General features: G+C 63.1%; 60 protein-coding genes and 2 tRNA genes (1 of these 62 only partly in view). 35 read left to right on the top strand and 27 right to left on the bottom strand.

Features of this window, described 5'->3' with window-relative positions; translation table 11 throughout:
* From Q0O40_RS02810 to Q0O40_RS02800, 3 genes are all read left to right on the top strand, one after another.
* Window positions 1–1162, top strand: partial view of an acyl-CoA dehydrogenase family protein gene (locus tag Q0O40_RS02810; protein ID WP_295525906.1) — the 3' portion only. Its footprint begins 8 nt before the window's first position; only the last 1162 of its 1170 coding nucleotides appear in the window; the start codon falls outside the window, past its left edge; the stop codon is at window positions 1160–1162.
* Window positions 1163–1283: 121 nt separating this feature from the next.
* A complete protein-coding gene (locus Q0O40_RS02805; RefSeq protein WP_295525904.1) occupies window positions 1284–2450 on the top strand; it encodes an acyl-CoA dehydrogenase family protein in 1167 nt (388 codons plus the stop codon).
* 75 nt (window positions 2451–2525) lie between these two features.
* A complete protein-coding gene (locus tag Q0O40_RS02800; protein ID WP_295525901.1) occupies window positions 2526–4271 on the top strand; it encodes an amidohydrolase in 1746 nt (581 codons plus the stop codon).
* Between the two features lie 4 nt (window positions 4272–4275).
* On the opposite strand, the gene Q0O40_RS02795 is transcribed toward Q0O40_RS02800, so the two are convergent.
* From Q0O40_RS02795 to Q0O40_RS02760, 8 genes are all read right to left on the bottom strand, one after another.
* Window positions 4276–4857 carry a nucleotidyltransferase family protein gene (locus Q0O40_RS02795; RefSeq protein ID WP_295525899.1) on the bottom strand — a complete coding sequence of 194 codons (582 nt, stop codon included), beginning with the start codon at window positions 4855–4857 and terminating at the stop codon, window positions 4276–4278.
* A gap of 4 nt (window positions 4858–4861) precedes the next feature.
* Window positions 4862–5776: an XdhC family protein gene (locus tag Q0O40_RS02790; RefSeq protein WP_295525896.1), complete on the bottom strand. Its 915-nt coding sequence runs from the start codon at window positions 5774–5776 to the stop codon at window positions 4862–4864.
* Window positions 5773–6315, bottom strand: coding sequence for a cytochrome C (locus Q0O40_RS02785; protein WP_295525893.1), 543 nt, complete (start codon window positions 6313–6315; stop codon window positions 5773–5775). The genes Q0O40_RS02790 and Q0O40_RS02785 overlap by 4 nt, the downstream gene beginning before the upstream one ends.
* Before the next feature lie 41 nt (window positions 6316–6356).
* Window positions 6357–6899 carry a methylamine dehydrogenase light chain gene (locus tag Q0O40_RS02780; protein ID WP_295525889.1) on the bottom strand — a complete coding sequence of 181 codons (543 nt, stop codon included), beginning with the start codon at window positions 6897–6899 and terminating at the stop codon, window positions 6357–6359.
* Window positions 6900–6970: 71 nt separating this feature from the next.
* A complete protein-coding gene (locus tag Q0O40_RS02775) occupies window positions 6971–7573 on the bottom strand; it encodes a thioredoxin-like domain-containing protein (RefSeq protein ID WP_295525886.1) in 603 nt (200 codons plus the stop codon).
* A gap of 6 nt (window positions 7574–7579) precedes the next feature.
* Window positions 7580–8191: a MauE/DoxX family redox-associated membrane protein gene (locus Q0O40_RS02770; RefSeq protein ID WP_295525883.1), complete on the bottom strand. Its 612-nt coding sequence runs from the start codon at window positions 8189–8191 to the stop codon at window positions 7580–7582.
* Window positions 8188–9375 carry an amine dehydrogenase large subunit gene (locus Q0O40_RS02765; protein ID WP_295525880.1) on the bottom strand — a complete coding sequence of 396 codons (1188 nt, stop codon included), beginning with the start codon at window positions 9373–9375 and terminating at the stop codon, window positions 8188–8190. Before Q0O40_RS02765 ends, Q0O40_RS02770 begins: the two co-directional genes overlap by 4 nt.
* A 134-nt stretch (window positions 9376–9509) precedes the next feature.
* Complete coding sequence (locus Q0O40_RS02760) at window positions 9510–10187, bottom strand: TetR/AcrR family transcriptional regulator (protein ID WP_295525878.1); 678 nt, start codon at window positions 10185–10187, stop codon at window positions 9510–9512.
* A 195-nt stretch (window positions 10188–10382) separates the two neighbouring features.
* On the opposite strand from Q0O40_RS02760, the gene Q0O40_RS02755 reads away from it, so the two are divergent.
* From Q0O40_RS02755 to Q0O40_RS02745, 3 genes are all read left to right on the top strand, one after another.
* Window positions 10383–10817 carry a cytochrome c gene (locus tag Q0O40_RS02755; protein ID WP_295525875.1) on the top strand — a complete coding sequence of 145 codons (435 nt, stop codon included), beginning with the start codon at window positions 10383–10385 and terminating at the stop codon, window positions 10815–10817.
* A 62-nt stretch (window positions 10818–10879) separates the two neighbouring features.
* Window positions 10880–11341, top strand: a complete 462-nt coding sequence (locus Q0O40_RS02750; protein WP_295525873.1) for a (2Fe-2S)-binding protein — start codon at window positions 10880–10882, stop codon at window positions 11339–11341.
* Window positions 11338–13527 (top strand): molybdopterin cofactor-binding domain-containing protein, encoded by a 2190-nt coding sequence (locus Q0O40_RS02745; RefSeq protein WP_295525870.1) that lies wholly within the window; start codon window positions 11338–11340, stop codon window positions 13525–13527. Before Q0O40_RS02750 ends, Q0O40_RS02745 begins: the two co-directional genes overlap by 4 nt.
* A gap of 119 nt (window positions 13528–13646) precedes the next feature.
* Here the strand turns inward: Q0O40_RS02745 and Q0O40_RS02740 are convergent, their stop codons facing one another.
* Both Q0O40_RS02740 and Q0O40_RS02735 read right to left on the bottom strand, forming a co-directional pair.
* Window positions 13647–16340 (bottom strand): TonB-dependent receptor, encoded by a 2694-nt coding sequence (locus tag Q0O40_RS02740; protein WP_295525868.1) that lies wholly within the window; start codon window positions 16338–16340, stop codon window positions 13647–13649.
* Window positions 16337–16510, bottom strand: a complete 174-nt coding sequence (locus tag Q0O40_RS02735; RefSeq protein WP_295525865.1) for a hypothetical protein — start codon at window positions 16508–16510, stop codon at window positions 16337–16339. The genes Q0O40_RS02740 and Q0O40_RS02735 overlap by 4 nt, the downstream gene beginning before the upstream one ends.
* Before the next feature lie 189 nt (window positions 16511–16699).
* Here Q0O40_RS02735 and Q0O40_RS02730 point away from each other — a divergent pair, with 189 nt between their 5' ends.
* A complete protein-coding gene (locus Q0O40_RS02730; protein ID WP_295525863.1) occupies window positions 16700–18766 on the top strand; it encodes a tetratricopeptide repeat-containing sulfotransferase family protein in 2067 nt (688 codons plus the stop codon).
* A 10-nt stretch (window positions 18767–18776) separates the two neighbouring features.
* On the opposite strand, the gene Q0O40_RS02725 is transcribed toward Q0O40_RS02730, so the two are convergent.
* On the bottom strand, window positions 18777–20747 hold the full coding sequence (locus Q0O40_RS02725) for a TonB-dependent siderophore receptor (RefSeq protein WP_295525860.1): 1971 nt from the start codon (window positions 20745–20747) through the stop codon (window positions 18777–18779).
* 236 nt (window positions 20748–20983) lie between these two features.
* Between Q0O40_RS02725 and Q0O40_RS02720 the strand changes: the two genes are divergently transcribed.
* On the top strand, window positions 20984–21751 hold the full coding sequence (locus tag Q0O40_RS02720) for a thioredoxin family protein (RefSeq protein WP_295525857.1): 768 nt from the start codon (window positions 20984–20986) through the stop codon (window positions 21749–21751).
* Window position 21752: 1 nt separating this feature from the next.
* On the opposite strand, the gene Q0O40_RS02715 is transcribed toward Q0O40_RS02720, so the two are convergent.
* The gene (locus tag Q0O40_RS02715) at window positions 21753–21956 is read right to left on the bottom strand and encodes a hypothetical protein (RefSeq protein WP_295525854.1); all 204 of its coding nucleotides are present in this window, start codon (window positions 21954–21956) and stop codon (window positions 21753–21755) included.
* Here Q0O40_RS02715 and Q0O40_RS02710 point away from each other — a divergent pair.
* Window positions 21948–22655 (top strand): hypothetical protein, encoded by a 708-nt coding sequence (locus Q0O40_RS02710; RefSeq protein WP_295525852.1) that lies wholly within the window; start codon window positions 21948–21950, stop codon window positions 22653–22655. The two genes, Q0O40_RS02715 and Q0O40_RS02710, sit on opposite strands and share 9 nt — an antisense overlap.
* 121 nt (window positions 22656–22776) lie before the next feature.
* Here the strand turns inward: Q0O40_RS02710 and Q0O40_RS02705 are convergent, their stop codons facing one another.
* The gene (locus tag Q0O40_RS02705) at window positions 22777–23202 is read right to left on the bottom strand and encodes a MarR family winged helix-turn-helix transcriptional regulator (protein ID WP_295525850.1); all 426 of its coding nucleotides are present in this window, start codon (window positions 23200–23202) and stop codon (window positions 22777–22779) included.
* 139 nt (window positions 23203–23341) lie between these two features.
* Window positions 23342–25114: a cation:proton antiporter gene (locus Q0O40_RS02700; protein ID WP_295525848.1), complete on the bottom strand. Its 1773-nt coding sequence runs from the start codon at window positions 25112–25114 to the stop codon at window positions 23342–23344.
* Between the two features lie 166 nt (window positions 25115–25280).
* Between Q0O40_RS02700 and Q0O40_RS02695 the strand changes: the two genes are divergently transcribed.
* Window positions 25281–25580, top strand: coding sequence for a hypothetical protein (locus Q0O40_RS02695; RefSeq protein ID WP_295525846.1), 300 nt, complete (start codon window positions 25281–25283; stop codon window positions 25578–25580).
* 51 nt (window positions 25581–25631) lie between these two features.
* Here Q0O40_RS02695 and Q0O40_RS02690 read toward each other — a convergent pair whose 3' ends face one another.
* Window positions 25632–26096: a PaaI family thioesterase gene (locus tag Q0O40_RS02690; protein ID WP_295525844.1), complete on the bottom strand. Its 465-nt coding sequence runs from the start codon at window positions 26094–26096 to the stop codon at window positions 25632–25634.
* 270 nt (window positions 26097–26366) lie between these two features.
* Here Q0O40_RS02690 and Q0O40_RS02685 point away from each other — a divergent pair, with 270 nt between their 5' ends.
* The 4 genes from Q0O40_RS02685 to Q0O40_RS02670 all read left to right on the top strand — a co-directional run bounded on the left by Q0O40_RS02685 (window position 26367) and on the right by Q0O40_RS02670 (window position 28011).
* On the top strand, window positions 26367–26573 hold the full coding sequence (locus Q0O40_RS02685) for a cold-shock protein (protein WP_295525841.1): 207 nt from the start codon (window positions 26367–26369) through the stop codon (window positions 26571–26573).
* A gap of 96 nt (window positions 26574–26669) precedes the next feature.
* Complete coding sequence (locus Q0O40_RS02680; RefSeq protein ID WP_295525838.1) at window positions 26670–27032, top strand: DUF6481 family protein; 363 nt, start codon at window positions 26670–26672, stop codon at window positions 27030–27032.
* Window positions 27033–27055: 23 nt separating this feature from the next.
* A complete protein-coding gene (locus Q0O40_RS02675) occupies window positions 27056–27727 on the top strand; it encodes a spermidine synthase (RefSeq protein WP_295525835.1) in 672 nt (223 codons plus the stop codon).
* A 74-nt stretch (window positions 27728–27801) separates the two neighbouring features.
* Entirely contained in the window at window positions 27802–28011 is a 210-nt protein-coding gene (locus Q0O40_RS02670) for a hypothetical protein (RefSeq protein WP_295525834.1), read from the top strand.
* 48 nt (window positions 28012–28059) lie between these two features.
* On the opposite strand, the gene Q0O40_RS02665 is transcribed toward Q0O40_RS02670, so the two are convergent.
* Window positions 28060–28136: transfer RNA gene (locus Q0O40_RS02665), tRNA-Arg, on the bottom strand.
* A gap of 59 nt (window positions 28137–28195) precedes the next feature.
* Between Q0O40_RS02665 and Q0O40_RS02660 the strand changes: the two genes are divergently transcribed.
* Window positions 28196–28981 carry a queuosine precursor transporter gene (locus tag Q0O40_RS02660; RefSeq protein WP_295525832.1) on the top strand — a complete coding sequence of 262 codons (786 nt, stop codon included), beginning with the start codon at window positions 28196–28198 and terminating at the stop codon, window positions 28979–28981.
* Between the two features lie 53 nt (window positions 28982–29034).
* Here the strand turns inward: Q0O40_RS02660 and Q0O40_RS02655 are convergent, their stop codons facing one another.
* Entirely contained in the window at window positions 29035–29253 is a 219-nt protein-coding gene (locus Q0O40_RS02655; RefSeq protein ID WP_295525828.1) for a PspC domain-containing protein, read from the bottom strand.
* Window positions 29250–29414 (bottom strand): hypothetical protein, encoded by a 165-nt coding sequence (locus tag Q0O40_RS02650; RefSeq protein WP_295525827.1) that lies wholly within the window; start codon window positions 29412–29414, stop codon window positions 29250–29252. The genes Q0O40_RS02655 and Q0O40_RS02650 overlap by 4 nt, the downstream gene beginning before the upstream one ends.
* Window positions 29415–29691: 277 nt before the next feature.
* On the opposite strand from Q0O40_RS02650, the gene Q0O40_RS02645 reads away from it, so the two are divergent.
* From Q0O40_RS02645 to Q0O40_RS02570, 16 genes are all read left to right on the top strand, one after another.
* Window positions 29692–30423 carry a methyltransferase gene (locus Q0O40_RS02645; RefSeq protein ID WP_295525825.1) on the top strand — a complete coding sequence of 244 codons (732 nt, stop codon included), beginning with the start codon at window positions 29692–29694 and terminating at the stop codon, window positions 30421–30423.
* 226 nt (window positions 30424–30649) lie between these two features.
* Window positions 30650–31234 carry a ribosome maturation protein RimP gene (gene rimP / locus Q0O40_RS02640; protein ID WP_295525823.1) on the top strand — a complete coding sequence of 195 codons (585 nt, stop codon included), beginning with the start codon at window positions 30650–30652 and terminating at the stop codon, window positions 31232–31234.
* A 3-nt stretch (window positions 31235–31237) separates the two neighbouring features.
* Window positions 31238–32893: a transcription termination factor NusA gene (gene nusA, locus Q0O40_RS02635; protein WP_295525821.1), complete on the top strand. Its 1656-nt coding sequence runs from the start codon at window positions 31238–31240 to the stop codon at window positions 32891–32893.
* Window positions 32874–33626, top strand: a complete 753-nt coding sequence (locus tag Q0O40_RS02630; protein WP_295525819.1) for a DUF448 domain-containing protein — start codon at window positions 32874–32876, stop codon at window positions 33624–33626. Before nusA ends, Q0O40_RS02630 begins: the two co-directional genes overlap by 20 nt.
* A gap of 5 nt (window positions 33627–33631) precedes the next feature.
* Window positions 33632–36232, top strand: a complete 2601-nt coding sequence (gene infB, locus Q0O40_RS02625; protein WP_295525817.1) for a translation initiation factor IF-2 — start codon at window positions 33632–33634, stop codon at window positions 36230–36232.
* Between the two features lie 23 nt (window positions 36233–36255).
* Window positions 36256–37023 carry a GIY-YIG nuclease family protein gene (locus Q0O40_RS02620; RefSeq protein ID WP_295525815.1) on the top strand — a complete coding sequence of 256 codons (768 nt, stop codon included), beginning with the start codon at window positions 36256–36258 and terminating at the stop codon, window positions 37021–37023.
* A 1-nt stretch (window position 37024) separates the two neighbouring features.
* Window positions 37025–37561, top strand: coding sequence for a DUF1697 domain-containing protein (locus Q0O40_RS02615; protein WP_295525813.1), 537 nt, complete (start codon window positions 37025–37027; stop codon window positions 37559–37561).
* Window positions 37562–37578: 17 nt separating this feature from the next.
* Window positions 37579–37986, top strand: a complete 408-nt coding sequence (rbfA, locus tag Q0O40_RS02610; protein WP_295525811.1) for a 30S ribosome-binding factor RbfA — start codon at window positions 37579–37581, stop codon at window positions 37984–37986.
* On the top strand, window positions 37983–38534 hold the full coding sequence (locus Q0O40_RS02605; protein WP_295525809.1) for a GNAT family protein: 552 nt from the start codon (window positions 37983–37985) through the stop codon (window positions 38532–38534). Before rbfA ends, Q0O40_RS02605 begins: the two co-directional genes overlap by 4 nt.
* Complete coding sequence (locus Q0O40_RS02600; RefSeq protein WP_295525807.1) at window positions 38531–39232, top strand: site-2 protease family protein; 702 nt, start codon at window positions 38531–38533, stop codon at window positions 39230–39232. The genes Q0O40_RS02605 and Q0O40_RS02600 overlap by 4 nt, the downstream gene beginning before the upstream one ends.
* A complete protein-coding gene (gene truB / locus Q0O40_RS02595; RefSeq protein WP_295525805.1) occupies window positions 39229–40149 on the top strand; it encodes a tRNA pseudouridine(55) synthase TruB in 921 nt (306 codons plus the stop codon). The genes Q0O40_RS02600 and truB overlap by 4 nt, the downstream gene beginning before the upstream one ends.
* A 5-nt stretch (window positions 40150–40154) precedes the next feature.
* On the top strand, window positions 40155–40424 hold the full coding sequence (rpsO, locus tag Q0O40_RS02590) for a 30S ribosomal protein S15 (protein ID WP_295525803.1): 270 nt from the start codon (window positions 40155–40157) through the stop codon (window positions 40422–40424).
* A gap of 171 nt (window positions 40425–40595) precedes the next feature.
* Window positions 40596–42908, top strand: coding sequence for a polyribonucleotide nucleotidyltransferase (pnp, locus tag Q0O40_RS02585; protein WP_295525801.1), 2313 nt, complete (start codon window positions 40596–40598; stop codon window positions 42906–42908).
* Window positions 42909–43015: 107 nt separating this feature from the next.
* Window positions 43016–43348, top strand: a complete 333-nt coding sequence (locus tag Q0O40_RS02580) for a hypothetical protein (protein ID WP_295525798.1) — start codon at window positions 43016–43018, stop codon at window positions 43346–43348.
* Between the two features lie 54 nt (window positions 43349–43402).
* Window positions 43403–45130 carry a hypothetical protein gene (locus Q0O40_RS02575; RefSeq protein WP_295525796.1) on the top strand — a complete coding sequence of 576 codons (1728 nt, stop codon included), beginning with the start codon at window positions 43403–43405 and terminating at the stop codon, window positions 45128–45130.
* Window positions 45127–45867, top strand: a complete 741-nt coding sequence (locus Q0O40_RS02570) for a DUF3142 domain-containing protein (RefSeq protein ID WP_295525793.1) — start codon at window positions 45127–45129, stop codon at window positions 45865–45867. Before Q0O40_RS02575 ends, Q0O40_RS02570 begins: the two co-directional genes overlap by 4 nt.
* Here the strand turns inward: Q0O40_RS02570 and Q0O40_RS02565 are convergent.
* A complete protein-coding gene (locus Q0O40_RS02565; RefSeq protein WP_295525790.1) occupies window positions 45824–46996 on the bottom strand; it encodes a diguanylate cyclase in 1173 nt (390 codons plus the stop codon). The genes Q0O40_RS02570 and Q0O40_RS02565 overlap by 44 nt on opposite strands.
* A gap of 78 nt (window positions 46997–47074) precedes the next feature.
* Window positions 47075–47800: a GcrA family cell cycle regulator gene (locus tag Q0O40_RS02560; protein WP_295525787.1), complete on the bottom strand. Its 726-nt coding sequence runs from the start codon at window positions 47798–47800 to the stop codon at window positions 47075–47077.
* A 182-nt stretch (window positions 47801–47982) separates the two neighbouring features.
* Between Q0O40_RS02560 and Q0O40_RS02555 the strand changes: the two genes are divergently transcribed.
* Entirely contained in the window at window positions 47983–48795 is an 813-nt protein-coding gene (locus Q0O40_RS02555) for an ABC transporter permease (RefSeq protein WP_295525785.1), read from the top strand.
* A 41-nt stretch (window positions 48796–48836) separates the two neighbouring features.
* On the opposite strand, the gene hspQ is transcribed toward Q0O40_RS02555, so the two are convergent.
* Window positions 48837–49217, bottom strand: coding sequence for a heat shock protein HspQ (hspQ, locus tag Q0O40_RS02550; RefSeq protein ID WP_295525783.1), 381 nt, complete (start codon window positions 49215–49217; stop codon window positions 48837–48839).
* 185 nt (window positions 49218–49402) lie between these two features.
* On the opposite strand from hspQ, the gene Q0O40_RS02545 reads away from it, so the two are divergent.
* Window positions 49403–49492: transfer RNA gene (locus tag Q0O40_RS02545), tRNA-Ser, on the top strand.
* A gap of 370 nt (window positions 49493–49862) precedes the next feature.
* Here Q0O40_RS02545 and Q0O40_RS02540 read toward each other — a convergent pair.
* The 3 genes from Q0O40_RS02540 to Q0O40_RS02530 all read right to left on the bottom strand — a co-directional run bounded on the left by Q0O40_RS02540 (window position 49863) and on the right by Q0O40_RS02530 (window position 52343).
* On the bottom strand, window positions 49863–50591 hold the full coding sequence (locus Q0O40_RS02540; protein WP_295525781.1) for a hypothetical protein: 729 nt from the start codon (window positions 50589–50591) through the stop codon (window positions 49863–49865).
* Complete coding sequence (locus Q0O40_RS02535) at window positions 50588–51109, bottom strand: hypothetical protein (RefSeq protein WP_295525779.1); 522 nt, start codon at window positions 51107–51109, stop codon at window positions 50588–50590. Before Q0O40_RS02535 ends, Q0O40_RS02540 begins: the two co-directional genes overlap by 4 nt.
* 106 nt (window positions 51110–51215) lie before the next feature.
* Window positions 51216–52343 (bottom strand): hypothetical protein, encoded by a 1128-nt coding sequence (locus tag Q0O40_RS02530; RefSeq protein ID WP_295525778.1) that lies wholly within the window; start codon window positions 52341–52343, stop codon window positions 51216–51218.
* 163 nt (window positions 52344–52506) lie between these two features.
* Between Q0O40_RS02530 and Q0O40_RS02525 the strand changes: the two genes are divergently transcribed.
* Complete coding sequence (locus tag Q0O40_RS02525; RefSeq protein WP_295525776.1) at window positions 52507–52857, top strand: DNA methyltransferase; 351 nt, start codon at window positions 52507–52509, stop codon at window positions 52855–52857.
* Window positions 52858–52862: 5 nt separating this feature from the next.
* Here the strand turns inward: Q0O40_RS02525 and Q0O40_RS02520 are convergent, their stop codons facing one another.
* From Q0O40_RS02520 to Q0O40_RS02510, 3 genes are all read right to left on the bottom strand, one after another.
* Complete coding sequence (locus Q0O40_RS02520) at window positions 52863–53165, bottom strand: HigA family addiction module antitoxin (protein ID WP_295525774.1); 303 nt, start codon at window positions 53163–53165, stop codon at window positions 52863–52865.
* A complete protein-coding gene (locus tag Q0O40_RS02515; RefSeq protein WP_295525771.1) occupies window positions 53165–53449 on the bottom strand; it encodes a type II toxin-antitoxin system RelE/ParE family toxin in 285 nt (94 codons plus the stop codon). The genes Q0O40_RS02520 and Q0O40_RS02515 overlap by 1 nt, the downstream gene beginning before the upstream one ends.
* 85 nt (window positions 53450–53534) lie before the next feature.
* The gene (locus Q0O40_RS02510; RefSeq protein ID WP_295525768.1) at window positions 53535–53942 is read right to left on the bottom strand and encodes a hypothetical protein; all 408 of its coding nucleotides are present in this window, start codon (window positions 53940–53942) and stop codon (window positions 53535–53537) included.
* Between Q0O40_RS02510 and Q0O40_RS02505 the strand changes: the two genes are divergently transcribed.
* The coding region (locus Q0O40_RS02505; protein ID WP_295525765.1) for a phage portal protein at window positions 53908–54792 on the top strand (885 nt) is incomplete at its 3' end. The two genes, Q0O40_RS02510 and Q0O40_RS02505, sit on opposite strands and share 35 nt — an antisense overlap.

The following is a 54792-nucleotide window of genomic DNA, read 5'->3' as shown; positions in this document are numbered from 1 at the left end:
ACGTGCCCTAGCCATTGCTGACAAGGTGGAGGCGTTCGTTCGCTCCGAGATCATTCCTTACGAGAAGGACCCCCGCGCGCGCGGAGATGGGCATGGGCCCAGCGACGAGCTGGTGCTGGAAATGAAGGACAAGGCGCGCGCGGCGGGGGTGCTGACGCCGCATATTCTGGCCGATGGCAGCCATTTGACGCAGCGCGAGACGGCCACGGTGCTGATCCGTTCGGGGCTGTCGCCGCTGGGGCCGCTGGCGGTGAACACGATGGCGCCGGATGAGGGCAACATGTACCTGCTGGGCCATGTCGGCACGCCCGAGCAGAAGGCGCATTTCCTGGCGCCGCTGGTCGAGGGGCGCGCGCGCTCATCGTTTTTGATGACCGAGCCTGCGGCAGAGGGCGGCGCGGGGTCGGACCCTTCGATGATGCAGACGACGTGTCATCAGGATGGCAATCACTGGGTGATCAATGGCCGCAAGGCATTCATCACCGGGTATCAGGGCGCGAGCGTCGGCATTGTCATGGCCAAGTCGGCGGAAGGCGCGTGCCTTTTCCTCGTCGATTTGCCTGATCCCGCGATCCGCATCGATCATGTGCCGCATACCATCGACAGCTCGATGCCCGGCGGCCACGCTACCCTCACCATCGACAATCTGCGTGTGCCGGCCGATCAGATGCTGGGGCAATCGGGCGAGGGCTTCAAATATGCGCAGATCCGCCTTTCGCCTGCTCGCCTATCGCATTGCATGCGCTGGCTGGGCTGCTGCATCCGTTCGCACGAGATCGCCAGCGACTATGCCAACCGCCGTATGGCGTTCGGCAAGCCGCTGATCGATCATGAGGGCGTGGGTTTCATGCTGGCGGAGAACATGATCGAGCTCAAACAGAGCGAGCTGATGATCGATTGGTGCGCCGATGTGCTTGATACCGGCGCTCTGGGCACGGTCGAAAGCTCGATGGCCAAAGTCGCGGTGTCGGAGCATTTGCAGCGCATTGCCGATCGCTGTGTGCAGGTGATGGGCGGCACGGGCGTGACCGACGATACGATTGTCGAGCAGATCTACCGCGAAATCCGCGCGTTCCGCATCTATGACGGCCCCACCGAAGTGCACAAATGGAGCCTGGCCAAGAAGATCAAGCGCGACTGGAAGCACGCGCAGGCGGGGTAAGGCGCGGCTGATAAGCGGGCCGCCCAAGGTCCGTCGCTTGGCGCCGCCTGTTTGATTGGGTGGTTGCAGCAGGTCCGGCTTTATGGAAACGCCCCTTGCACTAAGAGAGGACCGCAACGCCATGACCGCCGCATCGCATGAACAAAGCTTTCCCGATCTGCGCGAGGGCGTGCGCCGCCTCTGCGCCGGGTTCCCGGGAGCTTACTGGCAGGAACTGGACCGCGATCGGCGCTATCCGACCGAGTTTGTGACGACGCTGGCCAGCGAAGGCTGGTTGTCGGTGTTGATCCCCGAGGAGTACGGCGGCTCGGGCCTGGGGCTGGCGGCGGCGACGGCGGTTCTGGAGGAAGTGCACCGTTCCGGCTGCAACGGCGGCGCAGCGCATGCGCAGATGTATACCATGGGCACGCTGCTGCGCCACGGATCGGCGGCGCAGAAAGCGCAATATCTGCCTGCTGTGGCCAGCGGCGCGCTGCGGCTGCAGGCGTTTGGCGTGACCGAGCCGACCAGCGGCACCGACACCACGCGCATCCGCACCTTCGCGCGGCGCGAGGGCGATCACTATGTGGTCAATGGCCAGAAGATCTGGATCAGCCGCGCCGAACATTCCGATCTCATGGTGCTGCTGGTCCGCACCACTGCGCGCGAAGACTGCGCAAAAAGCACCGACGGGATCAGCGTGCTGATGGTCGACATGCGCGAAGCGCTTGGCAATGGCCTGACCATCCGCCCGATCCGCACGATGCTCAATCATGCGACAACCGAGCTGTTTTTCGATGACCTGCGCGTTCCTGCGGCCAACCTGATCGGCGAGGAGGGGAAGGGCTTTCGCTATATCCTCTCAGGCATGAATGCCGAGCGCATCCTGATTGCCGCCGAATGCATCGGCGACGCGCGCTTTTTCATCGACCGCGCCAGCGCTTACGCGGGGACGCGCGAAGTCTTTGGCCGGCCGATCGGGCAAAACCAAGGCGTGCAGTTTCCGATCGCGCGCGCTTATGTGCAGACGACAGCGGCGGCGCTCGCGGTTGATCATGCGGCGCGGCTGTTTGACGAAGGCGATCCGGCGGGGACCGAGGCGAACATGGCCAAGATGCTGGCGTCGGAGGCCTCATGGTATGCCGCCGACATGTGTGTGCAGACGCACGGCGGGTTCGGCTTTGCCGAGGAATACGACATCGAGCGCAAGTTTCGCGAGACCCGGCTTTATCAAGTCGCGCCGATTTCGACCAACCTGATCCTGAGCCATGTGGCGACGCACGTGCTGGGCCTGCCCAAGAGCTTCTGAGCGCTTTAGGATTAGACAGGGAAAAATGCGCCTGATAGCAAACTGGACAAGGGTTCAGAATTGGGGGTTGATGACATGAACATGCGCCGGATCGTTGCAGGGCTTGCGGTGAGTGCTGCCATCGCCGGGCTGGCCGCGCCGGTTGCCGCAAAAGAGCAGGCCGATCTCATCCTGCACAATGCGCAAGTGCTGACGGTCGATCCGGCGTTTTCGGTGCGAACGGCGGTGGCCGTGCGCGGCGAGAAAATCCTCGCGGTGGGCGGCGAAGATCTGCTGGAGGCCTTTACCGCCGCCAAGGTGATCGATCTCAAGGGCCGCACCTTGATGCCCGGGTTCAACGATACGCACGTTCATCCCAAGCCCGTCTCGCCCAATGACATTGCCGTCGAAGCCGCCACGAGCATCGCCGAGGTGCAGGCCATGCTGCGCGCCAAGGCGAAAGAGCTTGGGCCGGGCAAGTGGATCACCGGCTATGGCTGGCAGGAATCGAACTTTTCCGAAAAGCGCAATCTTTCGCGCGCCGACCTTGATGCCGCCGCACCGAACAACCCGGTCGCCCTGCTGCGCGCAGGCTCGCACTCGGCGGCTTACAATTCTGCCGCGTTTCGCATTGCCAAAGTGGATAAGAGCACGCCCGAGCCAGCCACGGGCCTGATCGAGCGGGACGCGGGCGGCGAGCCCAGCGGGATTATCCGCGAGCGCATGGACGTGGTCTCAAAGTTCATTCCCGATCCGGGCTGGGAGGCGATGCGCGGGCCCACGATCACCTGGCTCAAGGAGATGCTGGCGCTGGGCATCACCAGCCTGCACGATGCCAGCGGCACCATCGATGACGAGCCTCTGGGCAAGGGCGGCACCGACAGCAAAGATCTCGATCCGCTGTGGGGCGGTTCGAACATGACGTGGAAGCGCGCGCGCGAAATCTATGCCACGATGGGCGATCAACTGCCGCGCATCACGATGTATATCATTCATCCCGGCGCGGCGCGGCTGAAGGCATTTCCCTATCACACTGGCTATGGTGACACCCGTCTGCGGCTCGGCGCAATCGGCGAGAATGCGGTGGATGGCGGCTTTACCGGGCCAACGGCATGGCTGCTGACCGACTATAAAGGCCAGCCCGGCTTTCGCGGCAAGGGGCGCTTTACCGATGCCGAGCTGCAAGAGCTGGTCGACAGTGCCGCCAAGCTTGGCTGGCAGATGGGCATACACTGCATTGGCGATGCCGCGATTGTGCAGACGATCAAGGCCTATCATCATGCGTTGACGACCATTCCCGATCCGGCTCATGCCCCGGCCGATCGGCGCTGGTTCACGGATCACTTTACGATCATGCCGCCCGAGGAGACGATGACGACGATGGCGCAGGATCATGTGATGATCTCGCAGCAGCCCAACTTCCTCTACAATCTCGATGATCGCTATGCCGCGCTGCTCGACGACTGGCGGTTGGCGCACAACAACGCGATTGCCACGCCGGTGAAGAAGTTCGGCCTGTTCATGGCCTTCAGCAGCGACAACCTGCCGATCGGGCCGATGGTCGGGCTCTATGCCGCGTTTACGCGCAAGGGGCCGAGCGGCGCGGTGCGCGGGCCCGAAGAAGCGGTGTCGCGCAGCGAGGCGATCCGGATGTACACCGCCAATGGCGCCTATCTCTCGTGGGAAGAGAAGATCAAGGGCACGATCGAGCCGGGCAAGCTGGCCGACATGGTGGTGCTGCCGTTCGATCCGCTCACCGCGCCGGAGGAGATGTTTCTGAAGGGCAAGGTCGATATGACCATCCTCGGCGGCAAGGTCGTCTATGAGCGGCCGAAGTCCTGATCGGCTAACGGCGGGCGAGCTGCGCCTCGGCTTTGGCGAGGTCTGCGGGATAATCGATATCGAGCGCTTCGGCGGCGGAGATGGCGATGGATGGCGCTCCGGCCAACAAACTGGCCGCGCCTCTGTCTCCCGAAAGCTTGCCAAGCGCGGGGAAGTAAGAGGCGGCAAAGATCGCCGGCGGCATCGGGCGGCCCGCTGCGCTGCTGGCGATCAGTTTGCCATCGAAGCTGGCGACAAGAGCTTCAATGTGCCCGGACGTTACCAGAGGCATATCCGCCAGCGCGACCAGCACCGCGCGCGCGTCCATCGCCTGCGCGGCGCCGACCCCGATCGCGAGCGAGCGCGATTGCGGCGCGCCGGACGGTTCGAGCATCAGCGCGCCAAATCCCAGCGCGCCAAGATCGGGCGTGTGCGGGCTGACCACCGCAAACCGGGCGGCGAAGGGGAGCGCGCCGAGCATGGCCGCAGCGTGGCGTGCGACCGGCTCCCCCGCCAGCGGCGCTGCCAGCTTGCCTCCGCCAAAGCGCGTGCCTTGTCCGGCGGCTAGCAGAACCAGCGCTATTCCCGAAAAATCGGCGGACGCCAAAGCGTCAGCGACTTTCAGGCGTGTTCACCGCGAGGTTCCACTGCGGCGCGGCGGCGCAGGCCTGATAATCCTGCACCAGTTCGCCCAGAATCGAGAGCGCGAGCGTGGCGGGATCGCGTGTGGCCGGAATGAGGCCGATCGAGCCGCGCAGGCGCTCGATCCGTTCTGCAGGCACGTTTGCCGAACGGAGCGAGGTGATGCGCGCGCGGTGTGTGCGCGCGCTGCCGACCGCGCCGTGGTAAAAGCCGGGAAGCGCGAGGGCTTGCGGCAGCAGCGCTTCTTCCCAATCGGCATCGTGGAACAGGAACACGAACGCGGTCCAAGGGTCGCTGGTGAGGGCGGGTAGCGATGTGGGGGTCGCGAGCGGCGCAATTCCGTCTGCGCCGTGCGCGTGAATGTCGCCGCTGGGGGCAAAGGCAAGCACATCGATGCCGAACGCCCGCGCCAGACGGGTCAGCGCGACGAGGTCCTCGCCGTGGCCCAGTGCGATCAGGCGCAGCGGCGGAACATAATCGCGGATCACATCGCCATCGATCCGCAGCTGCGCAGGTTCGCGCCGCGCCAGCCGATCGAGCATGTCGGCCAGCGTGCCGGGATCGGGCCGCGGGCAGAAAGTGAGGTCGATGCCCCCGCCGCAGGGCAGGCGGATATCGATATAGGGCGAGCCTGAGCCGAAGCGGACCGTGCGCGCCCTGCCCGCAGCGAGCGCGTCCTGCGCCTCGGCAATCACCGCGCCTTCGATGCAGCCGCCCGAGAACGAACCGAGGTGGCGTCCATCCTCCAGCACCGCCATCTGTGTGCCGATCCCGCGCGACGATGCGCCGGTAATGCCGGTCAGCGTGATCAGCGTGCCGGCTGTTCCCGCGCGCGCGCCATCGAGCAGAAACTGGAGAATCGCGGCGGGTGTCGGGGCGATCATTTCGGGCCGTGCGGGTATTGCAGGCTGAGCGAGGCAGGCGCACGACATTTGCGGATCACCTCTTTGACCAGCCGTGTCCGCTCCGCCTTCAGACCGGGGCCGATCAGCGCAAACTGGCGTTCATGGGCAAGTTCGGGGCCGGTAAATGGCTTGGCTCCGGCGGGCACGCTATCGCCGCCCAGCTCGAACACCACGAAATTCATGAGGTCTGCGAGTGCTTCGTTGTCGGTGATGCGGCTGTGCGCGACATTGGGCAGGCGCAGCAGATAGGCCCGTGCTTCGGGTGTGCACATAAACCAGCCGACCCGGTCCTTGAGTTCGGGCAGATTGGCGGGAATCGATGAACCCGCCACCCCATGGCAGCCCGCGCAATGTTCGACATAGCTACTGCGCGCGAATTCAGGATCCTGCATCTTTTCAGGATGATGGATCGCAGGAAGCGCCTGTGCGGCTATCGGCACAGGCTGCGCACGAAGCACCGCCGCCGATAGCGCGGCGGCAGCGCCAATGCCCAGAAATACGCGAAATCCCATACCCATGTATTGCATCATATCGCGTTTATCCGCGCGCGAACAGCCGATCAGGCTGACCCGATCAGAACCGCTGTCGAGCAATGATATTCCATGCTGGTGGTGCCGAAGCACCAGATGATATCATTGTTGAGCTGCGGCACGTAAAGCTGGGTTTCGCGGTCGGTGCCGTCGCAGCCGCACTGCCCGCACATCGACTTGCCGCAGCAATCGCGGTAGGCGATCAGATAGGCGCGGCCATCCTCGGGATTGATGCAAGTGCCGACCCATGACACGGGCGAATGCTCGGCCCCCGGCGGGCAGCTGTGGAGCCCGCCGCCGCAGCAGCTGCAGAGCGAACCGTCGATCGCGCAATAGCGCCAATAGGTGCACTTGGTGTCGTCGGTGGTCTGGGCGTTGCGGGCAAACGCCGTCTTCGCCTCGGGCGAGCGATCAGGCTTGGCCGCCTCTGCCCGGCTGACCGGCAGCAACGGAAACACGGGCGCCGCGACCAGCGCCACGCCAAGCCGCGCTAGGATGCCGCGGCGCGAGGTGCCGCCCGCGAAGCGGCGGAGGAACTTTTCGCCCATGGCATCAGGATCGAACATCTTCATGAACTTGTCCCCTGTAACTCAATTAAATTGCCGATAACTGGATAACGCTGTGGTTGCTTGGTCGAGGCGCTTCAGGCCCCGACAGCCTTCAATTTTCCGATGTAGTCCTGAACCGAGCGCAGGCCCATTTCATGCGCAATGACAAGACTTTCGAGATGCTCGCGGCTGTTCACGAGCCCCTTTGACAAGATCATGCCGTCCTCGCCCATCAGCACCGCATAAGGCAACTTGCCGACCTCGTAAGCCTGCCCCACATCAGGGCCATTGACGAAGGGATAGGCGCTCAAGCCATGCTGTGCGATCATCGCCTTTTGCACGGCCGGCTCGTCGTCGCCGATGAAAATAAGCTGCACACGCTCGTCGTTTGCAAACGATTTTGCCATCGGGATCAGCGCCTTGCACATCGGGCAAGATGCGGAAACGAACATCAGCAGCCGCAGCGGGGTGCCGTGGGCATGACCACCGATGGTGATCTTGGCGCCGTCAAGCGTGGTCGCCGGCAGCGCGGTGCTGGCACTGCCGACAGCCGGGCCGCCCGCTGTGGTGAGCGCGCCCGCCGGTGCCACGCGCATGTGGAGCACGCCGACCTGTCGCGCCAACGCCAGCATGGCGACGCCGAGCAGGAGGATGACAACCCAGGCGACGATATTGGAAACGAGGAGCGTGGCAAGCATGGTGGGTTATCTCCGCCGGGCGGTGAGTGCGCCCGAAACGGGGCCGGGAGCTGGACCTGAAATTGGCGACGCGGCCAGCGCGCCGATCGCATTGAACAGCATGGTGATCGTAAACAGGCCGACGCCGCCGGCCAGCGCCAGCCCCAAATCAAGCGCTGAACTGGTCGGTGCAGGGAGCAATCGGGGCAAGAGCATCGCCGCGAGCACGAGGTTGCGGGCGACGAGCAGCCAGCTAAGCGGCTGGCGCAGCTGCGAGCGGCCGCAGCCGCAATCGATCTGCCTTCGCCCGCGCGCGATATTGACCGCCATCGCGGCGGCAAACGCACAGAGCAGCAAGGCCGCTGGCAATATCGCAAGGGGTTGCCCCCCCGCAAGCAACGCCAGCCCGATGACGAGCTCAGCCCAAGGAAGCACCACCGCCACTGGCGCGATCCATGATCCGGGCAGAAGGCGGTAGTTTGCCAGCACGCCGGGAAAAAGATCGCGGTGGCGCAGTTTGGCAATCGCGGCCTGAACGAACACGAGACCCACCGCCACCGCCGCCACCTGACCAAACATGGCCAAGCCGCCCGCAATGCTGGGCAAGGTCTCCATGCCGGTCATGCCGCCCCAGATCATGAAGGCCCGACCGTGCGGAGCACGCCGTTGCCAGCGCTCTTGATCTTGAACTTCTCTTCACCGGTCTTGGCATCGAGGATGACCAACGCACCGTCTTCACCGGAAACGATGATCTTCGGCGCGGCTTCCTGGGTAATGGCGATGTTTGCGAACGACCGTTCCAGAACCATGCGGCGGACCACTTTCTTCGCGGCCAGATCGACTTCCCAGATCTCGTTACATTCAGCTTTGTGGGTCCAGTATTCGCCCATGTGCATCAGCACGAACGCATGACCGGTCGCAGCATGGACGGCCAGTTGCTGACGCGCGCCGGGATACCAATTAATATCCAGCGGCTTGGTGTCGCCCTTGCGGACCCCAGCGGCCTCTTGAATCGAAAATGGCTCGGCGATCTTTGGATTCGCCCCCAGCGACGCTGTGTAGATCAGGCCAGTATAGGTGAGGAACACAGCCTCCTTCTTGGCCTTGTCGACCACGAAGTTATCGAAGATCGGGTCGTCGGTGGCGGCAAAGAAGGGCGCGCTGCGGGTGATCACCGGCTTTGCCCCGGCTGTGGAAACCGTGGCCATCGAACCATCAGAGCACAGCGCAGAGAAGCCAACGCCGGGATTGGAAATCAAACTGGCGCAACCGGGCAACTCGATGTTGCGCACAAACTTACGCTTGGCCAGATCAACCACATTGACCGATGAAGCCGGGCTGAGATTGTAGACATAACCGGTCGAGCCATCGTCGCTGACCACGAAATTCTTCAGTCGCGAGCCGACCAGGATGCGGCCCGGCATGGCGATCTCGGTCTGCAGTTTGAGCGACGCACCATCATAGACCGTGACCATGTCTTGCCGGGTGCCGCGAAAGCCCTTCGACCAGAAGGTTTCAGCGACATAATACGCCTTGCCCGCCGGATCGATCTCCATGTCGGCAAGCCAGCTGCCCTCGATCAGACCGAGCATCTTGCCTGTGGCGGTATCCCAAATCGAAAAACCCGGCGTGCCGAAGCCGCGGTTGACATAGACCCAGCTCGGCTTTGGCGCCGGGATGGTGGCCGGTGGAGCTTCGACATCAGGCTCAAGTGGCGGCGCGGCCGAGGCCGCGCCGGGTGCAGACGCGATCACCAGCGCCATAGCAGAAAGGAAAGATCGCCGGATCACGGCGCTGCGCTTGGACTTGGCTAAGAACGTCATTTTGCCGGGCCCCCAATATGCTTAAACCAGAAGTGAAACCAATTTGCCGCGCGTTTCATAACGCACATGCGAAGACTCGCTCGCAGCCAAGGTTTGACGGACGTCCAGTTTTAGTCAAGCGCTTTTTTGCAAGCTTATGAACTTGCCGCGACATGCGCGCGCAGGCCCGCGATTTCGGCAGGGGTAATCGTCTTGGCAAGACCGATCAGCGCATGCGATGCCAGCCTGATGATGGCGGGCATCTTTGCCTCCCATGGCTTTTCAAAGCCAAGAAACGGGGTGGCCCCTTCCATCGACGCGCTGATGTAAAGCGCGACAGTGTGGACATCGTCGGGCGACAGCGCGGGATTGAGCGCGGCGACGATCTCGCCGATGAAGTCGTGAATACGCTGATAAAATGCATGAACCCGGCCAGCGATGAACCCGTTGTGATTGGCCAAAGCCCAAAGCTCGGTAAATAACCGCGTCGTACGCTTGCCTGAAATATCTTCAAGACAGATGACGATGATCAGCCGCAAGCGCTCCTCGTCGCTCAGATCCGGCTGGCGGACGCGAGTTTCCAGAATTTTGTCGTAATTATCCAGCATCTCGTCGAGCAGGATCTGGACCAGCATTTCCTTACGCGGGAAATGATAGCTCACATTGCCGACTTTCATGCCGCTCGCCGCCGCAATTCGCCGCAAGGTAAACGCGCTTGCCCCTTCTTCGATCAAGACGGTGTGCGCGGCATTGAGGATGGCATCGACGGTCTCGGTTCCGCGCGCATATGTGCCCGGCCGCAAGTTTCCGCTATGTTGCGTTGCTACTTCCATTGCAGCACATTTAACACAGGGCCTTCACCCCCGCCATACCTCTCGCTCGGAAAGGTACTTTAGCGCTGTCAATGCGCAGAACAGCGCTTGACCGGGCCTCCCGTGATGCACACGATATTGCGTTGCAGCGCGGTTACCGCAGTTTGGGCGTATCTGGGGGCTTATGTGGGGGCCATGATAAGGGCGTTGGCGGCGATGGCCGCTCTGGTTGCGCCGCAAGCTGCATGGGCGACCGGCCAGCAGACATTTGCCGCGCAATTTTCGATGTGCCATCAAACGGCAGGCGCGGGGCTGCCCGGCCAATTTCCCCGCCTTGCCGGCCGAGTGCCCCAGATCGCTTCATCGCCGGACGGGCGGCGCTATCTCGCGATGGTCTTGATCAACGGACTCTACGGTCCGATCATCGTCGACCGCAAGCCGATCAACGGGATGATGCCGGCGGTGGCTTCGCTATCCGATCAGGCGATTGCCGATGTACTCAATCATGCCATGACCTTTCCCGGCTACGCGCGGAAAGTCGCGCCGTTCGCCGCCAGCGAGATCGCGGGAGTGCGCGCCAGCGGCCGCAAAAGCGGAAATGTTGTCGCCGCCGAAAGATCACGGCTGGTGGCGGCCAAATTGATACCGTAGAATGCCACGCGAACGGGGACTGGCGCGGACGCCCGGCCCGGACCGGAAATAGGGGATGCACCATGCCGATCACGCTGACGGTGAACCGCACGCCGCGGACAATAGAGACCGATGCCGACAAGCCGCTGCTGTGGGTTCTGCGCGAGGAGCTGGCCTTGGTGGGAACCAAGTTCGGTTGCGGGGCGGGCCTGTGCGGCGCGTGCACCGTGCTGCTTGATGGCGAGGCGGTGCGTGCTTGCCAGACCCCGATCGCGGACGCTGCGGGCAAGGCGATCGTGACGATTGAGGATGTTGCCAGCTTGCCGGTGGGCAAAAAGGTTGTTGCCGCATGGACCGCGCTCGACGTGCCGCAGTGCGGATATTGCCAGGCGGGGCAGATCATGTCGGCCACCGCGCTGCTCAGCCGCACACCGAAGCCGAGCGCTGATGATATCACCGCCGGGATGAGCGGCAATATCTGCCGCTGCGCGACCTATCTGCGCATTCGCAAGGCGATCCTCGAAGCAGCGGGAGAAGCGGCATGAGCACGGTTTCCCTCAATCGCCGGTCGTTCATTGCAGCCACCATCGCGGGCGGCGCGGCGCTCACGTTCGAAGCGCGGCTGACGCTGGCCCGCGCGGCGGCGGGCACTGGCGAACCAGCGCTGCTCGGCGCGTTCATCCACATCGCGCCGGACAATACCTTCATCATCGAGGCCAAGAATCCCGAGATCGGGCAGGGCATCAAGACGATGCTGCCGATGCTGATCGCCGAGGAGCTCGACGTTTCGTGGAGCCAGATTCGGATTCGCCAGGCTGATACCAACGAGAAGCTCTATGGCATGCAGATTGCCGGTGGCAGCTGGGCAACGCCGTTCAACTGGATGCCCGCGCGGCAGGCCGGCGCGGGAGCGCGGCAAATGCTTGTTTTAGCAGCGGAAAAACTGTGGGGGGTGCCCGCCGCTAGCCTGACGACCGAGGCGGGGGAAGTGATCCACAAAGCCAGCGGGCGGCGCGCAACCTATGCGTCGCTTGCGCCTGAGGCGGTCAAGATCGCGGCCCCTGATCTTGAGAAGGTTCCGCTCAAATCCCCGGAAACCTTTCGTATCATTGGAAAATCGCAGCCCGGCGTGGATACGCCCGCGATCGTGCGCGGCGCGCCGCTGTTTGGCATCGATACGCGGCTGCCCGGCATGGTCTATGCCGCGATGGTCAAATGCCCGGTGCAAGGTGGCACAATAAGACAGTTTAGTGACGCATTAGTGCGGCAACAGCGCGGCATTAGCGCGGTGGTACCCGTGAACAGCGGCGAAGTCCCGGCGGGCAAGCACGACGCGGTGCTGATCGTGGCCGACAGCTGGTGGCGCGCGAACAAGGTGCGCGAGAAGCTGACGGTCGAGTGGGACAGCGCGGCGCAAGCCGGCTTCTCGACCGCAGGCTATGCCAAGCAGGCTGCAGCGCTGCTGGGCAGTGCGCCGCAAAGCTCGCTATTCAAGGCGGGCAATGCCGATGCGGCGCTGGCGCGCGCGGCCAAAACGATCACGGCGGACTATGCCTATCCGATCCTGTCGCACGCGACGCTGGAGCCGCAGAACTGCACCGCGCTCATGCACGCCGACGGCAAACTCGAGATCTGGGCACCGTCGCAGTGGCCGGCAGAAGGGATCAAGGACGTCGCCCGCGTGATGAGCATCGCGCCCGAGGCGATTACCGTGCACTTGACACGCATCGGCGGCGGCTTCGGGCGGCGGTTGATGAACGATTACATGGTGATGGTGGCGCAGGCCGCCAAAGCCATGCCGGGCCGGCCGGTCCAGCTGATCTTTGATCGCACGGATGATATGCGCAATGATTACTATCGCCCGGGCGGCTGGCACCGCCTCATCGCAGGGATAGATGCCAGCGGCGCGATGATCGCGCTCAAGGACCATTTCATCACCTTTGGCGCGGGCGGCAAGCCGATCCGCGCCGCCGAGATGAACGCGCACGAGTTTCCGGGGCCGGTGATCGCCGATGTCGATTATGGCATGTCGTTCATCGCCACCAACCTGGCAACCGGCTGGCTGCGCGCGCCGACCTCCAATGCCATGGCGTTCGTGTTTCAAGGCTTCCTGGCCGAAGTGGCGGCGGCCGCCGGGCTCGATCTGCCCGAGCTGATGCGCCGCACGCTGGGGGGGCCCAAGATGCTGCCACGCGCCGAAGAGGGCGAGCCCGAATTCAGCACAGCGCGCGCGCGCGGCGTGATCGATGCGGTGTGCAAGTTCGCCAGCTGGACCGGCAAGCCGTCCACCGTGAAGGGCAAGGGCCGGGGCTTTGGCTTCTATTTCAGTCACCGCGGCTATTTTGCCGAAGTGGTTGATGTGACCGTGGCGGACGGCGCGGTGAAGGTCGACAAAGTGTGGGTCGCGGGCGACATCGGCGCGCAAGTGATCAACCCGCTCAACGCTGAGCACCAGATGCAGGGCGCGGCGATCGATGGCATCGCGCAGGCGCTGGTCTGGCAACCGATCGTGCAGGAAGCAGGCGCGGTGGCTCAGGAGAACTTCTTGGACTTTCCGATGATGCGGATCGAGATGGCGCCGGAAGACGTGGCGATCACCTGGGTCAAGACCGACAATCCGCCCACCGGGCTTGGCGAGCCGGCGCTGCCGCCAGTGATCCCCGCGATTGCCAATGCGATCCATGATGCCACGGGCAAGCGTTTGCGGACATTGCCGTTGCAGATGAGCTGAGGGGCGGGGGCTTCGCGCCTGGCGCTGGAGCAAGGCGTGCTCAAGCGCCTCTCCAGATAACAAAAAAACCCTCCGCAGCCTGAACTGCGGAGGGCTTTTTTATGTCAGAGGTGTTCGGCTCAGTAGCGGTAGCCGACCTTGAGGCCGAAGAACTGCGGCCGGATGATGAACGTACGGGTTGAGTCACTGCAGAACTGGATCGAGCAGAAGGTGTTCCTGGTCAATTGTCCGCGCCGGTCAAACGCGTTCTGGATAAACAGGTCCATCGTCCAGTTTTCTTTGCGGACCCCTGCTGAGAAATCGAAGCTGACGAAGCCCGGCGTGTTGCCAAACAGCGCGTTGTTTGCGACGTTCAGATCCTGCGTCGCGCCGGTCTGATAGAGTACCGCGCCTTGGACGTAGGCGCGATACGAGCCGAGATCGGTATCGTAGCGGATCGTTGTCGTGCCCTTGAACTTGGGCTGACGTGGCAGACGGGTCCCGTTGGCGGCCGCAACAGTGGGGGTGCCAATGTTGGTGCCGGAGTTCGGATCGCCGGTCACGATGACGCCATTGGTATCGACGAAGGTATTGGCCGAGCAGGCAGAAAGTTGCGCGATCGTCTGAGCTGCGCGGTCGGCGACAAAGTTGCAGAAGTCGCCCTTCAACTTGCCGTCGTTGTAAGCACCGCTGGTGGTGACGGTAAATTTGCCAAGCCGCAGGTCCGCGTCAAATTCAAAGCCCTTGACTTCGGCTTGACCCGCATTGCCGGTGTAGCCAGCGCCCTGCGCACCCGCGACGACCACGCCATACTGGATATTGTTCCATTTTTCGAAGTAAATCGCTCCGTTGAAGCGGAAGATGTTGTTCCAGGTGGTTTTGAAGCCGAGTTCGAAGTTGGTGAGCGTTTCAGACTTGAACCCAGGCGCGGCAACAACCACTGCCGGCAGGGTAGTGGTAGCGCGAATGCGCAGCGGGCGGTTGAAGCCGCCAGGCCGGAAGCCGGTCGAATAGTTGAAGTAGACCAGCTTGTCGGGCGTAATCGACCAATCGACCACGACCTTGTGGGTTTGACCCTGTTCCTTGTAACGCCCGACGCTGAGCGGATCGAGCCGGTTGACATTGCGGCATTCAAGCCGCGCGCCGGTGAGGGGCAGGGGGCAGCCGATGCCGCCGGTCGGCGTGAAGATCGTCGGCGCGTTCAGGGCCGAGCTTGCCACACCGGCAAAACCGGTGATTTCGAAGTCGGTCCAGAAATAGCGGACACCGCCGGTAAGCTTGATCTCGGGCGTGACGTTGTAGTGCGCTTCGGCGAAGACTGCCGTATCGTGATAAAGCGTATCATTCTCGGTGATGTAGAACCCGTCTTCACGCACGGCGGGCGTGCCGAGGATCATCGTGCCGCCCTGTGCCTGGGGAATGCCGAAGCCTGCAGGATTGTTGTCGCCGCCACCACCTTCGGTGTAGCCAACGATCTGGTCGAGCCCGCGAATCGAGTAGAAGTTGTTTGTCTGGTTCGATTGCCGCTGGTAAAATCCACCAAGGGTAACGTCGAATGGCCACGTCTTCGGCGTGGTCAGGCGCAGTTCCTGCGTGAACTTCTGGTTGCCGTTATTGTTTCTGAAGTACTGGGTCGGATTGATCAGGGTGTTGCACCGCAGTGTCGCACCCGAACCCGAACAGCCTGCGCGATCAAAGAATTGCAGGTAGCTTTCGTATCCTGCGCCAAAGCTGTCGTAAGTGACAGTGTAGTAGGTGTAGTCGTTGTTGGTCTTGCGGTTGCGGCTGAAATAGCCCGTTGCCGAAACCAAATCGAAGTCGCCGATGTGGCCGTGGATGGTGAGCGCGGCCTGATACCATTTGTCGTCCTGGCGGGTCAGGTCGAAGTCATGAACCTGCAAATCGCCGAGTCGCGGATCGAAGCCGAAGTAGCCATAAGAGATCTGGCGCTGCGCGGTGATCGATGGCGTAATGTCCCAGCCATCGGCAATATCCCACAACAGCGATACGCGCCCGCCGTACTCGTAAACCGGGTTGTAGTCCTTTTTGGCGATGGCAGCGTTGTTGAGCGTGAACGAGGTGGCGGGATTGTTGTCGCCAAGACCCAGAACCAAAGGCTGGCCTCTGTTGTTCAGGCCATTGTTGGGCACGTTGTCGATATAGCCGCCTTCCTTGCGGTAGTAGGCCATCGCGCGCACCGCGATTGTATCGCTGATCGGAACGTTGATGAACGACTTGATCGTGCTACCAACTGCGCCCTTGCCGAACTTGTTGATCTCGGTGTCTGCGCCGAATTCAAACTTGCCCATCTTGGGCTTGGCGGTGATGATGCGGATCACGCCGGCGAGCGAGCCTGCGCCAAACAGCGTGCCTTGCGGCCCGCCCAGCGCTTCGATGCGATCTACGTCGTAAGCAAAGATGTCCGGAACTTCGGCACCGGTGATGGGGATTTCATCGAGATAGTAACCGCTTGAGGCATAAGCGCCGCCCGCTGGAACGATGCCGCGGAAGTAAACTTCATTACGGCCAGGCCCGATGCCCGCGAATGAGACCGAAGGAAGCAACGCGGCGAAATCGGAAAGCCCTTTCACCTGACGGTTGGCGAGGAAGTCCGAGCCCAAAGCCTGAATGGCGATCGGCACTTTCTGAACGTTTTCAGCCTTGCGCTGCGCGGTCACGATGATCTCTTCAAAGCCGCTTGTCGGCGCCTCTTCGGCGGGCTGCGGCGCAGCATCTTGCGCAAAAACCGACGTTGGTGCGGCGATGCCGGCCAGAACGGTCGAAAGACTGAGAGCGGCAATGATTTTCGAACGGCTACGTACTTGCTTTTTCACGATACAGAACCCCCATTGGTCGAAACAAAAGACTGGCTTTTCCCCTGCGTTTCGAAACTGCGGCTCCCGCTTTGCGGGTTTGCCGCGCCGAACCAACTGACAAAAATGCCGCGCTGCCCATCAAAATTGACGGAATCCGCTGCAAAAGCAACAGTTTGGTTCAACTGCATTCATAGGGCCTCTGTGCATCTTGACAGATTTCCTAGAGTCAAAATGCCGCATTGCAAAAAGGAGTCAATACGCGTTCTGCGAAGCCCTGCCACAACATGCATGGCGCTGCGCCGCCAGTTCGAAAGCCGGTTGCGCCGCACGGCGATTGGTTTCAGGATAGTCCAAAGACAGACACAGTGGGATTTTTGATGGAAGCTGCCTCGCCCAAAACGAGCCCAAATAGCGGGACGGCGCCTGCAAATCAGCCGATCAGGCAGGCGCTGGAGCAGGCCGAGCTCCTGCTCGATACGCAACCGCAAGCGGCGCTGGCGCAGGCCGAGACTATCCTTGCGCAGATGCCGGGGCTGCCGCCTGCGGAGTTGCTGGCCTGTCAGGCGCTGCGCAAGCTGGGCCAGCCGGGGGCGGCGCTGCCGCGGCTCGCGGTGCTGGCTCGCAGCCAGCCGCGCGTGCCCATCCTGCTCTGGGAACTGGCGCAAGCAGCGAGCGAGGCAGGCGACAGAACGCAGGCGATTGCCGCGCTGGAGAACCTGACCCGCCAGCAACCGGACGTGGCCAGCGGGTGGTTCAAGCTGGCAGGGCAACTGCGCGCGGAGGGCCGGAGCGAAGAGGCGTGGCGCGCCGATCTTTCCGGGGTGCGCGCCGCTTCCCGCGATCCCGAATTGCTGAAGGCGGCGGCCGATATGCAAAGCGGCGCGCTGGAGGAAAGCGCGGCATTGCTGGATGCCAGGCTGGCGACGATGCCGGACGATCCAGTGGGCACGCGGCTGCTCGGCGAAGTGCAATGGCGGCGCGGCGATATGGATAAGGCGCTGGAGCATGTCGGGCGGGCGCTGGAGCTGGCGCCCGGGTTTGATATGGCGCGCGACTTTATGGTGCGCTTGTTGCTGCAGACCAACCGGCTGTCCGAAACACTGACGCATGCTGAGATTCTGGCTGCCAGTCCGGCCAAATCGCCGGGCCATAATCTGCTTTTGGCTTCGGTCTTGGTGCGGCTTGGCGAGCAGGATCGGGCCCGCACGATCTATGAAAAGTTGCTCGAAGCAGAGCCCGATCATCCGCAGGTCTGGCAGAATCTGGGCCATGTGCTGAAGACATTGGGCGTGCAGGACGAGGCGATTGCCGCCTATCGCGAGGCGGCGACCCGCAATCCGGCGATGGGCGAGGCATGGTGGAGCCTGGCCAACCTCAAGACAGTGAAGCTTGGCACCGATGACATCGCGCAGATGACGGCGGCGCTTGCCTCTCTGGATGGCAGCGATGAGGCCCGGCGCGAGGATGTGTTCCACCTCCATTTTTCGCTCGGCAAGGCCTATGAGGATGCGAAGGACTATCCCGCATCGTTCGCGCATTACGAGCAGGGCAACCGGCTGCGGCGCGCGCTGTTGCAGTATGATCCTGACGTGTTCAGCGCCGAAGTGGCGGCTACGGCGCAGACATTTACCGCAGCGTTTCTGGCAGGGATGGGCGAGGGCGGGGCCGCCGCACCGGACCCGATCTTCATCGTCGGCCTGCCGCGGTCGGGCTCCACGCTGGTCGAACAGATCCTGTCGAGCCACAGCCAGATCGAAGGCACAATGGAGCTGGCCGAGATGATGATGATCGCCAGCCGCCTGCAATCGCGGGTCGATGACGGCGAATTTGCCGATTTTGGCGCGATGGCCGCCTCGCTCACGCCCGACCACCGGCGGCAACTGGGCGAGGAATATCTGGAGCGCACGCGGGTGCACCGCCAGACAGACAAGCCGCGCTTTATCGATAAGATGCCCAACAATTGGCAGCATGTCGGGCTGATCAAGCTGATCCTGCCGAATGCGGCGATCATCGACGCGCGCCGCCATCCGCTAGGCTGCTGCTTTTCAGCGTGGAAGCAGCATTTTGCGCGGGGGCAGGTGTTTACTTATGATCTGGCCGACGTGGGCCGTTATTATGCGGAATACGTGGCGCTGATGGCTTCATTCGATCGCGCCGCGCCGGGGGCAGTGCACCAGGTGATCTATGAGCAGATGGTCGCCGATACGCCGGGCGAGGTGAACTGTCTGCTGGCGCATCTCGGCCTGCCGTTCGAGGAGGCATGCCTCTCGTTCTGGGAAACCAAGCGGGCGGTGCGCACGGCCAGTTCGGAGCAGGTGCGCCAGCCGATCTTCAGCGACGCGGTGGAGCACTGGAAGAATTATGCGCAGTGGCTGGGGCCGCTGGAGGCGGCGCTGGGCGATGTGGCGCTGCATTACCCTGCGCTTCCGCCGTCGCTGGCCTGACGCAATCTGCCTAACGAAGGGCGACGCGGACACCGGCCCAGAGAGTGCGGGGGGTCCCAAGGTCGATCGAACCGCCTGAATTGCGCGTGACGACTGCCGCGTCGGTCAGGTTCTCAGCGCGCAGGATAAGGCTGAGAGGCCCGGCCAGCAGCACTTGCGCAAAGGCGTTGAACACCGTCACCGGCGGCAGCGCGGTGGTTTCGAGGTCGTCCTCGAACTGGGTGCCGGTGTGGCGCGCGGTGAAGGCCAGTGTCAGATCGGCGCGCGGACGCCAGGCGGCGGTTGCGCTGACCGCCCAACGCGGGGTTTGTGCCGGGCGCTTGCCATTGAGCGCATTGCCGGGCGCTTCGACTTTGGCTTCGGTATAGCTGGCCGAGGCGATGAGCGAGAACGCCCCGGACTTGGCCTCGCCGGAAAATTCCAGCCCGCGCGCCGCGACCGCGCCGACATTGCGGCGCTCGCGCGTGGTAGCGTCGATCGTGACATTGGCGATGGCATCGCGGACCTTGTTGTCGAACGCGGTGGCCGAGAACGTGACGGCGGGGACCGGGTGCCAGTCGAACCCGCCCTCGAACCCGCGCAGCCGCTCGTTCTTGAGCGCGGCGTTGGCGCGGGTGGTGATCGGAAACACGGTGAAGCTGCGGTAAAGCTCGTTCAGCGTGGGCTGGCGCAGGCCGGTATAGGCCGAGGCGCGCAAGGCCAGCGTGCTGCTCACGTTGAACACCGCGCCGCCGCGAAAGCTGCCGTTCCATCCGGCGCGATTGGGAAAAGCGATGGCAGAGCGGACGACGCCGGTGGTGGTCAGGTCCTCGAACGCGCCATTGCGGACGGTCCAGCGGTCGGCGCGCGCGCCTGCGGTCAGCACCAAAGCGCCCAGCGTCCAGTCGTCTTCGGCATAGAAGCCGACATCGCTGTTGGTGCCGCCCGCGCTGCGGTATCCAGAAATGCGCCCGTTCGTGTAAGGGCTTTCCTCGGTGCGACCCTCCGCGCTGCGCCAGTCTGCGCCAATGCGCAGTACGTGCGCGGTGCCGACTGGCGGGCGCAATTCGATCTTGCCGCCAAGGCCGGTGGCGGGGGTGGCGCGCTGGTCGAGCGTGGGGAGGAAGGTGCGCGCGCTGATCACCACGTTATGAAAATCGCGCTTCTGGATATAGCCCAGCACATCGAACTGCCACGGTCCGCGCCTAACCAGTCGCACGCTGGCATCCTCGCCGCGCGCGCCGGTGTCTGCGCCGGCAAAGCGCAAGGTGCGCTCGTCGCGGAACAACTGCACGCGCGCCTGCAATTCGATATCGGGGGTGAGCGGCGCGACCGCGCGCACGCCGACCGACCAGCTTTCATAGCGGGCGCGCACGGTGGCGGGCACGCGCTCGCTGGCAGGCGTGGTGAAAAAGCCGCGCCCACGATCCCAGCGGCCCGAAATGACCGCGAAGCCAGCGCCAATTTTGGGCGCGAGCGTGCCCGAAAGCTCGGTCTCGCCGCGATCATCGACCAGCGCGGTGCCACCAAACAGGCCGAGCTGGTCGGCATCCGCGCTGGCAAGGTCGATCGTTCCCGCCACCGCGCCTGCGCCAAATGCGCCCGAGCCGCCGCCGCGCTGCACGCGCGCGCTGGCCAATTGCTCGGGCGGGATGGCGCTGAACGGGATGAAGCCGAAGAACGGATCGGCCTGCGGCACGCCATCGAGCAGCACCAGCGTGCGGCTGGTGGCGTTGCCGCCGAGCGCACGCAGGGTGATACCCTGCGCCGAAGGATTGGAGGAGCGGCTGTCTGAGCGGCGGAATTGCTGAAACCCGGCGACCGAGGCCAGCGCATCTTCCAAGCGGCCCGAGGCGGTGATCAGCAATTGCTCGCGGGCGATGGTCTGCACCGAATAGGCCGGGTCTGCGGGGGCGGTATCGAGGCCGCGCCCGGTGACGATGATCGGCTCCGGCACCGCCTCTTGCGCCTGCGCTGATGAAGCGCATGCAAGCGCGGCCATCAGGGCGAGGGGGGACAGACCCGCAGCGTTTTTTGGCGACATTATGGCATGAATCCCAAGCTTCGTTCTTGCTTGCGCAAGCGCACATGGCGGCACGGCTGTCAATGCAGCCCGAATATCGCCCGCCTGACTGCCTGCAACGCTGACCGCCTGCCACGCTGACTGTCTGTAACGTTTGGCGGGTGCGCCGCGAACTCGGTATGACCCATCCCGATAGAAGCCCCACGGATACTCCTATGAACGCTCCGCATTCTCCCATCCGCATCTTGCTGGCTCTGGCGGCGCCTGTTCTGGTGGCAGGCGGGCTTGCGCTGGCAGGCTATTCGCTCTCGGCTGCGGCCAATCCAATGCGCGCCGCTGCGCCCGCATTGCACGCCGCGCCAGCCGCGCCGGTGCTGGTGGAACTTTACCAGAGCGAAGGCTGCTCCAGCTGCCCGCCCGCCGAGGCATGGCTGAACGGCGTGGCCGACCGCCCGGGCCTCATCGCGCTCTCGTTCGAGGTTACATATTGGGATTATCTCGGATGGAAAGACCGCTTTGCCAGCCCCGAATTCACTCAGCGCCAGCGCGATTATGCCGCGCGCAACGCCAGCCGCGAGGTCTATACCCCGCAATTCTGGATCAATGGACAGCGCACGATTGTCGGTGCCAAAGGCGCAGAACTGGAAAGCGCCATCGCTTCGGTGCGCGCCGCCGCGCCGGTTCCGGTAGTCGGCGCGGGCGATGTGACCGTGGCCAAGGGCAATGCCCCGGCTCGCCCTGCGCAAGTGTGGCTCGCGCGCTATGATCCGCGCCTGATCCGTATCCCGGTCAAGGCGGGCGAGAACAATGGTCGGACTTTGCCGCACCGCAATCTGGTGCGCGAACTCGTGCTGCTGGGCGAATGGAAGGGGCAGAGCGCGAGCTATCGCTTCAAGCCCTCGACCACCGGGCTGCGCAGTGCGGTGTTTCTGCAGGATGGCCGGGGCGGCAGCGTGCTGAGCGTTGGGAGTGACGCACTCTAAATCAGGCGCTGAGCAGCCCGGCCTGCGTCAGGCGCTCGTTCTTGGTGAGGCGCAGCACCAGCCCGGCGCGCCCGGTTCGCGCGATCAGGCGCGCGAGGCTGTATTGCTCGATGTCGAGCGCGGATTGCAGGTCGTGCGGGCGGATCGGCGCTTTGCGCTTCCTTAGGAAATCGCCGCTAAGCTGGCTGCTATGCCGATGATGCACACCATAAACATGCTGGGACTGTTTGGCGCGTCATCGTATGTGGCGGCGCGAATGGCGCGCGCCTCAGGGCTCGCTGCGTTTCATCGCTATGCAATCTTGGCGCAGCCGCGTGCGGGGTTGCCCTCGATGCCGCGCGGCCACCAGGTGACACAGCTGAATCCGGCCGAGCTGTCGGGTTATGCCGTAGACGCATCTCCGGCGGTGCAGGCCCTGCGATTTGGGGCCGGGCTGTCCTGTCTTGGCGTATTCGATCCAAAGGACAAGCTCACCGGTCTGGTCTGGCTGGGCACTGGCTCCTACCGCGAGGACGAGGTGGAAGTCTGCTTCCGGCTCCCGCCAGAAGGCTGCTGGGATACGGGCTTGTGGATTGCCCCTCAGCATCGGCTCGGCCGCAGTTTTGCCGCGCTGTGGGCGGGTGTCGGGTTATGGATGGAACAGCGCGGATATACCCACTCGTTCAGCCGCATCGCAGACTACAATTTGCCTGCGCTGAACGCACACCGCCGGATGGGCGGCGTGGTTGTCGCACATCACAGCTTCATGCAGGCCGGCGCCTGGCAATGGTCACTGACAACCCGCCCGCGCCTGATCCGCCTTGGCAGCCCTCGCGGCGTTGCCGAGCTCGATCTGGGCGGACTTTTGCCGGCGCCAGCCCCATCAGCAGACTTGAGGCGGGACGACTTCCTGCGGGCTGCATAGCTGCCAAGCCGCCGAATTAAGCGCGAATGGGCGGTTCACTTAAAAGTTGCCGTTTGCGCATCGACCGGGGAATGGTTTGACATGGGCTGCCTGCGGCTAGTCAACGCGTGAGAGCGCCAGCCTAAACCAGCCGCTGCAACAATCCGGCCAGCGTTAGCCGTTCGTCTTCGGTGAGGCGCGTGCCCAGCGCCTGCTCGATCGCCGCGCCGTAGACCGGCCACATGGCGGCGCGCATCGCGGTGCCGGCTTCGGTCAGTTCGAGCGTGTGGCCCCGGGCATCGCCGGGGCAGGGGCGGCGCAGCACCAGACCGGCGCGCACGGTTCGCGCGATCAGGCGTGAGAGGCTGTATTGCTCGGCGTGCAGCGGGCCTTGCAGATCGCGCGGGCGGATCGGTGTTTTGTGCTGGAGTTCGGCGAGCAGCTCGTACCATTCGAGCGGCGGCAAACCGGCTTGTTTGAGCGCAAGTTCGGCAGTGTTCAGCGCTTTGGCGCTGGCGCGGACTAAGCGCGCCCAAGTAAGAATGGTGACGGCGGAGGGCATGGTCATTGGCGCAGGATGGCCGATCCATGCAATCGCATCAATCAGGGCTGCTACTCAATGCATTTGCATGAAACGGTCGATGCAGATGCATTGAGAATCTGGGAAGATCTGGGGATGGCCGAGACCCATGGGCGTTTCTGCAACATCAGCCCGGCTCGCCACCTGCCATTTGCGGTTCCGGTCCGCCCATAATCTGGTCACCCCCTGAGCGCATCTCGCCGGTTTCGATCTGCCGTTCGAGCCGCTGACGGTCGCGCGTGCGGAAGAGGTCTTCGGCCCGGTTAATCGCTTCGTTGCTGAGCCCAGCCTGATCGAGTGCGGCGCGCGCCATCACGATGGCGGACTCGAAAGTTTCGCGCACGACCAGCGCGGCGGGAGCATCGCGCAGGCTTACCACCACCCTGCGATCGAACGCGCGCACATAAAGCGCGGCGCGAGGAAATGTTTCGTGCACGGCCGCGAGCATGGCGGTGTCGATCTGATCTCCATCGATGCAGAAGAGGATCATTTCAGCTTCGGCTGCGCCTGCCTGCCGCAGCATATCGATCCGCGTGCCATCGCCGAAGTAGACTTTGGCGCCGAACGTCCCGGCGACATCGATCGTTTCCACATCGGTATCGATCAGCGTGACTGAGATCCCGCTGGCTTGGAGAACCTGCGCGGCGGCCTGACCAAACCGCCCGAAGCCCACGATCAGCGCGCTGGCGCCGTCGCTGCGCGGGCCCTCGCGGGTTTCGGCGGCCTTGACCGGTTCGGCGCGGAAGCGGCGGGTGATGGTCATCAGGAACGGGGTCGTGGACATCGACAACGTGACGACCGCGCCAAACAGGCTGGCGGCTTCAGGCGCGATGAGCAGGGCATGCTGGGCCTGCGCAAACAGCACGAAGCCGAACTCGCCGCCCTGGCTGAGCAGCAGGCCCAGCGCGAGCGCGCCGCGCCACGGAACGCCGAACAAGCGCGCGATGATGAACATGACGGCAGCCTTGATCGCGATCACGCCGAGCGCCACCGAGACCACGAACAGCGGGTTTTGCGCGATGGCGGAAAGATCGAGCTTCATGCCGACCGAGAGGAAGAACAGGCCGAGCAGCAGCGAGCGGAATGGCTCGACATCGGCCTCCAGCTCATGGCGATAAGGGGAGTCGGCGAGCATCACGCCCGCGATGAATGCGCCGAGCGCCGCCGAGAGCCCGACCAGCTCCATCACGGCGGCCGACGCCATGACGGTGAACAGCGCGGCGACGACGAACATCTCGCGCTCACCCAGATTGCCGATCAGGCGGAATAGCGGGCGGATGAGAAAGCGCCCTGCCGCGACCAGCCCGGTGATGGCCAGCGCGGTATAGATCACCAGCAGCCAGCCCGGCGGGCCGCCGGCATCGGCGGGATTGCGGCTGAGCGCGGTGATGATCGTGATCAGCGGAATGATCGAAAGATCCTGAAACAGCAGGATCGAAAAAGCGCGCTCGCCAAAGCGCGTGCGCAGGCGGCCCGAGGATTGCAGCATCGGCAGGACTTGCGCGGTGGACGAAAGCGCCAGCGGCAGACCCAGCGCGAGCGAGGCGGCGGGAGAGAACCCGGCGAAGGCCCAGATCGCGGCGGCCAGCGCAAGGCCGCAGGCGGTGACTTGCAGAAGACCAAGCCCGACGATGTCGCGCTTCATCCGCCATAGCCGCGCGGGATCAAGCTCAAGCCCGACGAGAAACAGCAGCAAGGTGATGCCGATCTCGGCAAAGCCCAGCTTCTGCTCGCCATCGCTGACCATCTGGAGAACTTGCGGGCCGACGACGGCGCCGGCCAGCAGATAGCCGAGCGTGGCACCAAGGCCGAGCCGCCGGAACAGCAGCACGAACACCAGCGCAAAGCCGAGCAGCACGAAGCCGTCATGCAGAATCGATGGTGCTTCGGCGGCGTTCATGCGCGCAGGCTCCCCGCAGCCGACCGGAAGGGCCGGGGCTGCGCGTCTTCTTCAAAGGTTTGCAGCGATGCGTCAAGATTTCTGCCGGACTGCAATGCTATTGACATTGATGTAGGCAAAAACCAGTCTCGCGCTTTAACAAGACTGCACCACCAAGGAGAGAACGATGTCTGTTTCCGGTACATACGCATGCGTGATCAAATCGCCGCTGGGCGAGCAGAAGATGACTCTCACCGTCAACGCCGATGGCGACACGTTCACCGGCAGCAGCGCTGGCGATCAGGGCAATTCCGCGATCACCGACGGCAAAGTGGATGGCAACAGCATCACCTGGTCGAGCGAGATCACCGTGCCGATGCCGATGAAGCTGGATTGCGCGGCTACAATTGATGGCGATACGGTGACTGGCTCGGTCACTGCCGGAATGTTCGGCACATTTCCGTTGAACGGCACGCGCACAGCCTGACGGCGCGGGCGATCTGCCGGGAGGATGCCGGTTGCGGCATGCTCCCCGCAGCTAATGCGACGAAGGCGGCGGGGTGCGCTTGATCGTGCCCGAGAACGAGAGGATGCGGCGCGTTCCAGCGGTGATGACCCCGCGCGCGAACGCCAGACTGCGCCCGCCGCCCAGCAATTCCCCGCGCGCTTCGAGCAGCACGCCCGGCTCTGCCGCGCCGATGAACTCGCTGTTCATCGCGACGGTGACGCCGCCAACCTGGTGCCCATCGGCGGCGGCGAACATGAACAGCGAATAATCGGCAAACGTCATCAGGCAGCCGCCATGCACGATGCCGTGGCTATTGAGATTGGCGGGGCCGGGCATGAACCCGGTGACGATCCCGTGCTCATCCCGGCGCAGATAAAACGGCCCGATGGCATCCTCGAACGGATCGGTGCCGGCCCAGCTGTACCAGCCCGCCCATGGGCCGGTTTCGACGGGAACCAGGCCGCTGGCGAAGGGCAACAGGAAAGGTTTTTCCAAAGGTAAGGCTCCTCGCGTGGTGCGAATTGGCATCCCGTTGCACAGTCGCCAGACCTGCGTCAACGCGGGAGCAGCGCGGGATGCTTGCGGTTAATGTGCGATATGGCTCGATAATTTGATGAAGCTGTGCTAGGCCGCGCTGGCTGACGTCGCATTAGACGGATATCGGGCCTGCTTAGGCTCATCCCTGTGTCCTAAAATAGCCTCACGAAGCCGGGATGCGCAAAGGTTGCGCATGCCCGTCAATATTTCTGGACAAGGAATTCCCAGATGATCACCGGTACTGTCAAATTCTTCAACGCCGACAAGGGTTATGGTTTTATTGCGCCTGAAGGCGGCGGCGGCGATGCTTTCGTTCACATTTCGGCCGTGGAACGCGCCGGCATGAGCACGCTCGATAAGGACCAGCGCATTTCGTATGAGCTGGAAACCGATCGTCGCGGCAAGACTTCGGCTGTCAACCTCCAGCAGGCCTGATCTTCAGGTTGGGCCGGGGCGCCGATCGCGGCGCCCCGGCCCATTCTTTTTCAGGCCCTATTCTTTTAATACCAACAAAGGACGAGCAAGGCCACAATGGCAGGATACAAGGAACCCGGATTTCAGGATCGCACCGCCGCCGCCGCCAAGGCGCGCGAGGCCGCACTTGCCAAGCTGAAGTCAAAACCGCCGGTCGACCCGGAAGAACAAGCGCGCAAAATGGCCGAAGCCGAAGCCCGCGAGGCGGCAAAAGTTGCCAAGCGCGAAGCCGCCAAAGCCGCCAAGATTGCCGAGGCACTGGCCGCCGCAAAAGCGCTGCGCGCGCTGGCTGAGGCCCAAGCCGCTGCTGAACGCGCCGCAGCCGAAGCAGAAGCCGCCAATGCAGAGCAGACCGAGGCCGAGAAAAAGGCCGCGCGCGATGCCCGCTATGCCGCGCGCAAGAGCCGCAAGGGCCGCTGATCTATGATGAACTGGCGCACCTCTTGATCGCCCGCGAGCTGGTCGGCACTGCGCCGATTCCAGCGGGTGAGGAATTGCGCCTGTTTCGCCATGGCCGCGACTACATGATCGCGCTGGGCGGCAACGAGCTGATGACCACGCGCATGAGCGGTTCGGAAGAAGCGCTGGCGACGATGACCTGCACGCGGATTGCCGCGCGCAAGGCGCCGCATCTGCTGGTGGGCGGATACGGCATGGGTTTTACGCTGCGCGCCGCGCTCGGCGTGCTGGGCAGCGCCGCCCGCGTGACGGTGGTCGAACTGATCCCCGAGATCATCGACTGGGCGCGCGGGCCTATGGCCGACCTTACCGCCGGTTGCCTCGACGACCCGCGCGTTACGCTGATTGAGGACGATGTGGTTGCGGTGATCGAGCGATCGCGCGGCGAATTCGATGCGATCCTGCTCGATGTCGACAATGGCCCCGACGGGCTGACCCGGCCCACAAATTCAAAGCTTTATTCCAAGCGCGGCCTGCAAAATGCGCGGATCGCGATGAAGCCCGGCGGCGTATTGGCGGTATGGTCCGCCGCGCGCGATCCCGCGTTCACGCGGCGGCTGACCGATACCCGCTATGCCGTTGACGAGGTGCCGGTGCGCGCCCGCAGCAATGGCAAGGGCGCTCACCACACGATCTGGTTCGCCGCAGCGCCCTGAGCGCGCCTTCGCGAATCCACTACCTGCTGTTCCGGGCAATGATGCCCGGTCCGGCCACTCCAGGAGCACAAGCGATGTCAGACCCCAAAAGCCGCCCTTTCCTGATCAACAAGGACGAAGAGGGCAATTTCCGCCTGACCGTGCGCGATACCTATTACAATTCGCAAGGGTACATGCTGGTCAAGGCGGTGATGCACGACGAGTTGTTCAAAACCGCCGCTGCTGCAAAGACCTTTGCCCAGGCGAATTTTGACGCCAAGCCCGGCCAGTACGCGACCAAGTGAGAGCAGGCGTGCGCTTAGCGCGGCAATAGCGCCGTGTTAGCAGGGAAATGGCGCGCCCTGCAGGATTCGAACCTGCGGCCACCGGCTTAGAAGGCCGGTGCTCTATCCAGCTGAGCTAAGGGCGCCTGCTGCGCTTCATAAGGTGGCTTTGCGGCTTGCGCAAATGACGATAGGCATCGTGCCCATGAATCAGCACAATCCTGTTCGCATCGATGGCACCGACGGCGCGCGCCGCCATTTTCGCTATTTCGACTTCATGATGGCCTCGTTCGTAGGCATCCTGTTGTTGTCGAACCTGATTGGTGCGTCAAAGCTGGCGACTGTCGGCGGCTGGACCTTCGGGGCGGGGATCCTGTTTTTCCCGGTGTCGTATGTGCTGGGCGATGTGCTGACCGAGGTTTACGGCTATGCCAACGCGCGGCGCTGCGTGTGGATGGGCTTTTTCGCGCTGCTGTTCATGGCGCTGATGAGCACGGTTGTAGTCGCCATGCCGCCTTCGCCCGATTGGGGCTGCGCCTCCAGCGCCAACCCGCTGTTTGCCGATCTGGTGAAGCAATCATCCGCAGGCGCGATCTGCCAGACGACTTATGACTCGGTCTTTGGCAGCACGTATCGGATCGTCATCGCGTCGATCACCGCGTTCTGGGCGGGCGAGTTTGTCAACAGTTTCGTGTTGGCGCGGATGAAGGTGCTGACCGGGGGCAAATACCTTTGGACCCGCACGATCGGCTCGACGTTCTTTGGCCAAGCGGTCGATAGCGCGCTTTTTTATCCCATTGCGTTTCTTGGCGTCTGGACCACGCAATCGCTGCTGACGGTCATGCTGGTCAACTGGGCGATGAAAGTGGCGTGGGAAGTGCTCCTGACCCCGGTGACTTATGCTGTGATCGGATTTCTCAAGCGGCGCGAGGGGTATGACGTGTTTGACACGAAGACCAATTTCTCGCCGTTTGCAGGCGGCGAGCACTAGCCATTGCCACCAGGTGGTGCTCTCTGCGCGGCGGAGAGCGCCCCCGGTTGCGCTCAATCGGCGATCAGGCCGATGGCGAGATAGATCAGGATCAGCGAGCCGAAGCCGACCAGCGTGCCGATCACCCAGGCGACGCGGACGAGGGTGACGTCGAGCCCGGTCGCATTGGCGATCCCGGCGCAGACGCCCATGAGTTTGGCCCGGTCCTTGCCGAGACGGAAGCCTTGGCGGGCAGGGCGGGGCGAGGGGTCCTCAAAACGCAAGTCGCTCATGCCACGTCTGCCACGGTGGCGGCCGTTGCGGGGGCTGCGGCAAGGGCAAGTTTTGCGGCGGCGGCCGGCGTCGACACTGTGTTGCTGATCGCCAAGAATGACAAAGTGAGTGCGGCTGCGGCGCTGATGATCGGGGTGGTGAAATTGCGGAAAGTGGCCATAACGGAGGTTCCTTGCGGTTGGTTTGGGACTGCGCGGTGTCTGGTCCGGCAGATGCGCACCGCATTGCACGGGGCGTGCCAATTTGAGAAAGCCATGGAAAACCGGCATTTTCGGCCCTGATTACGCGAAGACACCCTGACCCCGAAGCCAAAATTTGGCAAAATATGCCAACTATGGGTAATCCGCGACCTTTAACATTCCAAATTTTTCGCGGTTGGCACCTGCGCCGATTTACGGCATAATCTAATCGGGTTCCACCGCCGGGAGTCGGCCGCCGTGAACAACAACGTCTTTTCGTTCCCCGCGCTTGCCATCATCGCTCTCGCGCTGAGCGCAGCCACGATCAGCAACGCCGCCCGCCCGGCCGACGACATTGCGCGCGATGCCGCCCGCAAGCCAGCCGCGATGATCACCTTCGCCAAAGTCAAACCGGGCAAGACGGTTGTCGATATGCTGCCTGGCGGCGGCTATTTTACGCGCATATTCTCGAAAGCCGTGGGGCCCAAGGGCCATGTGATCGCGCTGGTGCCAGACCAGTTCGCCAAAGCTTATCCGAAGGCGGCGGCGGCGGTTACGGCTTTGGGCGCGGAGCCTGCCTACAAGAATGTCGAGGTTGCGATTCGCGCGCTTACCGATGTGGCCCCGGCCGGCACCGCCGACGTGGTGTGGACCGCGCAGAATTATCATGACCTGCACAGCGCCAAGCTGCCGCCGCAGACGATCGCTGCGGTCAATGCCGCAGTTTTTGCCGCGCTCAAGCCGGGCGGATTTTACATCATTCTCGATCACAGCGCCGCGGCGGGTTCGGGCATGCGCGATGTCGATACATTGCACCGGATCGACGCCGAGGCGCTGAAAGCCGAAGTAATCGCCGCAGGTTTCACCTTTGACGGGGAGAGCAAGGTGCTGGCCAACGCGGCGGACGATCGCAGCAAGAATGTGTTTGATCCCGCCATTCGCGGCAAGTCCGACCAGTTTGTCTACCGCTTCATGAAGCCAAAGAGCTGACATCAAAAGCTGCGGGAATAGTGGCAGGCGCGATTAGCCGCTGCCTTTTCGCTTGCGTTTTTCAAATGCCGCGCCTAACTGGCAAACGTTCCTGACATTGTGCAAGCGGAGTCTGGGCTGGTCCTCGCAAGGACCGGCACGATAACGCTTTCTCTATCGAATGTTTTGATATCGGCTCGTTTGATAGCGACTGGCGGGAACGGCAGGTTTGCCCAGCGGAGCATGCATGACGCAAATGGCGCAGATTATCGAGATTGTGGAGGAAGAGGTCGCCAGCCTCGGTCTCGACCTCGTGCGCGTGCGTCTTTATGGCAAGGGCGAAGTGGGCGATGAAGAGCACACGTTGCAGATCATGGCAGAGCGCCCGGAAACAGGGCAACTGGTGATCGCGGACTGTGCTGAACTGTCGCACCGCATTTCCGACCGGATCGATGCGCTGGAAGAACAGGGCGTGACGCTGATCGAAGAGGCCTACCGACTTGAAGTGAGCTCGCCCGGGATCGACCGTCCGCTGACCCGGCCCAAGGATTTCGAGAACTGGACCGGGCAGGAAGCGCGGATCGAACTGGCCGAGCTGCATGAGGGGCGCAAGCGCTATCGCGGGTTTCTGGCGGGCTTCGATGCCGCGACCGCAACGATTTCGATCGAGGACGAAGGTGTGCTGTATGCGGTGCCCTTCGCGCTCGTGACCAATGCGAAGCTTTTCCTGACGGATAAGCTGATCGCCGCTACCCGCCCGCTCGATACTTCTGGTGTAGATGAAGAAGTGTTGGACGGAACCGACGACACCGTTGAGGAACAGGAAGACTAACCCATGGCCAGTGCGATTTCTGCCAACCGCGCCGAGCTTCTCGCGATCGCCAACGCGGTCGCCACCGAGAAGATGATCGACAAGTCGATCGTGATCGAAGCGATGGAAGAAGCGATCCAGAAATCGGCGCGCAACCGCTATGGCGCGGAGAACGATATCCGCGCCAAGCTCGATCCGCGCACTGGCGATCTGCGCCTGTGGCGCGTGGTCGAAGTGGTCGAAGAAGTTGAAGACTATTTCAAGCAGATCGACCTCAAAGCCGCCGAAAAGCTGCAGCCGGGCGCGAAAGTCGGCGATTTTATCGTCGATCCGCTGCCGCCTGTTGATTTGGGCCGCATCGATGCGCAATCGGCCAAGCAGGTGATTTTTCAAAAGGTTCGCGATGCCGAGCGCGATCGACAGTATGAGGAATTCAAGGACCGCGCGGGCGAAGTGATCACTGGTGTGATCAAGTCGGTCGAATTCGGCCATGTCATCGTCAATCTGGGCCGCGCCGAGGGCGTGATCCGCCGCGATCAGCAGATCCCGCGCGAAGTGCCGCGCGTGGGCGAGCGGGTGCGGGCGTGGATCATGAAGGTCGAGCGCCAGAACCGTGGGCCGCAGATTTTCCTCAGCCGCGCGCATCCCGAATTCATGAAGAAGCTGTTCGCGCAGGAAGTGCCCGAAATCTATGACGGCATTATCGAGATCAAGGCCGCCGCGCGCGACCCGGGATCGCGCGCCAAGATCGGCGTGATCAGCCGCGACAGCGGGATCGATCCGGTTGGTGCCTGCGTCGGCATGAAGGGCAGCCGCGTTCAGGCGGTGGTGCAGGAACTGCAGGGCGAGAAGATCGACATCATCCCGTGGAGCGAGGACACCGCGACGTTTGTTGTCAATGCGCTCCAGCCCGCGACCGTCAGCCGCGTGGTGATCGACGAGGAAGAGAGCCGCATCGAGGTCGTCGTGCCAGATGATCAGTTGTCGCTCGCCATCGGGCGGCGCGGCCAGAATGTGCGGCTTGCCTCCTCGCTGACCTGCTCTGCCATCGACATTCTGACCGAGGCGGAATCATCGGAGAAGCGCCAGCGCGAATTTACCGAACGCTCGAAGATGTTCGAGGAAGAGCTCGATGTGGACGAGACGCTCTCGCAGCTGCTCGTGGCCGAAGGGTTCAGCGAGCTTGAAGAAGTGGCGTTTATCGACATGGCCGAATTGGCCGCGATCGAAGGCTTTGACGAGGAGCTGGGTCAGGAACTGCAAAGCCGCGCCACCGAAGCGCTTGAGCGGCGCGAGGATGGCCAGCGTGAAGAGCGCCGCGGCCTTGGCGTCGAAGATGCGCTCGCCGAGATGCCGCACCTGACCGAAGCGATGCTGGTAACATTGGGCAAAGCGGGCATTTTGACGCTGGACGATCTGGCCGATCTGGCCACCGATGAACTGATCGCCAAGAAGCGCGGGGGCGAGCAGCGCCGCCGCAGCACATCGCAGACCGATCCGCGCCGCGAGCGCTCGGAGCGCGCCGAAGACAAGGGCGGCGTGCTGGGTGAATACGGTTTGACCGAAGAACAGGGCAACGAGATCATCATGGCCGCCCGCGCCCATTGGTTCGAAGATGAACCCGCAGCAGACTCAACGTCTGCAACCGAGGAGGCCGCCCATGCGGAATCCTCACAATGAGCCGCTAACGTCCGACATCCAGAGCGCGGCGGCGGGTGTTCCTGAAAAGGAGGCCCAGCCGGAGCGCAAATGTGTGCTCACCGGCCGCCATGATGCGCGCGGCGCGTTGGTGCGGCTGGCGATTTCGAGCGAAGGTAAGGTGATGCCCGATGCTTTGGCGCGCGCGCCCGGGCGCGGCGCATGGATCGGTGTGACCCGCGCCGCGCTGGAAACCGCGCTGGCCAATGGCAAGCTTAAGGGCGCACTGGTGCGCGGCTTCAAAGGCGCGCGCATCGACATTCCGCCAGATCTGGGTGCGCGCACCGAAGCCGCGCTGACCCGCGCGCTGACCGACCGGCTGGGCATCGAGCTGCGCGCCGGAACGTTGCTGATGGGCACCGAGCGCATTGCGCAGGCGGCGCGGGCGGGCACGGTGCTGTGGCTGGCACATGCCAGCGATGCCGGAAGCGATGGCCCCAACAAGCTCGCGCAGGCATGGCGGGTGGGCCAAATGGCGGAAGGCACCGGACTTAAGGGATTTATCTTGCCGCTGGACCGTGCAGCGTTGTCTGTGGCATTGGGCCGCGACAATGTTGTCCACCTGGCGCTGACTGACGCTGCTGCGGTCCGCAGGATCGAGGCGCCGCTCGGCCGCCTCGTTCATTTCCTGGGCCGCGATGATGGATTGAACGAGGCCGCTGTGGGGGAAGCCCCCGGGGCGGCCGATGTTGATAATGTGACGAAGGGCGAATAAGTTCGATGAGCGATGACAAGAAGCCGACCTTGGGCCGCAGGCCGCTGGGCCTCAAGACCTCGGTAGAGGCCGGTGAGGTAAAGCAGACCTTCAGCCATGGCCGCACCAACAAGGTGGTGGTCGAGGTTAAGCGGCGCAAATTGATGCCGCGTCCGGGCAGCGGAGACGCGCCGGTTGCGGCCCCTGCCGATGTCGCGCCAGCGCCCGCGCCGGTCGTTGCAGCAGCGCCGCCGCCGCCGCCGCCTCCGCCATTTACCGCGGCATCGCGCGAATCGCGCCAGGAGATGCAGACTCGCTTGCTGCGCGAGGCAGAGGAAGCACGCCTGCAGTCGCAGGAAGCTGCCTATCGCCGCGAGCAGGAAGAACGCCAGCGCGCGATCGAAGAAGCGAACAACCCGAAAGCCGCCGCACCCGCTGCGGTCGCGGCAGAAACGCCTGCCCCTGTCGCTGCGGCGACACCAGAGCCCGATGCTGCCCCGGCAGCGCCGCTTGAGGTGCCTGTTGCTGAGACCGCCGCTGTTGCCGAGCCGGCCGCCGCTGTCAGCACTCCAGACACTGTTAGCGCAGAAGAGACCAAGAGTGACGTTTCCAGCGAGCCTGTGACCACCGCGCCGCGACGGTTTACGCCCGTGGCGCCGATCAAGCGGCCCGAACCTGTCGTGAAGAAGCCGGTGCAATCCCCCCGTGACAAGGGCGCGGTGGATCGGCGGCAGGCGGGCAAACTCACCGTCAGCAAGGCGCTCAACGAAGACGAAGGCGCGCGGGCACGCAGCCTCGCCGCGCTAAAACGCGCGCGAGAGAAAGAGAAGCGCGCGCATTTTGCCGGCAAATCGCAGCCGCGCGAAAAGCAGATCCGCGATGTTGTGGTGCCCGAGGGCATCACGGTGCAGGAACTGGCCAACCGCATGGCCGAAAAGGCCGCCGATCTGGTCAAGGCACTGTTCAAGATGGGCATGATGGTCACCATCAACCAGTCGATCGATCAGGATACCGCCGAGTTGCTGGTCGAGGAATTCGGCCACAATATCAAGCGTGTGTCGGATAGCGATGTCGATATCGACAGCGCCGACGACGTCGATATCGACGAGTCGATGGTGCCGCGCCCGCCAGTGGTGACGATCATGGGCCATGTCGATCACGGCAAGACCTCGCTGCTCGATGCGCTGCGCGGAACCGATGTGGTGCGCGGCGAAGCTGGCGGCATTACGCAGCATATCGGCGCGTATCAGATCAAGACCAAGGGCGGCGATCTGATCACCTTCCTCGATACGCCGGGCCACGAAGCCTTCACCGAAATGCGCATGCGCGGCGCGAACGTCACCGATATCGTGATCCTCGTGGTCGCCGCTGACGATGGGATTATGCCGCAGACGATCGAGGCGATCAATCACACCAAGGCGGCCGGCGTGCCGATGATCGTGGCGATCACCAAGGCCGACAAGCACGAGGCCAACGCGCAGAAGATCCGCGAACGTCTGCTCGAACACGAAGTGGTGGTCGAGGAAATGTCGGGCGATGTGCAGGACGTCGAGGTTTCGGCCAAGACCGGGGCGGGGATGGACGAGCTGATCGAGAAGATCCTGCTCCAGGCCGAACTGCTCGAACTGCGCGCCAATCCGGATCGTTTCGCCGATGCCACGGTGATCGAGGCAAAGCTTGACAAGGGCAAGGGCCCGCTCGCCACGGTGCTGATCAATCGCGGCACGCTCAAAGTGGGCGATGTCTTGGTGGTGGGCACCCAATCGGGCCGCGTGCGCGCGATGCTGGATGACAAGGGCCGCCAGATCAAGGAAGCCGGGCCATCGTTGCCGGTCGAGGTGCTCGGCCTTGGCGGGGTGCCGATGGCAGGCGACGCGCTGACCGTGGTCGAAAACGAAGCGCGCGCGCGCGAAGTGGCGGCTTATCGCCAGGAGAAGGCGACCGCCAAGCGCACCACGCAGGAACCCGCCAGCCTTGAGAACATGTTCTCTGCGCTCGCTGCCAAGAAGGCGGTGATCGAATATGCTGTGGTGGTGAAGGCCGACGTGCAGGGCTCGACCGAAGCCATCGTCAATGCGCTGAACCGCATTTCGACCGACGAGATCAAGGTGCGCATCCTCAATTCGGGCGTGGGCGCGATCACCGAGAGCGATGTGACACTGGCGCAGGCCAGCGGCGCACCGATCATCGGCTTCAACGTGCGCCCCAATGCCAAGGCGCGCGAGCTTATCGAGCGCTTCAAGGTGCGGATGAAGTACCACGATGTGATCTATCAGCTGACCGACGATGTGCGCCTTGAAATGGCGGGCGAACTGGGGCCGGAGCGGATCGAGACCGTGGTTGGCCGCGCCGAGGTCAAAGAGGTGTTCCCGGCGGGCAAGAAGGACAAGGCGGCCGGTTTGCTGGTCGTCGAAGGCTTCATCCGCAAGGGCATCAATGCGCGCCTTACGCGGCAGGATGTCATCATCTCGCAGACGTTCATCCAGTCGCTGCGGCGCTTCAAGGACGACGTTGCCGAAGTGCGCGGCGGCCTCGAATGCGGTGTGTTGTTGCAAGACACGAACGACATCAAGCCGGGCGACCAGCTTGAAGTGTTCGAGGTCGAGGAACGCGTGCGCACGCTGTGAGATGTCTTGGGAGCTGACGCGTTTTGGGTAAGCTGCCGGATTTGATGAGTGTGCCTCGTTTCAGGCGAATGGATTGCATTCCTTCGCCTGAGACAGGCGTTTACGCGCTCTTTTTAAATCCCGGCTCTGAGAGCTTTGGTCTTACCCCAGTTGGTGACGGCCTAATCTACATCGGGAAAGCGGAAGGGGCGCAGGGTTTTGCAGATCGATGCCATTTTGACGGGCGGACAATAAATCATTCTCCGCGCAAGAGTTTGGCTGTCCTTGTAAGCGAACACTTGAAACTCGACTTTCAAGGGCATCCACCCTCTAAGTGGGGGCTCACAGCAGCTTCCGACATTGCGCTATCTGCGTGGATGAAGGCAAATTTGCTAGTAACCTATTGGCCCTCCAATGAAGCGACATCGCTCGAAGAATCTCTGATACGGGCCCATGCGCCGCCGCTAAATCTAACAATCTGCAACCAAGGTGCTGATCAAGCTCGCATCCGACGACTTAGATCGATTGCTAAGGCTCAGGCTCTCAAACTTGCAGCATTACCAATCATGAGAAAAGCGGAACTTTCAAATGTTATCGGCTCGATCCGCGTCAGGAGCGACGATAGTGCGCCGTCTATTGCGGAGCGATATGGGCTTAACCCAAAGAGTTTCAGAGCGGCGCTTCGACGGCAGAAGTTCGCTTGGCACGACCACGGAGCGAGTTGGGACGTTGCTCGCAAAAGTGCCGATTGGAATCGGATGATTGAAGTTGCGATAGCTATGTCTGGTCGCGACCTTGGGGAACTTGAATAGAATGACCCGCTACGTCGCCCTCCTTGGCTCCATCAATGTTGGCGGCAACCGGCTGACGATGGCGGAATTGCGCGCGGCGTTCGAGAGCGAGGATCTTTCCAATATCGCGACGGTGGTGGCGAGCGGCAATGTGCTGTTCGATCATGAAGAGCGACCGACGCAGGGGCTGGAGGAAAAGCTGGAACGGCTGGTCCGCGCCAAGTTCGATATGCGCAGCGTGGTCGCGGTCCGCAGCGCGGATGAGGTGCGCACCGCCATTGAGGACAATCCGTTTACCGGGCACGGCGCTGACGCCCATGTCCACACGATGTTCCTTGATGGCGACGCGGATCCTGCGCAGTTCGCGGTGCTCAAAGCCGATCAGGCCGAACGCGGCCCTGAAAGGCTCGCATTGGGACCTCGCGCGCTCTATATCGACTATGTTGAAGGCGTTGCGGCCAGCCGGATGACCGCCGTTTTCCTCGAGCGCCGCCTCGCTCGGCGCGGCACGGCGCGCAATGTGCGCTCGCTGGCGCGGATTCTGGCGAAGATGAGCTGAAGGACAAGATTGGTAGCGTGGTCAAAGCAACGGCAACCCCTGAAACGCGCTCGGTCCGCCTGCTCAAGGTGGGAGAACAGGTGCGCCATATCCTGTCCGAGCTGCTGACCCGGCAGGAAGTGCACGATGAAGTGCTGACCGCGCATACCGTGTCGGTCACCGAAGTGCGCATGTCGCCCGATTTGCGCCATGCCACTGCCTTCATCAAATCGCTGCTCGGCGCGGATGAGGAGGCGGTGCTGAAGGCGCTGCGGACCAACACGGCCTATTTCCAGAAGGAAGTGGCGCAGCGGCTAAGGCTGCGGTTTGCCGCGAAGATCAAGTTTCTGGCGGACGAAAGCTTTGATGTCGCCAGCCACATCGACACGTTGCTGGCGCATCCGCGCGTGGTGCGCGATCTTGGCGAGGATGATGCGTCCACATGAGCGATGATCTGCTTTATGTACGGCTTGAAGACGGCGATCTATCGCTTGAGCCGCTGGCCGAAGCGCACCGCGAAGGCTTGCGTGCCGCTTGCGCGCAGGATCAGGAGATCTGGACGATCTATCCGTTCTGCTATGTAGGGGACCACTTCGATCCGCAGTTTGACAGCTTGCTCGGCGGCGCGCCGGCGCGGCAATGCTATGCGGTGCTGCGCGGGGGCGAAGTGGCGGGCATGACCGCGTGGATCGAGCATGGCAAGCCCGGCTGGTCGATCGAGATCGGCAACAGCTTTATCGTGCCCGCGCTGCGCGGCAGCGGGTTCAATTCGCGGCTGAAGCGGCTGATGCTGGATCATGCCTTCGCGTGCGGCTTAGCGCGGGTCGCGTTCAAGGTTGACGCGATCAACACGCGCAGCCGCGCCGCGGTTTTGAAACTCGGCGCACGCGAGGAGGGCATGCTGCGCCATGAGCGGCAGACCTGGACCGGGCGGGTGCGCGATACCATGTGCTACAGCATCCTGCGCGATGAGTGGCTGGCCGCAAACAGATGAACGATACCCTTTATCAGGCAGCCACGCTGGTGCTGCCGCTTATCTTTGCCATCGTGTTTCACGAGGTGGCGCATGGCTGGATGGCACGGGCGCTGGGCGATTCCACCGCGCATGAGCTGAACCGGCTGAGCCTCAATCCGCTGCGCCATGTCGATCCGGTGGGCACGATCCTGCTCCCCGGCGCGCTCAAGCTGATGGGCTTGCCGGTGTTCGGCTGGGCCAAGCCGGTCCCGGTCGTTTACGCCCGCCTGCGCAATCCCCAGCGCGACATGGCGTTCGTTGCAGCGGCAGGACCTGCGACAAACTTCATCCTTGCAGCCATCGCCGCGGTCGCTTTCGGATTGATCCTGCGCAATGCCGATCCGCAGATCGCGCCCGCGCCGTGGGTAGTGTTTCTTGCCGACAATCTCAGGAATTTCTTGTTGATCAACGTGTTCCTGGGCACATTTAATCTCATTCCGCTGCCGCCGTTCGATGGCTCGCGCATCCTGCGCGGGATATTGCCGATGAGCGGCGCGCGGCTGCTCGACCGGATCGAGCCGCTGGGCATTCCATTTTTCATCATCATCTTCGTCCTTGTGCCGCAGCTGATGCCCGGCCTCCGTATAGTTGACCAGATTGTCGAACCGCCGATGACGTGGATGCTTAACCAGTATCAGCAGCTGATCACGCTGGTCGCGGGGCCCGAGCTCGATTGATCAGCGGCTGGATTATCCTCGACAAACCGCTGGGCCTCGGCTCGACGCAAGCGGTGGCGGCTGTGAAGCGCAACTTGCGTCAGGCGGGCTACGGCAAGGTCAAGGTCGGCCACGGCGGCACGCTCGATCCCTTGGCGACGGGCGTGCTGCCGATTGCGGTGGGCGAGGCAACCAAGCTGGCCGGGCGGATGCTCGATGCGAGCAAGGAATATGCGTTCACCGTGTGCTTTGGCGCGGAAACCGACACGCTCGATCTTGAAGGCAAGGTCATTGCGATGAGCGATGTGCGGCCGTCGTGGGCAGATATTGAGGCTGTGCTGGCGCGCTTCACCGGGCCTATCGAGCAAGTTCCGCCTGCTTATTCGGCGCTGAAAGTGGACGGCGCGCGGGCATATGATTTGGCGCGGGCGGGGGAAGCGGTCGCGCTAAAATCGCGCGCAGTGACGGTGCACAGCTTAACTCCCGGCCCAAGCCTTGTGGCGGGAGGAGCGGGGCTGCTTGCCGAGATTACCTTCATCGCGCTTGTCTCCAAAGGTACCTATATCCGCAGCCTTGCCCGCGATATCGCCCATGCGCTGGGCACGGTTGGCCATGTCACCATGCTGCGCCGCCTGCGTGCCGGGCCGTTCGGCTTGGCCCAAGCGATTTCGCTGGACAAATTGAACGAACTGGGCAAGGCCGAAAAACTTGAACATGTACTCTTGCCGTTGGAGGTAGGGCTGGTCGATATCCCGGCTCTTGATCTCGAACCCGAACAGGCAAGGGCGGTCCGTCAGGGCCGCGTTCTAACCGGGTTGCCCCATCCCGACGGGCTTTACTGGGTGCGCCATGGTGATGTGCCATTGGCCTTGGTTGAGCTTTCAGGCACTGTCCTGATTGTCGCGCGGGGGTTCAATATCCCTGATGTCGCGGAGTAAGCATAATGTCGGTTACCGCAGAAAAGAAGCAGGAAATCATCAAGGACAACGCGCGCGCAGCCGGTGATACCGGTTCGCCCGAAGTTCAGGTGGCAATCATCACCAGCCGCATCAACACGCTGACGAGCCACTTCAAGGCTCATCACAAGGACAATCATTCGCGCCGCGGCCTGCTGATGATGGTCAACAAGCGTCGCACGCTGCTCGACTATCTGAAGAGGAAAGATGTCGACCGGTATAACGCGCTTATTCAGAAGCTTGGTCTGCGCAAATAACCAACGCAAAAGCGGCCCCCTGTTGGGCCGCTTTTCGTATCTGGAACCTGCCCGCAATTCGGCAGGCAGGTTCGCAACCCGGGGCCGATAGCGCCTCACACCGGACCGGGACGGATCTCCCCGGCAGCAAAAACCCGCGCGCAATAGGGCATGCGGGCTGAAGGAAAATCAATGTTCGACGTCAAAACCGTATCGCTGGAATGGGGCGGCAAAACCCTCACTCTGGAAACCGGCCGTGTAGCCCGTCAGGCTGACGGCGCGGTCATCGCCACTTATGGCGAAACTGTTGTGCTCTGCGCGGTTACCGCCGCCAAGAAGGTCAAGGAAGGCCAGGATTTCTTCCCGCTGACCGTTCACTATCAGGAAAAATTCTCGGCCGCCGGGCGCATCCCGGGCGGCTTCTTCAAGCGCGAGCGCGGCGCGACCGAAAAGGAAACGCTGGTTTCCCGCCTGATCGACCGCCCGCTGCGCCCGCTGTTTCCCGAAGGTTTCTACAACGAAATCAACGTCATCGCTCAAGTTCTGAGCTATGACGGTGAGACTGAGCCAGACATGGTGGCGATGATCGCAGCCTCTGCCGCGCTGACCATTTCGGGCCTGCCGTTCATGGGCCCGATCGGCGCGGCGCGCGTCGGCTTCAAGGACGGCGAATACAGCCTCAACCCGTCGATGGCCCAAGTGGCTGAAGGCCGCCTCGACCTCGTCGTGGCCGCCACCGACAGCGCGGTGATGATGGTCGAATCCGAGGCCAAAGAGCTGACCGAGGACGAAATGCTCGGCGCTGTAGTCTATGCGCACGACGAGATCCGCAAGGTGATCGGCGCGATTATCGCGCTGGCCGAGAAGGCCGCCAAGGAGCCTTGGGAAATCGATCTCACCGACAACACGGCTGACATCAAGAAGAAGCTGAAAGAGATCGTCGGCGAAGATGTGGCTGCGGCCTACAAGATCATCGACAAGTCGGCGCGCTCGAACGCGCTGAACGAGGCGCGGGCCAAGGCCAAGGACGCCTTTGCCGCTGAAGGCGCCCAGACGCAGATGGTCGCGATGAAGACGATGAAGAAGGTCGAGGCCGATATCGTGCGCGGCGCCATCCTTAAGGACGGCCAGCGCATCGACGGACGCACCACCACGCAGATCCGCCCGATCGAAGCGATGGTCGGCTTCCTGCCGCGCACGCATGGCTCCTCGCTGTTTACCCGCGGCGAAACGCAGGCGATCTGCACGACCACCTTGGGCACCAAGGACGCCGAGCAGATGATCGACGGGCTCGACGGCCTGTCGTACACCCGCTTCATGCTGCACTACAACTTCCCGCCCTATTCGGTGGGCGAGGTCGGCCGCTTTGGCGCGCCGGGCCGCCGCGAAGTGGGCCATGGCAAGCTGGCATGGCGCGCGCTTAACCCGGTATTGCCGAGCAAGGACGAGTTTCCCTACACCATCCGCGTGCTGTCAGACATCACCGAGTCCAATGGTTCCTCTTCGATGGCCACGGTCTGTGGCGGGTGCCTTTCGATGATGGACGCGGGCGTGCCGATCGCGCGCCCGGTTTCGGGCATCGCGATGGGGCTGATCCTCGAAGGCGATGAGTTCGCGGTGCTTTCGGATATTCTCGGCGACGAGGATCATCTGGGCGACATGGACTTCAAGGTGGCCGGGACCAGCGCAGGCATCACCACGATGCAGATGGACATCAAGATCGCCGGGATCACCCGCGAGATCATGGCCAAGGCACTGTCGCAGGCCAGCGAAGGCCGCGCGCACATCCTTGCCGAGATGACCAAGGCACTGGGCAGCGCACGCAGCGAGCTTTCGGCGCATGCACCGCGCATCGAATCGATCCAGATCGACAAGGCGAAGATCCGCGAAGTGATCGGCACCGGCGGCAAGGTGATCCGCGAGATCGTGGCCGAGACGGGCGCGAAAGTGGATATCGACGATGAAGGCCTGATCAAGATCAGCTCTTCCGATCCGGCACAGATCGAAGCGGCCAAGGCTTGGATTCTGGGCATCGTGATGGAGGCCGAAGTCGGCAAGATCTACGACGGCAAAGTGGTCAACATCGTTGATTTCGGTGCGTTCGTGAATTTCATGGGCGGCAAGGACGGCCTTGTCCACGTTTCCGAGATGCGCAACGAGCGGGTCGAGAAGCCGACCGACGTGGTCAAGGAAGGCCAGGCCGTGAAGGTCAAGGTGCTCGAGATTGATCCGCGCGGCAAAGTGCGCTTGTCGATGCGCGTTGTCGATCAGGAAACCGGCGAACCGCTGGAGGATACGCGCCCGCCACGTGAAGCGCGCCCGGAGCGCAGCGGCGGCGGCAGTGATCGCGGTGGGGATCGCGGCGATCGCCGTGGCCCCGGCGGCCCGCGCGGTGATCGTGGCCCGCGCCGTGAGGGCGGTGACCGCGATCGCGGTCCGCGCCGCGACCGTGACGATGGCCCGGCACCGGACCATATCCCGGCGTTCCTCAAGTCTGACGACTGACCCAGACTACAAAAGCCAAGAAAGGGGGCTCGCGGCAACGCGGGCCCTTTTTTCTTGCTTTGCGAGGGCGAGAGAAGGACCATGCCGCGAGCAGGCAGGAGGCGCGGATGGGCAGGAAAACGATCAAGAACGCGATGATGGCGGTGCTGCTCGCCACATCGGGCGCGGCGCTGGCCTGCGCAGACGCTGGTTGCTATCCGTCGTGGAACTTGTTTGGCGGCAACAGCGCGTGCCATAGCCGCGCAGTGATTGCACCCGGCAATGATACGCGGGTGAACCTTTACGCGCTGGTGCGCGATGCAGCGGGGCAGGGGCTTGGCGGCACGATCAAGCCGCCGCCCGGATACCAAGCAGAAGCATTTGGCCAGACCTTCCTCAATTGGAACGAGCTGAAGCAAAGCCTGTTTCCCGCCGATGCGCAGGCAAGCTTTGACAACTAAGGCGATGCGCGCGGTAAGGGGCTGGCCGCAGCAGCGTCGGCGTTTGCCGCTGCGATGAGCGCCAACAAGGCGCTTCCCGCCCCCGAGCGCGGCTTGTTGAGCGCGGCGCGCGCGCGGCTTTTGCAGACCCACAATGGCCCGGCGGCGGGCGAAGCGGCGATTCCCTGGCCGACCGGCATCGCGAGTGCGGCGGGCAAGGAATATCTGGCCTATCTGCAGGCCGCCGACGCATTTTATGCGGCCCGCTGGGATGAAGCGCGGCAGGGCTTTGCCGGTCTTGCCCGCGCCGCTGATCCGTGGGTGGCAGAAACTGCGGCGTACATGCAAGTGCGCACCGAGCTCGCCGCAGCAATGGCACGCAGCATTGATGAATATGGCTTCTTTCAGGGCCTCAAATCGGTTGACAAGGCGGCGGCAGGGCGCGGCCGCGCTGCGCTGGCCGCCTATCTCAAGGCGTGGCCGAAAGGGCGCTATGCCGCCTCGGCACGAGGGCTTGAGCGGCGCGCGCTATGGCTCTCGGCGGATTTCGGCGGGCTGGCGCAGCGCTACGAGCAATTGCTCGCCGCTGTTCCCGCATCATCCGAGGAGATGGTTACACTGGTTCAAGAAATCGACAACAAGCTGTTGTTTGATAGCGAAAATACCTCGCCACGCGCCGATGGTCCGCTGCTGCTTGCGACGATCGATCTGATGCAGCTGCGCGTCGCCGATCCGGCGGACAAGGACAGCGGTGTGAAGCCGGGGATCGATGCCGCCGCCCTTGCCGGGCAACAGGCCGAATTCATGCGCGCGCCCGATCTCTACAGCTTCGTGCTGGCCAATCATGCGTTTTATGTGGCCAAGGATTACGCGCGCGTTCTTTCGCTGATCCCCGATGATGCGCGCCGCCGCTCTTATGGCCCACTTGCCTTCAGTCGGCAGGTCTTGCGCGGACAGGCGCTGGCGGCGCGGGGCGATCGCAACGAAGCGGGCTTCTGGCGCGAGTTGCTGGGCGGGGCCGAAGCGATCTGGCAGCGCCCCACGGTCGAGCTTGCGCTGGCGATGAACCTTGAGCGGCATGGCGAGGTGGCTGCGGTGTTTGCCAAGGACTCGCCGATCACCGACCGCCAGACCCGCGCGATCCTGCTCGCCCACAGCGCCGGGCCAGACCTGCTGCGCAGCGCCGCGCAAAGCAGCGCGTCGCCCCGGCAGGAGCGCGATGAAGCGCTATTCATTCTGCTTTATAAGCAGCTCGCCCGGGGGCGCTATGCCGGGTTCCTCGCCAATCGCGCGCTCTTGCCCGCCGACGCGCAGATGGAAGGCAAGTTCAGCTTTGCGCCGTATCAGGCGCTCGGGCTGGGTGTTTTTGCCAAAGGGCGCACGATGGAAGCTGGGTTTGCTTGCCCCGCGCTCGCCGCCACCGCGCAGACGCTTGCTGCTGATCCGCGCAATGTTCGCGCGCAATTGTGCCTTGGCGAGTTCTGGCGGCTCAATGGCTTTGATGACTTCACCGCGCTCGATATCGCGCCGCCGGCAAGCCAGCTTGGCGGCGCCGTTAGCGGTTTTCCCGGCCTGCCAAACCGGCGCGGGGGTTTTTACGAGGCGGCCATCGCCGATCCGCGCGCCGCGTCTGTAGACAAGGCCTATGCGCTGTACCGGCTGGTCCGGTGCTATGCGCCGAGCGGCTTCAGTTCGTGCGGGGGGGGCGATGCGCCCAAAGCGCAGCGCAAAGCCTGGTTCGACCAACTTCACCGCGAATTTCCCAAGAGCGCGTGGGCGCAAAAGCTGCGCGTTTATTGGTGAGGCGGCGCAGCGCGAAGGTGCTGGCCGCGCTGCTCGCGGCGTCTTGCGCGCCGCCTGCGTCCGGACCGGTCGATCCGGCGCGCTACGATCAGTTTTTCCTGTGGGCCGGGGTGCCGCCGCCGCCCGCAGTGGCCCATGCCAAAGTGCTCTACATCCTTGGCGGCGAAGTTCGCCGGGGCGGGCCGCCGCGCTTTGTCTCGCTACGCGCAGCAACGCCGCGCGGGCTGCGCAGCGCGCTCTGGCTGACTGTGCGCAGCGAGCGTCTGGATTGGGATGAGCGCACGTGGGAGGCCGCCCTGCGCATGCTGGCGCAGTGGCACAATGCCGGGAACCGCGTGGAGGGCCTGCAGATCGATTTTGACGCGGCGACTTCGGGGCTTGGCCGTTATGCTGCTTTTCTGCGCGAGGTCCGCCGCCGATTGCCGCCGCGCGCCAAGCTTTCGGTGACCGGGTTGCTCGATTGGAGCGCCAATGGCGATCCGGGCGCGCTTGCTGCGCTGTCTGGCGTGGTCGACGAGGCGGTGATCCAGACGTATCAGGGGCGCAGCACGATCCCGGGCTATGCCGCCTATTTTCGCCATATCGACATGCTGCCGCTGCGCCACAAGATTGCGCTGGTTGAAGGCGGCGCGTGGACACCGCCGCCTGCGCTGGCGCGCGACAAGCGTTTTGCAGGGTACGTCGTGTTCTTGCTCAGGCCGCCTGTTCGGCCGGTTCGGGCAGCGAGCCTGCGGTAAGGACGCGGTTGCGCCCGGAACCTTTCGCGGCATAAAGCGCTTCGTCGGCGGCTTTCAGCGCGGCGCTCTGATCGGTATAGTCGAACACATTCGCGATACCGGCCGAAAACGTGATCTGGCCAAACGGCGTGTCGTTGCCGCGATTGACCAGACGCCGCTCGGCAATATCCTCCCTCGCACCATCGAGCTTGTCAAAAGCCTGTTCGAGGGTGTGGTTGCGAAACAGTACCGCAAACTCTTCGCCGCCGTGGCGCGCGACATGGCACCGGGAATCCGAAATGCGGTTCAGCGTATCGGCGACAACTTTGAGCACACGGTCTCCGGCGGGGTGGCCGTGGGTGTCGTTGATGCGTTTGAAATGATCGATATCGCAAAATGCGACTGCGAGCGGTACGCCAGCCAGGCTTGCTTCGCGCACATCGCGTTCGAGGCGCTTTTCAAAAGCGCGGCGATTGGGCAGGCCGGTCAGATGGTCCATGTCGGCAACGCGGCGGGTTTCCTCAAGGTTGCCCTGTAAGGCCTCGATGCGCTGCTCGCTGGCGGCCAGATTGTGCTCGATCGCGCGGGTGCGGTCCATCATTGCGCGGGTCAGTGCCGCCAGTTCGGAGATGACCTCGCCCGCTTTGTTGACCTGCTGGAGATCGTCGACGTGGCGCTGCATGGCCGAGTTGTATTCGCTGGTCGCGGTTCGTGCGCCGCTCATGGTCGAGGAGAACTCGGTGAGGCTCTCCTCGATGCGGCCCATCAGCAGCACCAGCGGTCCGTCGTTGCCCGCACCGGAAGTGCCCTTGGCGTCCTCGAGCCATTTGAGCGAGATCGGCAAACCCTTGTCGGCGCGCTCAAGGATGAGCTGGGCAAGGCGCGGATCGGCCCCGGTGACGCAATCATAAGCGACTGCCAGCGTGGCGGGAAGCACTTCGAGATCGTGATCGATCAAGAAATCGGCCACTTTGCCCAGCATCCGCCGCTTGGCAGGCAGCCATATTTCCCGCGCTGTTGGCTCATGCGCGATGGCTGCGGCGGCGAGCGGCGTCTGGCCTTGCTCGGTATCCCCATCAGCGTCCTCGCCCGAGAACCAGTTCCACCACTTCCCGCGCCGGGAGCCTTCATCTGATGCGTGCTGTGTCATGCCTTTCAGAACGACCGAAGCAGGGCGATTTTAACCACGACTCGCGCATTTTTTTGCCCGGTGCAATCGTTTGCCGGATCAGCGTACCCGCGGTCCGCCAAATGGCATAGGCGGCGGCGGTCGGCGGTGGCCGCGCGGCAGCTGCGCCTGATAGGCGCGGCCGCAATGCGGCACGCAATAAGGAAAGCCGGGGTTCACTTTTTCGCCGCAGAAATGAAAATCGGCCTCGCCCGGATGGCCCATCGGCCAGCGGCAGATGCGGTCGTTGAGATCGAGCAGGCTGGTCTTCTCAGCAATGACCGGGCTGGGCCGCGCGGGCACAAGGCGGCGCGGCGGGGCAGGCGGGATCGGCGGCTGATGATCACCCGGGCCTTGCCGCAGGAACCCGCCCGGGCCGACCGAAACAATGCGCGGCGTTGGCGGCAGCGGCGGCGGCAACACGGCATCGGCGAGCACTGGCGGCGGCGGCGCTTCGGCGGAGAGGGGTGCTGGCATCGCCGCCGCCGGAGCGGGCGCAGGGACCTGCGCTTGCGGCGCGGCGCGCGGCGCGGCGATGCGCGGTTCTGGCGCGGGCACCGCTGGGGGCGGGGCTTCCTCGGCGGGCTTGGTCGCCTTGGGTGCATCGTCTGTCGGCTTTTCGTTGGGCTTTACCGGCGAAGGCCGAGCTTTCAGACCCAGACGGTGGGCTTTGCCGATCACGGCATTGCGGCTCACTCCGCCCAATTCTTCTGCGATCTGGCTGGCGGTCGCGCCGCCTTCCCACATCTTGGTCAGCTTTTCGATCCGCTCGTCGGTCCAACTCATGCCTTGAAAAATCCTTCAAAAAAACTTGTCCGGAGCAAGCGCTCGTTCGCCAGCGCCAGTCCTTGCCTTTGGCCGCGCCGCACGATACCGCAGCACACATGGCCGATCAACCGATGCCCGTCAGCGGGCCCGCACCCCAATCAACGCGCCAGCTTGCCGACGGTCAGCGGCCTCGCCATTTCATGAAACCGGGGCAGCCGCTGTTTCGCAGCACCAACTGGCTCGGGCTGTGGACCTTGTATATGAAGGAAGTGCGCCGGTTCTTCAAGGTGCATACCCAAACGATCTGGGCTCCGGCGATCACTACCTTGCTCTATCTGGTGATTTTTACGCTGGCGCTGGGCGGCGGCGGGCGCATGGTGCTGGGCGTGCCCTTTGCCACATTCCTCGCGCCGGGGCTGATAGCGATGGGCATGATCAACAATGCCTTTGCCAATGCCAGCTTTGGCTTGCTGATCGGCAAGATCCAAGGAACAGTGATCGATTACCTGATGCCGCCGATTTCGGCGGGCGAATTGCTGTCTGCGCTCGTGGCGGCGGCAGTGACGCGGGCGGTGCTGGTCGGGCTTGCCGTGGCCGGCGCGATGATCCTCTGGCCGGGCGTCAATTTGGTGGTGCACCATGCCTGGGCGGTGGTGTGGTTTGGGCTGATGGGCTCGGTCTTGCTGGCGCTGATCGGGGTGCTGACCTCGCTTTGGGCCGAAAAATTCGATCATAATGCCGCAATCACCAACTTTGTGATCACGCCGATGTCGATGCTATCGGGAACCTTTTATGCGATCGATAACCTCGCGCCCGCGTTTCAGACGGTCAGCCGGTTCAACCCGATCTTTTATGTCATCTCGGGATTTCGCTATGGCTTCCTCGGCCGAAGCGATATCGGCAATACCGACGTGGCGGTGATTTACGGCGCGGCGGGGCTGGGCATGCTCAACCTCGCCCTTGCCGTCGCAACTTATGCGCTGCTGCGCTCGGGCTGGAAGCTCAAGAACTGACGGCCAGCGCGCCAGATTGAGCGCGCCTTGTTACGCCCGAATCAGTGCGACAGCCCGCGGCGCAGCCGGTAACGCCCGTCGCGAAACGCCTCGAACATGCCCTCGACCGAGGGATGGTCGACCGGGCCAGCGTCTGCATCAGACAGCAGGTTTTGCTGGCTGACATACGCGACGTAGCTGTTTTCGTCATTTTCGGCGAGCAAGTGATAGAACGGCTGTTCGCGCGGTGGCCGCATTTCGGACGGGATCGATTCGTACCATTCTTCGCTGTTGGCAAAGACCGGGTCGATATCGAAAATAACCCCGCGGAAATCAAACAGTTTGTGGCGGACCACATCGCCGATCGCAAAGCGTGCTCTGGCAACATGGGGGGCATCGATCTGCCGACCGGCCTGAGGGGAGAAGAACGTCGCTCGATCCATGGGGGCAATATAGGTTTCTGGAACGCCGGAGACAAGCCGGACCTTGCGGATTGTCCAGAGCCGTCGCCCCCGCAATGCGAATCCGCATCATCCGCTCACCTTTCTTCTTGGCAAGTGCAAACCCATGCGCTAACCGCGCGCTTCCTTAGACCGGGAGAGGCCCCGCCTCGCTCACGACACTTCGCGGAGAGGTGGCAGAGTGGTCGAATGCACCGCACTCGAAATGCGGCATACCCGCGAGGGTATCCAGGGTTCGAATCCCTGCCTCTCCGCCATCGCCCCTCGCCACAAATCTCTCTGTGGGCCGGGCGGTGTCAGAAAATCCCGTTGTATTACAGGGTTTCGCCGAACCGGCTCCGCACTGGGTTTCCAGGAAACTGGCTGATTTTCTCTCCGAAAGCCCGGATAGTCTCCAGACCTCCGCACCGTGGCGATTTGGTGTGGAGCTAAAAACTACAAGCCTTTTCAGTTAGATATCGGCTAAGGGAGCTGAGTGGTTTTTGGAGCGCCTCGGCAACCGGAACCGACCCCTAGCGAACCAGCAAACTCCAAGCCGTGCGGCAGTGGATCAAAATCCCACCGATCGTCGAACAACTGATCTCGGAAAACACGGGGCGGTTCAGAGGGCAGGAGACGGCAATCCGCTTACCGTTTGCCTGATAACGCCTCGATCAGTCCGATCTTAGGGCTAGTGGGTTCCTCCGCCGGCTCCCGCGGGCGCCGGCGCTGGGATGTAATCATGTGCGGCCCGATCACAGCGCCGCTCTTCAAAACGTAACCCTCGACCTGCTGTGCGCCCCAACGATGGTCCCACAGGGTCGAGAAGGACCAGATCGTGCTCTCGGCGGTCACGCTCTCCAGAAGTTTGCGCCAGACCGGGTTGAGGTGCCCGAACGGCAGGCGCGGGGCCCCCCCCAATGGATCGTCTACAAGCTCCCGGCTTTCGATCTCGGCAACGGAAAGTTGCTCGATCAGGCCGGCTTCGGGAACCGTGAACTGTTCTTCGACTGGCTCAGCGTCTTTTCGTTTCAGCCAGTTCCACACGAGTAGAACAAGCAGCACCGGCCACAAAAGAAGCACCGAACCGACGATGCCGATGATGCCGACAACCACTCCAATAACCTCAGCAGGGTCTCGACCTGCTCGCCGTACCTTGCCCCGGCTCTCCAGCATGCCCCATGCCCAAAAAGCCACGGCGACGGGCCAGAAAAGGGCCATGAAACAGACGATGCCGACGAAGCCGAGGACCGCAGCAAAGATCTCACCGGGGTCCCATCTTAGTGGCCACACACCGTCCCCTTGGCCGATGACCCACACCAGCGTCGAAACGGCTAGCAGCAGCCCAATCAGAACATAGGCGTATGCCGCGATCATGGCTCCCCAGCCTCGGGGGGCGGCCCAATGGGGTCCGGTGCAGTCCTGCCGTAATAGAGGCCTGACCCCCCCGCTGATCCTTGCACCTCTTCGATCAGCTCGTCGGCTGGTACGTTGCGTATGAGCCTGGTTGTGACCAGCACGCCCTTTTCAAGGTGAAGGAAGAGGTCCGCCTGAAACTGGCTCTGGTAGCCCTGGTGGACGTATTTGGTCACCCGCCCCTGCGGCACGCGGAGTTCTCCCATATACCAGTGGGCGAAGACGCGGTCAGGGTAGCCGGGGAATAGCGTATCCAGGGTCACCCTGGTCCCGTCCTCAAGCTGAGCCTGGATACCGATCAGATACAGCCGACCTTCGCGGACCTCCCAGGTTCCGACATAGCCGCGCCAGAGGGCGGTTGATGGCTCCTGAAAGCGTGGCCAGTGGCCCCTTAGAGAAAAGTAGTCGCCCAATGGGTTGCCCATCATCGAGAGCTTCTGGCCCTCGTAGTGAAGGACCTCGGACATCTGGGCTGTCAAATCGCTCTCCTTCGGTCAACCATCCACCGGTTAGGCGCCCTGTCTAAAGATCAAATGCCTTCGCCGACACCGCAGCAGTTCAGGGTGATCCAGACCGTGAAACGCGTCATTTTTCAGAGGCGAGTGCTACCTTTAGATCGAGCAGATGTGTGCGAGTAAAGTAGATGCTCTCATCAGCCCCGGCCAGAATGATGTCGAGGGTGTCACCATCGCAGTCCATAAGCATCTCCTTCACGAGGTCCTTCGATCCGTGCGCGTGTTGCATCATCGCGGCGTGGTTGGGGCAGAGTGCCAAGTAATTCTGATGGTGGCGTCGGACCACGTCGGCAATAAACTCGACTTTCTCCACGTAGTGTCGCCCGTCAGGAAGCCGAAATGGCAAAGGCCCCTTGCATACTTGGCAAATCATATCTCCGTCGAGGTTCGTATATTGTTGCCGGAGGTATTGCTCTGCCTCCTGCTTGACTGCCTGGAGCCCGACGGACACCGATCTCGGCCGCTCTTCGGTCGCCCGGTCTGGCGCCTGGGCGGCAGCATCGAGCACCCTTTCGGCTCGACGCTCCGGGTTACCTGGTTCGCTTTCGGGCAGGGAGAAGATTCTCCTGTTCTCTACCTGCTGCTTGAAGTCTAGGCGCTCAGCGGGATCGAGGCCGGCAAACCACTGTGCGTCCTCTAATGCGGCCCCGTCCTCGAAACCGAGTTGCTTTGCGATGGACTGCTTTTGCCTGGCTTCATCCGAACGCTTCGCAAAAGCCTCGCCGAAGCCGATGGCTTTCAGCCACCTCTTCCCTGGATCGTACGGGAAGCCCGGCGGCAAAAGGTCTGCTCGCGCCTCGGCAGGCACTACAAAGCGGCCGTCCGACTGCGGCACCCAAGCCGCTTCTCGCATCTGGCAGACCCACTGGGAATCCGCAAAGTGTGCACCGTGTTGCCGGTTGATCTGGTAGGTGGCTCGCAGGAATCTAGAGTTGGCAAAATCAGCTGTGCGCCAAAGCAATGTGGAAAGCGCGACGGTTGGTGATGCCGTTGCCGCCTCAAACCCTTCGAGGGAAAAATCCGTGTCGATAGAATTTGATGTCCATCGCTCACCTCCGACGCTGAGGAGATAGGGCCACTTCGGATTTTTGTTGCAGCTGCATGCAGTTACCTCGAGCGCGGTTTTTACGCCAGTGGCCTCCGCGAACTTCAGGAACCCTTTGAGGGAGGCGCCGTCGCCGAAGTAGCGGTCGGCCAAGCCTACCGGTCCGGCCTTGCCTCCAACCTCGGTATAGAAGGCGCGGAGTCCCGTTTCCTTCAGCGGCGAATCCAGGAGGCAGTCGCGCGGCCTCTCGCGCAAGGACTACCACACCCAATACGAGCCCCTCTGGTACGGCTGGAACGAGGACGGCCCGCGCATCATGCAGGTGCCGGATCGCAAGCAGTCGGACATCTGGAACATCGCCCGGCCAAGGGTCTCCGATCTTCACCCAACCACCAAACCGACGCTCCTGATCGAGCGCGCCTTGCTGAACTCCTCAGCGCGCGGTGCCCTGGTGGTCGATCTCTTCGGCGGCTCGGGCTCGACCCTGATCGCCTGCGAGCAGCAGGGCCGGCGTTGCCGGTTGATGGAGCTCGACCCCAAATACGCCGACGTCATCGTCAAGCGCTGGCAGGACTTTACCGGCAAGGCCGCCACGCTCGAGGGCGATGGACGGAGTTTTAATGAGATCGCCGGAATGCGAGCCGGCACTGAAGCTGAAGCGGCCTGAGCGCCTTAGGCTGCGACGAGAACCTTATCGACGACGATGTCATCGGCACGGGCCCTAGCCTGAGCCATGTCATAGGTCGTCTGCATGCGCATCAGCGTATCGGCCTTGACGCCAAAAGCCTTCTCGAACCGGATCGCCATATCGGCCGAAAGAGCAGTGTGGCCATTGAACAGGTTGCTAAGGGTCTGGCGGGTCACATGGAAGGCGGCTGCAAGGCGGTTGATGCTCACACCATGGGGCTCGACGACTTCGCTCTTCAGCCAGTCACCGGGATGAACCGCCAGCGAGGGATGCATGGTCATAGCCATCAGTGATAATCCTCCAGGTCCAGGTCGGCGATTGTCGTTTCGTCGATCTTGACGAAGGTCAGCCGCCAGTTCTTCGTCACCGTCATTGACCAGCGCCCGGCCTTGTCTCCAACCAACTCGTGCAGCCCGTAATTGGGCGGCACGGCCAGTTCCTCGAAACTGCCTGCAGCATCGATGAATGCCAGCATCTTGCGGATACGAGCCGCAACACCCACCAGGCCTTTTGCGTTTCCGGTCTCGAAAAACCGCCGCAGCCCTTTGTGGGAGATGCTGTCGATATCCATAACGCCTTATGTCAAATGGGGTTTGACATGTCAACCAACGTTTGACGCGCAGCGGGCTGCGTCCTTCCTCCAACTCAGACCAGCGTCAGCAGCGGTGGTTGCGCCAGTAGCGGTCCCATCGCAGAGCCCAGCCACCCCTGACCATGGCGCAGGACAGGTCTCCCGAGCGAGGCGAGACGCACCAGGCCGCCGTTCGGTTGCCCCCGGCGCTGCCTTCAGACCGACAGGTCAAGGCGGGACCGCGCACCAGGATGTGTCCCTGAGAATGGACGCCAACGCGCTGGCCTATCAGCCTGACGAGGGCATCACGGGCCTGGACCGCAGAGGTAGACGGACAGGGATGTCCGCGACTGCAGCTGCCATCCATCTCCCGGGTCGCAATCCCGGCCAGACGAATACGCGGTCCTTCGGCGCACCAGATCGGACCGTCGCCATCCCACACCCGGGTAGGCGTGCAGGTGAAGGTCTCGCCCACCCGCGGCGGCGCTCGCACGGTGGCGAGCGATCATCCGCTCTACCGCATCCTTCACGACAGCCCCAATGCCGACCAGACGGCGCTGGATTTCTGGGAGTTCGTCTGCGCCTCGCTAGAGCTGCACGGCAATGCCTATGCCGAGGTGGTGCGGGCCCGTAATGGCCGGATCATCGCGCTCGGCGTGCCGATCACGCCCGAACTGGTCACGGTCCGCCGCCTCGATACCGGGGCTCTGGAATATGAGTGGGTCGATCAGGGTCGGCGTATCATCGCAGGCCAGGACCGGGTGCTGCACATCCGCGGCTTTGGCGGCAATCCGCTGGGCGGGCTCTCAACCTTGAGCGCCGGCCGCCAGAGTTTTGGTCTGGCACAGGCTATCGAACGCGCCTCGGGCGACACCTTCCGCAACGGGGTGCGTCCGTCGGGGCTGTTGAAGACCGCCGACACCCTGACCATCGACCAGAGAAAACAGGCCGAGGAGCTGCTGCAGGAGAAGTTCGCAGGCGCGATCAACGCTGGGCGGCCCATGCTGCTCGACCGGGGCATGGACTGGGTCCAGCTCTCGATTAGCCCCGAAGACGCCCAGATGCTGCAAAGCCGGGCCTTCTCGGTGGAAGAGGTCTGCCGCTTCTTCGGCGTGCCGCCCTTCATGGTCGGCCATACCGAAAAGACCACCAGCTGGGGCACCGGGCTCGAACAACAAACCCTGGGGTTCCAGAAGTTCACCCTGCGCCGACGTCTCAAACGCATCGAACAGGCGCTTGAAAAGCAGCTCCTTTCGGTCGCCGACCGGCTGGCCGGGATAACCATCGAGTTCAATCTCGAAGGCCTGCTGCGCGCTGATAGCGCCGCCCGGGCCAGCTTCTAC

The sequence above is a fragment of the Novosphingobium sp. Chol11 genome, assembly GCF_945870625.1.
Lineage (GTDB): Bacteria > Pseudomonadota > Alphaproteobacteria > Sphingomonadales > Sphingomonadaceae > Novosphingobium.
The sequence above is the reverse complement of the archived record's forward strand: the minus strand, read 5'-3'. Positions and strand labels throughout refer to the sequence as shown.

Bases quoted from the DNA above. Each gene is read 5' to 3' on its own strand.
- Q0O40_RS02805 (WP_295525904.1), top strand. From the start codon at position 1,284: ATGACCGCCGCATCGCATGAACAAAGCTTTCCCGATCTGCGCGAGGGC.
- Q0O40_RS02800 (WP_295525901.1), top strand. From the start codon at position 2,526: ATGAACATGCGCCGGATCGTTGCAGGGCTTGCGGTGAGTGCTGCCATC.
- Q0O40_RS02790 (WP_295525896.1), bottom strand. From the start codon at position 5,776: ATGATCGCCCCGACACCCGCCGCGATTCTCCAGTTTCTGCTCGATGGC.
- Q0O40_RS02785 (WP_295525893.1), bottom strand. From the start codon at position 6,315: ATGGGTATGGGATTTCGCGTATTTCTGGGCATTGGCGCTGCCGCCGCG.
- Q0O40_RS02780 (WP_295525889.1), bottom strand. From the start codon at position 6,899: ATGAAGATGTTCGATCCTGATGCCATGGGCGAAAAGTTCCTCCGCCGC.
- Q0O40_RS02775 (WP_295525886.1), bottom strand. From the start codon at position 7,573: ATGCTTGCCACGCTCCTCGTTTCCAATATCGTCGCCTGGGTTGTCATC.
- Q0O40_RS02770 (WP_295525883.1), bottom strand. From the start codon at position 8,191: ATGATCTGGGGCGGCATGACCGGCATGGAGACCTTGCCCAGCATTGCG.
- Q0O40_RS02765 (WP_295525880.1), bottom strand. From the start codon at position 9,375: ATGACGTTCTTAGCCAAGTCCAAGCGCAGCGCCGTGATCCGGCGATCT.
- Q0O40_RS02760 (WP_295525878.1), bottom strand. From the start codon at position 10,187: ATGGAAGTAGCAACGCAACATAGCGGAAACTTGCGGCCGGGCACATAT.
- Q0O40_RS02755 (WP_295525875.1), top strand. From the start codon at position 10,383: ATGGCCGCTCTGGTTGCGCCGCAAGCTGCATGGGCGACCGGCCAGCAG.
- Q0O40_RS02750 (WP_295525873.1), top strand. From the start codon at position 10,880: ATGCCGATCACGCTGACGGTGAACCGCACGCCGCGGACAATAGAGACC.
- Q0O40_RS02745 (WP_295525870.1), top strand. From the start codon at position 11,338: ATGAGCACGGTTTCCCTCAATCGCCGGTCGTTCATTGCAGCCACCATC.
- Q0O40_RS02735 (WP_295525865.1), bottom strand. From the start codon at position 16,510: ATGCAGTTGAACCAAACTGTTGCTTTTGCAGCGGATTCCGTCAATTTT.
- Q0O40_RS02730 (WP_295525863.1), top strand. From the start codon at position 16,700: ATGGAAGCTGCCTCGCCCAAAACGAGCCCAAATAGCGGGACGGCGCCT.
- Q0O40_RS02725 (WP_295525860.1), bottom strand. From the start codon at position 20,747: ATGGCCGCGCTTGCATGCGCTTCATCAGCGCAGGCGCAAGAGGCGGTG.
- Q0O40_RS02720 (WP_295525857.1), top strand. From the start codon at position 20,984: ATGAACGCTCCGCATTCTCCCATCCGCATCTTGCTGGCTCTGGCGGCG.
- Q0O40_RS02710 (WP_295525852.1), top strand. From the start codon at position 21,948: ATGATGCACACCATAAACATGCTGGGACTGTTTGGCGCGTCATCGTAT.
- Q0O40_RS02705 (WP_295525850.1), bottom strand. From the start codon at position 23,202: ATGACCATGCCCTCCGCCGTCACCATTCTTACTTGGGCGCGCTTAGTC.
- Q0O40_RS02700 (WP_295525848.1), bottom strand. From the start codon at position 25,114: ATGAACGCCGCCGAAGCACCATCGATTCTGCATGACGGCTTCGTGCTG.
- Q0O40_RS02695 (WP_295525846.1), top strand. From the start codon at position 25,281: ATGTCTGTTTCCGGTACATACGCATGCGTGATCAAATCGCCGCTGGGC.
- Q0O40_RS02685 (WP_295525841.1), top strand. From the start codon at position 26,367: ATGATCACCGGTACTGTCAAATTCTTCAACGCCGACAAGGGTTATGGT.
- Q0O40_RS02680 (WP_295525838.1), top strand. From the start codon at position 26,670: ATGGCAGGATACAAGGAACCCGGATTTCAGGATCGCACCGCCGCCGCC.
- Q0O40_RS02670 (WP_295525834.1), top strand. From the start codon at position 27,802: ATGTCAGACCCCAAAAGCCGCCCTTTCCTGATCAACAAGGACGAAGAG.
- Q0O40_RS02660 (WP_295525832.1), top strand. From the start codon at position 28,196: ATGAATCAGCACAATCCTGTTCGCATCGATGGCACCGACGGCGCGCGC.
- Q0O40_RS02655 (WP_295525828.1), bottom strand. From the start codon at position 29,253: ATGAGCGACTTGCGTTTTGAGGACCCCTCGCCCCGCCCTGCCCGCCAA.
- Q0O40_RS02650 (WP_295525827.1), bottom strand. From the start codon at position 29,414: ATGGCCACTTTCCGCAATTTCACCACCCCGATCATCAGCGCCGCAGCC.
- rimP (WP_295525823.1), top strand. From the start codon at position 30,650: ATGACGCAAATGGCGCAGATTATCGAGATTGTGGAGGAAGAGGTCGCC.
- nusA (WP_295525821.1), top strand. From the start codon at position 31,238: ATGGCCAGTGCGATTTCTGCCAACCGCGCCGAGCTTCTCGCGATCGCC.
- Q0O40_RS02630 (WP_295525819.1), top strand. From the start codon at position 32,874: ATGCGGAATCCTCACAATGAGCCGCTAACGTCCGACATCCAGAGCGCG.
- infB (WP_295525817.1), top strand. From the start codon at position 33,632: ATGAGCGATGACAAGAAGCCGACCTTGGGCCGCAGGCCGCTGGGCCTC.
- Q0O40_RS02615 (WP_295525813.1), top strand. From the start codon at position 37,025: ATGACCCGCTACGTCGCCCTCCTTGGCTCCATCAATGTTGGCGGCAAC.
- Q0O40_RS02605 (WP_295525809.1), top strand. From the start codon at position 37,983: ATGAGCGATGATCTGCTTTATGTACGGCTTGAAGACGGCGATCTATCG.
- Q0O40_RS02600 (WP_295525807.1), top strand. From the start codon at position 38,531: ATGAACGATACCCTTTATCAGGCAGCCACGCTGGTGCTGCCGCTTATC.
- rpsO (WP_295525803.1), top strand. From the start codon at position 40,155: ATGTCGGTTACCGCAGAAAAGAAGCAGGAAATCATCAAGGACAACGCG.
- pnp (WP_295525801.1), top strand. From the start codon at position 40,596: ATGTTCGACGTCAAAACCGTATCGCTGGAATGGGGCGGCAAAACCCTC.
- Q0O40_RS02580 (WP_295525798.1), top strand. From the start codon at position 43,016: ATGGGCAGGAAAACGATCAAGAACGCGATGATGGCGGTGCTGCTCGCC.
- Q0O40_RS02575 (WP_295525796.1), top strand. From the start codon at position 43,403: ATGAGCGCCAACAAGGCGCTTCCCGCCCCCGAGCGCGGCTTGTTGAGC.
- Q0O40_RS02565 (WP_295525790.1), bottom strand. From the start codon at position 46,996: ATGACACAGCACGCATCAGATGAAGGCTCCCGGCGCGGGAAGTGGTGG.
- Q0O40_RS02560 (WP_295525787.1), bottom strand. From the start codon at position 47,800: ATGAGTTGGACCGACGAGCGGATCGAAAAGCTGACCAAGATGTGGGAA.
- Q0O40_RS02555 (WP_295525785.1), top strand. From the start codon at position 47,983: ATGAAACCGGGGCAGCCGCTGTTTCGCAGCACCAACTGGCTCGGGCTG.
- hspQ (WP_295525783.1), bottom strand. From the start codon at position 49,217: ATGGATCGAGCGACGTTCTTCTCCCCTCAGGCCGGTCGGCAGATCGAT.
- Q0O40_RS02540 (WP_295525781.1), bottom strand. From the start codon at position 50,591: ATGATCGCGGCATACGCCTATGTTCTGATTGGGCTGCTGCTAGCCGTT.
- Q0O40_RS02525 (WP_295525776.1), top strand. From the start codon at position 52,507: ATGCAGGTGCCGGATCGCAAGCAGTCGGACATCTGGAACATCGCCCGG.
- Q0O40_RS02520 (WP_295525774.1), bottom strand. From the start codon at position 53,165: ATGGCTATGACCATGCATCCCTCGCTGGCGGTTCATCCCGGTGACTGG.
- Q0O40_RS02515 (WP_295525771.1), bottom strand. From the start codon at position 53,449: ATGGATATCGACAGCATCTCCCACAAAGGGCTGCGGCGGTTTTTCGAG.